Genomic DNA, 57,671 nt, shown 5'->3' with positions numbered 1-57,671 from the left:
AAGTTCGGAACCGGTATTTCATTTACTTGAGTAGTTGCTTCTGTTTTTGCAGTTGCCGTTTTTTTAGCGCGAGGAGCACAATACGCTTATGGCAGCCGCGACTATTCATGCTGGATTGGAAGTTCTCTTTACACGAGATCAGATTTCCAAGCGCGTTGCAGAGATGGGCGAGCAGATCTCACGGGATTTTACCGGACAAAAAGTCGTGCTGATTGGCGTGCTTAAAGGAGCGACAATCTTTCTCGCCGACCTGGCTCGGTGCATCAGCCTGGACGCCACTTTCGATTTCCTCTCCACTTCGAGCTACGGCAAAGGCCATCAGCAAAGCGGCGAAGTGCGCTTGCTGAAGGATGTTGATCATTCAGTCGAAGGCCAGAACATCATTCTCGTAGAAGACATTCTCGATACCGGTCTAACGCTCAGTTATCTGCGCAGAGTGTTGAGCGCGCATCAACCGAAAAGTTTGAAGATCGCGGCCCTGCTCGACAAACCGGCGCGTCGCATTCAGAAGATCGAAGGCGATTACATCGGCTTTACCATCCCAAACAAATTCGTAGTGGGATATGGACTTGACTATGCCGAACGCTATCGCAACCTGCCGAATATTTGCGTAATTCCACCGTCCGCCCTGGGTGACGAGTGAGTTAAAATCGTATTTCGGTCATGCCTATCGAGATTTCGGAAGCGCCACAGATCGCGGCAGCTCCGGCGCAAGCGGACTGGCAACGCCTTGCAGCAGTGATCGACCATACCCTTCTGAAGCCAGAATCCCCGAATATAAAAGTCCAGCAGCTTTGCCGCGAAGCGCTTGAGTATGGCTTTGCTTGCGTGATGCTGAACCCCACTAACGTAGCCCTGGCATGCTCTCTCTTGGCAGGCACTGGTGTAGAGGTGGGATCTGTTGTGGGATTTCCCTTTGGCGCCAACACCACGAGCGTAAAGCGCTACGAAGCTTTGGATGCCATTCGCCTCGGAGCTCACGAATTAGACATGGTGATGAACATCGGAGCGCTGAAATCCGGCGATCGCGCAATGGTGCAGGCGGACATGCGTGGGTTGGTTGAAATTGCGCATGGTAATGGCGCCATATTGAAGATCACGATCGAGACTGCATTGCTGTCACTCGAAGAAAAAATTCTGGCCTGTCAGCTCGCAGTCGCCGCTGGAGCCGATTTGGTAAAATCCAGCACGGGATTTTTTCACGCAGGAGCTGTTCCTGCCGACATCTCACTGATGCGGGGAGTGGTGGGCGACAAGCTCGGGGTGAAGGCCTCTGGTGGAATTCGCACGTTCGAAGATGCGCAGGCGATGATCGAGGCTGGCGCAAACCGAATCGGAACCAGTTCCGGCGTGGCGATCGTCGAATCCGCTCGCGCAAAGTCTTAGTCTGTCGCATTCAAATTCCATTCGCCTTTCGTTCTGCACACTTCGCTGCACCGACAGCGACCTCCTCTGAATCACACTGCTATCATTCGAATGCCGCATCATGAGTTCTAGCCGTACAAAATCCCCGGCAGCTGCCGCACCAGCTGAAACAAAGCTACAGTCTGTGGGGAATGGTGCGCCCAAACAGGGCTCAATCTCAGTCACCAGTGGCACAGCTGCTGATGTCTCTCTGAGGCTCGAAAACTTTCTCATCGATGTTGCTGACACTCTCAACAGCACACTCGAAATGGACAAACTGCTGGGACGAGTGGCCGAGCTGGTTCGCCAGATCATCGACTATGAGATTTTCGCGATCCTGCTGTTGAATGAACGTACCCAGGAGTTGCGCATTCGATTCCAAATTGGGCATACAGCTGAGACGGAGCGCCTCAAGATCAAAGTCGGCCAAGGCATCACAGGAATGGCTGTCGAGCGGCGCAGCTCAGTTCTTGTCGATGATGTCCGCAAAGAACCTCGCTACATTAACGCTCACCCGCTTGTCCGTTCCGAGCTCGCAGTGCCGCTGATTGCAAAAAAGCGGGTTATCGGGGTTATCGATATTCAGGCAAGCAAGGAGAAGTACTTCACAGAAGAACACAACCGTATCCTCACGCTTGTGGCTTCGCGCATCGCCGCGGCCATTGAAAATGCCCGCCTATACACTCGGGTAGCGCGACAAGCGCAAACGTTGACTGTACTCAACGAGATCAGCCGTGAATTGACTTCGATCCTGAATGTCGATCAGCTTTTCAAGCGTATTGGCGATTTGCTGACCCGAGTCATCGAGTACCAGATGTTTTCTATTCTGTTGCTCGACACCGAACGGAACATGCTGGTGCATCGCTTCTCGCTTCGCTACCAGGAGAATATTCATCTCAAGCACGACATCCCCCTCGGCCGCGGACTTGTAGGGTACGCCGTTCAGCACCAGGAGGCAGTGCTTGCGCCGGATGTAAGTAGAGATCCGCGTTACATTCAGCTGAACCCAGAGACTCGTTCCGAACTCTGCGTTCCTCTGATCTACAAAGAGCGGGCCATCGGCGTGCTCGATTTGGAAAGTACAGTCGAAAACGCGCGGCTCTATGAGCGGATCGCACGCGAGGAGCAACGTCTTGAGCGCGATCTCTCGATGGCCCGGGAAATACAGATTCGTCTCTTGCCACAGAGCCTGCCCCAACTGAAGTCTGCAGACCTTGCAGCCAAGTTCGAGCCTGCCCTAATGATCGGCGGCGACATGTTCGACTTTCTCGAATACAGCGGTGAACGTGTTGCCTTCGTGCTTGGCGACGTCAGCGGCAAAGGCGCGCCTGCTGCCCTGTACGCAGCGCTAGTAAGCGGTCTTCTGCGATCAACGGCGTCACTCGAGCCACATCCTGCGCAAATGCTATCCGCAATCAATCTGTCATTAAACGAGCGCCGGATTGAAGCACAGTATGTGAGCCTCGCGTATGCGATTTGGGACGACGACTCTCGCATCATGACCTTCGCCAACTCCGGACTCCCTCGGCCTTTTCTTTGCAAGAAGGGGGCAGTCAGCCGCATAGAGAGCACTGGCCTTCCTCTCGGATTATTTGAAGATGCGGATTACGATGAGGTGACAGTCCGCGCCGAGTCTGGCGACATCTTTGTACTGGTCAGCGATGGAATTTTGGACGCCTTCAACGCAGCCGGCGAGCAGTTTGGCCCCAAGCGCGTTGAGGAGGTGATCCAGCAGTCTTGCAGGTTGCAGGCAAAGGAAATCGTGCAGGCAATCTTCGATGCCGTCGACAAGTACCGCGGCACGCGCGCAACCTTCGACGATGAGACGGTGCTGGCTGTTAAAGTGAAGTAGAACGCGCAGTTATTGTCCAACTTGACGATCCCACAACGTCCATTCCACTATCGCAATCGCCGCAGTAACGGCGCTGAAGAGCTTCTCTGTGATGAATTACCGCTGACCGCCCTGGCAGCGAAATACAAAACTCCGTTATACGTATATTCTGCAACCCACATCGCAGATCGATTCAGAGCGTTCACATCCGCGTTTCGGGGCGTCCCTCACACCCTCTGCTATTCGGTAAAAGCGAATTCCAATCTCGCAATTTTGAAGCTGCTTGCCAGGATGAAGGCCGGCTTCGATGTAGTCTCAGGTGGAGAGCTAGAACGAGTGCTTCGCGCCGACAAGAGCGCAGTTCGCAGAGTCGTTTTCTCAGGAGTCGGAAAGACGCAAGAGGAAATCGATCTCGCGCTGAGGTCCGGAATTCTGATCTTCAATGTCGAAAGCGAAAGCGAGCTTGCTGTCCTCGCATCACGAGCAGCTTCGCTGAAAAAAAGGGCGCGAATGGCGTTACGAGTAAATCCAGACGTCTTTGCGGAGACCCATCCTTACATTTCAACCGGCTTGCGGGAGCACAAGTTCGGAGTGCCCATTCAGCGCGCCTGGGACCTTTACCTGGAAGCCTCGCGCTCGAAGTGGCTCGACGTTGCCGGCGTAAGTGTCCACATCGGCTCCCAGATCCTCGCCGTGGAACCGTTCATGGCGGCGATGAAACGCGTCGCTGATCTGGTGCGAGAGCTGCAGAGCGGCGGACACAACATTCGTTATGTCGATGCAGGCGGCGGCTTAGGAATCTCCTATTCACCTCAAACTGAATTCGATTTTGAGGGACGAGCCGTGGAGTACTCCCGGGCGCTACTGCAGGGCCTACACGGTTTGAAGGTGCATATTCTGCTTGAGCCAGGAAGAACGATCGTTGGTCCTGCGGGCGCTCTACTCACTCGCTTGCTTTACGTGAAGCAAAACGGCAGCAAGCGTTTCATGGTGACTGACGCTGCGATGAACGACCTGTTGCGGCCATCACTCTACAAGGCTCATCACGAGATTATTCCCGTAGCTCGGCAGCAGAACAGCTCAACAGGTGTATTCGATGTTGTCGGTCCGGTCTGCGAGACAGGCGACTTCTTTGCGCGCGATCGTGAGCTGCCGGAAGTAGCCGAAGGCGAGCTGCTGGCCATCCTGGATACCGGCGCCTACGGGATGTCACTCAGCTCAAACTACAACACGCGAACCCGTCCAGCAGAAGTTCTGGTCAAGGGCAACTCAGCAAAGCTCATACGCAAGCGTGAAACGATTTCCGATCTGCTGAAGTTGGAGTTGTAAGGGAGCTGCGGCCGCTCTCGACTGGATTTTGCTCAATAAGCAGAAATTGTTTGCCTCCGCTGATTTGGTCGAAATTTTGTCACTCGGGAAACAAACACCCGAGCGAGCGGTGCTCCAGTAAAGTTCTGCTGCTCACGTTCGGCTCCAACTCTCTCTCTTCCGGCTTCATCCAACAACACAACAATTTCGAGTATTCGACAACACTGGCCGGCGCGCACGCGCAAGGACCCATTGTTTGTTTCGGGAGGAGATTTTCAATGAAGCAGCCCAAATGGCTGGTTTCGAGCATGCTGCTGACAGCGATGAGCCTGCCAGCACAAACTTTTGGAGGCGCCCGAGTCGTGCAAAGTGCACAACCAGTCGCGTCGCCAAGTCACTATTATCTTGAGACGGCCGCTAAGAAGACGGTGCCCAAGCGCCGTTCCAAAAAGAAATCCGCGGTGATTGTCGGTGGTTCCGCCTTAGGTGGAGCGGCAATCGGCGGACTTGCAGGCGGCAAGAAAGGCGCCGCAATTGGCGCACTGGCCGGCGGCGGTGGAGGCTACGTCTATGATCGCAAGAGCCAGAAGAAACCTGTGATTCCCAAATAGCTCACGCTCGCGCAAAAGAAAAGGCCCAGTCCGCCAGACTGGGCCGCTGTGCTAGTGCTCAAAATATCATCTTAGCCGCAAACTGAAGCTGCCGCGCTGAACCAGAGTCTCCATTTGGGAAGCGAGTCGAGTTGATTACCCCGAATGAGGCGGAACCTGCAGCTGCAGTCCGGGTCGAATTGACGAAACCAAAGTTAGGATGATTGGCTAGGTCGAATGCTTCCGCCCGAAGCTCGAGCCGCAGGCGCTCGGTGATTCTGGTCGTCTTAGCTAACGACATATCCAAGTTCTTGAAATCGGGCCCAGGCACCGAATTGCGTCGCATGTTCCCGAAGTGAAAGATGGTTGTCGTGGTCGCGCCATTGGAGACAAGCACTGCAGGAATCGCATACGAAGTTCCCGCCGCACATGCGCCCTTGGTGGGATCGCATACTGAATTTGGCGCCAGCCACTGAATAAGGCCACTCTGTGACCCAGAAGTGATGATTTGATTGACGATTGTTACCGGTCCGATTTGGTCCGGCCTGTTGGTCGGGACGCCGGTAAAGGTCGTAGACGAGACGCCATTCAATAAGGAGATCGGACTTCCCGATTGCAGGCTGAGAACGCCGCTTATGCGCCAGCCATCGACGAAGCGGTTTCCTTTAAATGGCAGTTCGTACAGACTGGTGAATACAAACCGATGCCTGGCATCGAAGTCTGACAGCCCATAATCCTGGCGCACGTTCAGACTGTTTTCGGCGACCGCCGATCCGGTCTGCGATGCATAGTCCAACGATTTTGACCACGTATAGTTCGCCGAGAACTGCAGGTTCCTGGCTAGCCTTCGCGTTGCCGTAGCCCACAGTGCGTTGTAGTTCGAATTACCGTTACTTACCCGAGTCGTCATACTGGTACCCAGCGCGGCGCCGGGAAGAAGGGGGCTATTGGCAGCAATCGTTGGAAACGGCCGTGACTGCGCGCCCGTGGTCGTGTTGGTGTAGAAGGGCTGGTTCAAATTGATTTGTTGACGCAGGTGCGTTCCCTTCGACCCGAAATATCCGACCATGATCGCCGTCGAAGGAGAAATCTCCTGCTGGACATTAAGGTTGTAGGACTGCACGTATGCGTTCTTGAAGTTCTGATCCACGGTATTGACCGAGGCGCCGGCGGCTGCGGCGTCGGATGCCAAGGTCGCGAAGCTTGTGAAAGGCTTGGCGGTACTTCCCGAGAAGCGCGAGGGACTCACGAATGGCGGATTGCTCGCCGGGAACGTGATCGGAAGCGGCTGATCGACCGCCCAACCGTAGCCAGAGCGCAATACGGTTTTCCCATTATGAAACACATCCCAGGCAAAACCCAGTCTGGGCTCAAAGTTCTTGTTGTTCTGCTGGTAGAGCAATGGCAGGGCGGACGAGCCAGCCTGAACCAGAGTGCCGTTCGGCAGGAACTCGGCCCAGCGGTTGTCCTTCTCGAAAGGCGTCATATTCCACTCATAGCGCAGCCCAAGTTCGAGCGTGAGATAGGAGGCGACCTTGAAACTGTCCTGAGCGAAGAAATCAAGAGCGCGCTGAACAAAGTGCGGAGTCACATCTCCGACGCTGGTGTAGAGGAAGGCATTGCCGTTGATGAAGTCGGTGGTATTCGCGAATTGGACGAACCCGAGGTCATGCTGGAACGTGCCGTTGTCATTCACCTGCCGGCCTTCCCAACCGAATTTGAAAGTGTGCCGGCTGCGAAGATAAGTGACCGTGTCGCTGAGCACGGTCGTGAGATCGCCGCGTCCCTGCGGAAATCCAGAGACGCCGCCGAAATCCAATCCCCCTTGCTGAATATTGATTTCAGGCAAGCCGACGGGTCCACTGCGCCCATTGTTGATCCCGAACTTGGTTGGGTCGTCTTTGTTGATCGCGTCGAAAATGATATGGATCCGGTTGAAGCCCAGGCGCGCTTCATTGACAAGCGTTGGGTTGAAGACATGGCTCTCGCCCACCGTTAGCAATTGTCGTTGGGCGGTGCGCTGGTCGCCATATCCCGGAACCGTGCTGCCGCCATTGGCGTCGGTTGGTTCCGTCCGGACGTCTTTCTGTAATGCGTAATAACCGTGTACCCGGTCTTTCTCGCTCACGTTGTAGCTGATGTCACCGGTCCATTGATCGAGTTTCACCGGAGCCGATGCCGAGCCAATGAACTTCGAGCCAGACGAGTCATTGGCTTGAGGAATCAGTGGAACCAGTTGCCGCACTGCCGCGCTAGATGAAGCCAGAGCCGCTGCCCGCTGAGCGGAATTAAGAACCGTTTGGTTAATCGTAATTCCCTGCCGTTGCCGCAGTCCTTCATACGAACCATAGAAAAACAACTTGTTTTTGATGATGGGTCCACCCAGATCGCCACCGAAATCGTTGCGGATAAATTGCGATTGCGGCGCCCCGACTTTGTTGAAGAAGTTTCGCGCGTCGAAGTAATTGTTGCGCATGAAATCGAACGCCTCGCCGTGGAAGCTATTCGTTCCTGAGCGGGTCACCATATTCACGACCGCACCGGAGTTGCGCCCTGATTCTGCGCTGTAAGTAGAATTATCGACCTTAAATTCATCGAGCGTCGCAATCGAAGGCTGAAAGGTGATCTGACCATTGGTCATATCGGCAAGGTTGATGCCATTGACCAAGAAGTTCACAGCATCCTCCCGCTGACCAGCAGTATTGAATGCAAGTGAGCCTTGGCCGCGAATCGGCTGTGCCAAAAATCCATTGGCTGGCGGCGTTACGGAACCTGGAACGAGGAATCCCAAGTCGACGAAATGGCGTCCATTCAGAGGAATCTGCTGCACATTCTTCGGGTCCATGACTTGACCCACCGTCATGGTTGTCGACTCAACGACGGGTATCTCGCTTGCGACGGTCACTACCTCAGTTGCCTGCGCTACCTTTAGCTGAAAGTTCTGCACCGCAGTTCGTCCGACATCGAGAATGAGGCCTTTTGCGCGCTGCCTCTCAAGGCCAGCTGCCTGAACATCAACGTCATACGCACCCACCGGCAGCGCAGGGACCTGATAATTCCCGTTTGAATCAGTTCTTGTGGTTTGCGACACTGACGTCGCTGTGTTCGTCACTGTTACTGTCGCGCCAGGCACCACCGCCCCACTGGGATCGGTTACCTGACCTTGCACGGCCGCCAGCGTTTGGCCAATCAGGCTGCTGGCACTAACCAGAACGAGTCCGAAAGCAACAAACCGCAGACTGCTGGAGAATCTTTGCATGTACCGTCTCCTGTATCGTCAAACCCCTCTTCTCGGGGTGAATTTCTTGCCCAAGTGAGAACAGCCGATCTACATGTCTGCAACCTCCCTACCATTCATCATCCCCGATAAGCTATTGATTGTCAGGCACTAACTTTCAGATTTCGTCCAGAAATATTACAAACGGAAAGCAGCTACAAAATTCAGAAGTCCGGGATTCCGATTTTGGGACGAAAATACATCAATGGCTTACCCCACTCAGAATCCATCCCAAGCTGCCTACAAGTCCGTCTGAGTGCTAACCTTGCCTGCCTGAATGGTGAAGTGGACCGAGCTTCTGGGATTCGTTACCGGAGCAATCTGCGTCTGGCTGCAGGTGAAGGAGAACGTCTGGAACTGGCCTGCTGGAATCGCCAATAACATCTTCTATGTCGTCGTTTTCTGGCGGTCGGGGTTGTACGCGGACTCGCTGTTGCAGTGGTTCTACATCTCGATCTCGATCTATGGCTGGTGGAATTGGTTACGTGGCGGGGTGGCGCATTCGGAGCTGAAAATAAGTCGCACCTCGCAAAGTGGCATGCTTGTTTATGTCGCACTCACTGCTGCAGGCACCATCCTCTTCCATGAGCTCTTACGCCGATACACTAACAGCACAGTCCCATTCTGGGACGGACTCACAACGGCCATGAGTCTTACTGCTCAATACATGCTCACTCGGAAAGTCGTCGAGAACTGGTGGTGGTGGATTGCGGTTGACGTAATTTACATTGCCCTCTACGTCTACAAGCACCTGTATCTGACCAGCTTGCTCTACGCGATATTTCTGGCAATGTGCATCGCAGGTTGGCGCGAGTGGCAGCGCAGGATGACGAATCTTCCGGCGTCCGAGAGTAAACAAGTGCTTGCATGATCAAGCGAGTAGCAATTGTCGGAGCCGAGTCCACAGGTAAAACCACGCTCGCCCAGCAGCTGGCAGAGCATTTCGGAACGGTCTGGGTTCCCGAATATGGACGCGAGTATACCGAAGTCAGCGTCGGACGCGAGGCGTTCTTTGATTACAAGTGGCGCAATGACGAATTCGTTCTTATCGCGCAGAAGCAGATCGAACTCGAAGATCAGCTAGCAAAAACAGCCAATCGCGTGCTCATTTGCGATACCGATGTGCTTGCCACCTGCATCTGGCAAGAACGTTACATGGGAGCTTGGTCACCCGAGGTTGAGAAGATCGCCAAACAGCGTACGCATGACCTCTACTTGCTCACTGACTGTGACATACCCTTTGCCCAGGATGGGCTACGCGACGGCGAGCACCTGCGGCAATGGATGACTAACCGCTTTCGCCAGGAGCTCACCGAACGGGAATTGCGCTGGACCTTGATCTCCGGGAAAGACGAACAACGCTTGCGCACAGCAGTAGCCGCAATCGAAAAGCTCCTCAATCCGTCTGTTTGATCTTTGTGGAGTGGCTTAGGAAATCTTTTATGGTTGAAGCCGAGCGAGTTCCTTGCGATACAAGTCGTTTCCCGGGAATTCTCGCGAGAGTGCGGAGAGCAGGTCGCGCGCGGTGTTGCGGTCCTTGTCACGCAGCGCTGCGACCGCCAGCAGCAGGCGAGCGAAGGGGGCGAAGTAGTGGCCTTTCTCAGCCGTGATGCGTAATTTTTCCAGGCCCTCTACTTTGTCGGTTTGCGCTCCCCCAATATGTAAGATCCAGCGAATCGGAGCGGGATTCAAACCCAACAGATAATTCTCAACACCGACGGCAAGATAAGCGTCGTAGTAAGACGGATCGGCAGCTAACAATTTCTCCGCGATCGCCCGCGAACTCTTGGTGTAGCTGAGCGCCAAGAGGTTCTTTTTCTCGATCATCGCCGTGTAGTCACTGCGCAGGCCGTTGATCATCACTAATGAAAACAATGCGTGCAGATCATTCGGCGCTCTGGCGAGAACTTTGCTCGCGATCCGTTCGCCGCGCTGAAGTTCATTTTCAAAAGCTGCTCTTACGGACGGGTCTGGTGAGAGCTTCGGACGCTTCTCGAACTTCTCGTTTTGCGTGAAGAGGTCAAACTCCAAAATCTTCAGCCGATTGAATTCAGCAAACAGAAATGCCGCTGCATTCGAGACTGGGCCCATCGGATCATCAGGATGCGCTTGCTCCCATTGCGCGAAAGTCAGGTGCGCAGCAGAAAAGTCCAGGTTGTACATCTGCTCAAAGCCGCGATTCAAATCAACGGCAGAGGCCGGATCAGACGCGGAGCATGTCGCAACCCCAGCAAACCACGCAAGCAGCAGACACAAACCACCTCTCACCAACCTTGCTGCAACAAAACGTGATTTGGCGCAGTACTTCCTCAACGGAGTGGCAACCCCAACAGATGCTACAGATGTGAACAATGGAAGGAAAGTAAAGTTGCGTTACCGGTCAAGATACGCAGGGAACAAGCGGCCGGCCGCCCCAGCGCATTCGTGAGAGCGACGCTGGAGCGGACCCATTCGTACCGCCTTTTAATGAGGAATCGTGGAGTTTGTCGTCGAAGAGCAGTTTGTTGAATTTATTCCCGTCGCTTGATTTGTCCCTGCGGGCGAATTTGTTCCCGTCCCTGGAGTTGTTCCGGTAGTTGCCCCCTGAGTGGCAGTGCTGCTGCCGGAGGTTCCTGGAGTGACTTGAGCACAGTTTGTCGTGGGCGCAGTGCCAGCGGTTCCGGTGCTTCCTGTCATGGAACCGGTCGTTCCCGTTGTGCCCATATTGCCCGTGGTATTGCTGGTGCCAGAAGTCCCGTTAGCGCTAGTCGAGCCTGCGGTGGACCCAGCTGCGCCGACGTTACCGCTGGCGCCAGGCGTTATTGCTGAAGTGCCGGTGGTCGTGCTCGGATTCGTCGTTGAGGTCCCGCTCGCGCCTACCGTGGTGTTCTGATTGGTGGACGTCGAACCAATTCCGCTCGATGTACCCGTCGTGCTGCTACTCGGGTTCGCGCTGGTGGATTGACCAGCCGTGCTGCTGGTCTTAGTTCCGGTTGACGGACTGGCGGCCGGAGCCATCGGACCCGCCGCCGTGCTGTTTTGAGAACCCATGGTGGCTGTGCTGTTGGTTGTTGTGCTTGGACCGGCACTGGTGCTGCTTCCGCCCATTGTCGATCCTGTAGATCCCGCTGTCTGCGCTCCTGCCCAGGCAAATGCCATGAGCAAAACCGGAGCTGCTAACCATGTTCGTTTCATTTCTTGGAATCCCTCTTGAGTGAGAAGTTGAAATTTCCTTTGATTAAGAAACGTTTGCGTCGGAAATACCGGCACTTTGGATTTTGAATGGCTTGCCTAGGTTGGATTCGGTCGTCTGCTGGGGCAGATGCTCGAAATCGCGTGCTGCTGAATTCTCCCGATTCAGCTCCGCCGAATTGAGTCGAGAAGCGCCACGCCGAACTGAGACAAACACTGAGCTTCTCTTCTCATCTGACACAATCGTGCTTCTTCTCGGCTATTCAGGCTGGCTCTCCCGCCGCGCAGCTCTCTTCGACGTAGTTCTTTGCGCGACGTTTTTCTGCGCACAAACCGGACCAACCGCGACGCCGGCGCAAACACCTCACACATCGCAGCAAACGCAAGAGGTGCTTCCTTCCTACGAAGGGCAAAACGTCTCTTCTGTCGAGCTCGCTGGACAGCCCGAACTGAAAGCAGACAACCTGCTCCCCCTTCTCGCACAGAAAGCAAATCAACCGTTCTCGCAGGCGAAGGTGGATGAGACGGTTGCTGCATTGAAACGTGCAGGCCGCTTCCATGACGTCCAAATCCAGATCCGGCCGGAGCCCGCAGGCGTGCGGGTACTCTTTATCCTCGAACCTGCTGTGTACTTTGGTGTGTACTCATTTCCGGGAGCGGAACAGCGCTTTGCGTATGCACGTTTGTTACAAGTTGCCGAGTATCCCCCTCGCGGACCTTACACGTCGGTCGACGTAGCCAATGCGCACAAAGCATTAGAGAGATTCCTGCAACATGAAGGATATTTTCAGTCCACGGTAAAGCCACGGGTTGTTACGGATCGAGTCCATGGGCTCGCCAACGTCTACTTCGACATCAACCTCGGACGCAAGGCAAAGTTTGGTAAAGTCGCGCTGTCTGGAGCCACTCCGCAAGACACAGCTCTTCTCCAATCCAAGGTTCATTCGTTCCGTGCGCGGCTGCGCAATGCCGCCATCCGTGAAGGAAAGACCTACTCACTGAAAACTCTCCAGAATGCCACCAACTATCTGCAGAATTCGCTGATGAGCAAAGATCATCTCGATGCCAAGGTGAAGCTCATCTCCGCCAATTACAACGCCGGCAACAATCGCGCAGATATCACGTTCAACGTGCAGAGCGGCCCGTTCTATCACGTGAAGGTTCAGGGCGGCCATGTGTGGAGCTGGACCAAGAGGAAACTGCTACCGGTGTACCAGCAGGTCGGAGTCGATCCCGAAATTATTCAGGAAGGTCGCAAGAACCTGGTCTCTCACTTTCAGTCGAAGGGATATTTCGATGCGAAGGTAGATGTCAACACGCAGAAACAAACCGATGGTGAAACGATCGTTTATCAAATCGCGAAAGGACCGCGACACAAAGTAAAAGACGTCGACATCGCCGGCAACCAGACGCTAAAAGAAGACGACCTGCTCAAGCACGTGCCGGTGAAAAAAGCCCACATCTTTTCTCACGGAAGCTACAGCGAGAATTTGCTCCACACCAGCATCAAGAACCTGCAACGCGTCTATCAGGCCAATGGCTTCAGCGACGTCAAGGTCACCCCGGAGGTCCACAATCAGGCAGGCAACATCACCCTGACGTTCCGAGTGGTTGAAGGCGAACGCGACATCGTCGAAGCCATGCACGTCGAAGGCAACGACACGCAATCGCTCTCGGTATTAGCCCCGAAGGGTCTGAACCTCGCGGCAGGCAAACCTTATTCTCAGACGCTCGCGCAGCAGGACCGCAATACCATCATGGCTAATTACCTGAAACTCGGATATCTCAATGCCAGCTTCCGGCAAACAGCAAAGCCAATCGATAAAGATAAGCACCGCCTCGAGGTCAGCTACCTTATTGAGGAAGGTCCGCAAGTCAGAACCGCCAGTGTCGTGACTCTGGGCCGTGGCGAAACGCAACAGTCACTGATCAATCGCGTCGCTCCCATTTCGCCCGAAGCTCCGCTGCGGGAAGATGACATGCTCGCCAACGAGACTCAGCTCTATAACCTGGGAGTATTCGATTGGGCAGAGATCGATCCCAGGCGACGCATCACTACGCAAACAGAAGAGGATGTGCTGGTAAAGGTCCACGAGGCGAAGAGGAACGATCTGACTTACGGATTTGGTTTCGACGTAATCAATCGTGGCGGCAGCATTCCCAGCGGAACCGTAGCTCTGCCTGGGCTTCCCGTCGTGGGATTGAATAAGAACTTCAAGACCAACCAGAAGACTTTCTATGGACCGCGGGCTTTGATTCAATACACGCGCAAAGACCTGTGGGGCAGAGCCGAGACAATCAGCTTCAATGCCTTAGGCTCGCGCCTCGACCAGCGCGGTCAGATCGCGTACACAGATCCGTACTTCCGCGGGAGCAATTGGGCGTCGAGCTTCAATATTGGTGGAGAGCACGATGCGCAGAATCCAATCTTCACTTCACTGATTGGACAGGCAGGATGGCAGCTACAACGTCCTCTGAATCAGGACAAGACAACGAATCTGTTTCTCCGTTACAACTACTCGCAAACAGGGCTCACGAATCTGCTGATTCCCGATTTAGTACCAGCTTCCGATCGCCATGTACGCCTCTCGACTCTGTCGGCTACTTATGTGAGAGACACGAGAGACTTCCAACTTGATGCCCACAAGGGCCTTTACGAAACCTGGGAAGCCGACTTCAATCCTTCGGCTCTGGGTTCTAATTTCAATTTCGGAAAGTTCCTCGCCCAGACCGCATACTACAAGACCATGACGCAGCGCAAGATCGTTTGGGCAAACAGCGTGCGGACAGGGTTTGCCACTGCCTTTAGCGGACATGTTCCCCTCAGCCAGGAGTTCTTCACCGGTGGAGGCAATACTCTGCGCGGATTCGCCCTGAACGCGGCGGGGCCGCAGCGAGTTATCCCGGCCTGCGGAAATCCGAGCGATCCGAACACTTGCTCAAAGATCACCGTGCCCGTCGGCGGCAATCAGTTGTTCTTGGTCAATTCCGAGTTCCGCATTCCTGTGCCGCTGAAGGAAGGACTCGGAGTAGTTCCCTTCTACGACGGCGGCAATGTGTTCCGCACGATTGGTTTTCACGGTCAGTACACGAACACGGTGGGACTCGGATTCCGCTATGCAACCCCAGTAGGACCGGTTCGCGTGGACTTCGGTTACAACTTGAATGCTCCTCCGGGAGTCAAAACATGGCAGTACTTCATAACGATCGGACAGGCATTCTGAGCGGAGTTTAGGGCCCCTTGAGCGCAGCGCCAAATCTACCTCCTTATTACCACGAGCCGCCCGAGAAGCCACGCCTGGTTGCGCAGCCTGCGCCTCGCAGACGCTGGAAGAGAGTTGCTGCCTGGACCCTAGGCATTCTGCTGTTTCTCATCATCCTTGCCGTGCTCACGGTGTACGTACTGTTTCACAGCCGTGGAGTCCATCAGTACGTACTGCGAACGGCGCAAGAGAAGATCACGGCTGCTCTGGGTTCCCAGGTCCGAGTACGCGATTACGCGCTGCACTTCAACGGAATCTCACCCAGCCTGGATCTTTATGGAGTCGTAATTAACGGAGCGAATCCTTACCCGACTCCGCCTCTGCTGACCGTAGATCATCTTCACGCGGGAATCCGGGTGGTCTCCCTTGTCAGCAAGACGTGGTACATGGACGACGTGACCGTCAACCATCCCGTGGTCCGACTGTTCGTAGATGCGCATGGCACCGATAATCTGCCGCAGACGAAGAGCAGCGGGCAAAAGAACAATACCAGCATCTTCGATCTAGGCGTGCGCCATGCCCTACTCGACAACGGCGAGATCTACTACAACAACCGCAAGAGTGCGATGAGCGCCGACCTGCACGACCTGAACTTTCAGTCGGCGTTCGATCCTTCGCAGAAGAAGTACTCAGGCACGCTGAGTTACAAAGATGGACACCTCAACCTCGAGAACTTCAATCCGATACCGCACGACTTGGCCGCACAGTTCGACGTAACTCCGCAGCAATTCAAGTTAACGAATGCCACGCTGCATAGCGGCAACTCGCACTTTATTCTTAATGCGACGCTCACCGACTTTGTACACCCCCATGTGAATGCCACGTATCAGGCACTGCTCGATGCAGGGCAAATTCGGAAGACATTGAAGAACGCTTCGCTGCCGATCGGACTGCTGCAGGCTGATGGCTCGTTGGAATATCAAGCCAAGCCGGATACTCCGATGCTCGCGCTCATCGTCGTCGATGGCGGACTGAGCAGCCGCGAACTTCAAGTAGTCGCCCCGTCCTTACGCGCGAACATCCGCGACATCGGAGCGCGCTATACCGTGCGGCAGGGGAATCTCGAAGTAAAGAACATGCACGCGGGCCTTCTAGGTGGCGAGCTGATCGGCAATCTGAAGATCCACGACCTCGTTGGCAAGTCGCAGTCTCATCTCGTGGCGGATCTTCGTGGAGTCAACGTTGCTGATCTGAAGGCGATGATGAATTCACCCGCCCTGAAGCAGGTCGCACTAACGGGTCGCGTGAACGCTGACGCTGATGCCACCTGGGGACGCACGTTCGACAATCTGGTTGCGAAAACCAACGCGACCGTAAAGGCCGCCATCGCATCAACGGGCGGAAGTGCAGCTCCAGTGCCACTCAACGGCGTGATCCACGCCAGTTACGCCAATGCAACCAAATCGATCGCCCTGGCAGATAGCTACATTCGTCTCCCGCAGACCTCGCTGAATCTAAACGGAACCGTGAGCGATCGCTCGGCGTTGCAGGTTCGCCTGCAATCAAACGATCTGCACGAACTCGAAAACATCGCCGATAAATTCCGTGCTCCAGGCTCGCAACCATTCGGCCTCGGAGGCACCGCCAGCTTCAACGGAACTGTCCGTGGATCGATGACTGCTCCGCACTTGAATGGAGCGTTGAATGCCGACAATCTGACGGTCCATGGGACGCAGTGGAAGGTTGTGCGCACGAACGTCGACGCCAGTCCCGGCCTGGCGAGTTTGACAAACGGAGAGCTCGATCCCGCAGATCGCGGCCGTATTACCTTCAATCTCAGCGCAGGTCTTCATAATTGGGCATTCTCGAATACTAGTCCTATTCAGGTCGGGCTCAACGCCAATAATCTAAATGTCGGCGAGCTGGCAAAGGCCGGAGGAGTTACGACTCCCATTAAGGGAACGCTGGCAGCAAATGTCGCCGTGCACGGCACGGAGTTAAATCCTATCGGTCAGGGAACACTAAGCCTTACCAACGCTCAAGTAGCAGCCGAGCCAATCAATTCGCTCAACGTCAATTTCAATGGCACGGGCGACGTCGTGAACGCGAAACTGGCCGCTCGCATTCCTGCGGGAGCCGCAAACGGTAACCTTATCTATTATCCAAAGACGCAGGCGTACGACCTGCAACTACAGGCGCCGGGAATCCAACTAGCGCAATTGCAAACCGTAAAGCAGCGCGGAATGGATCTCTCCGGAGTACTCAGCCTGATCGCCAACGGACACGGAACAGTTCAGAATCCCCAACTCACGGCTTCACTGCAGATTCCCAAACTGGTCATCGACAAACAGACGGTGAACGGGATCGCACTAAATGCGAACGTAGCCAACCATGTCGGCAACTTCGACCTGAACTCGCAGGTGCTGAATACGTCGATCCGAAGCCACGGGAAAGTAAACCTCACGGGCGACTACTATGCAGATGCAACCCTCGACACTCAGGCGATTCCGCTCGAAACCATCGTAGCCGCCTACGCTCCGGCGCAAGCTGGAAAGCTGTCCGGCCAAACAGAGCTTCACGCTACTCTGCGCGGACCACTGAAGAACAAGAACCGCATCGAGGCTCATGCCCAGATTCCGATGCTGAACGTAAACTACACCAACACCGTGCAAATCGCGGCGGTGAGCCCGATTCATATTGATTACATGAATGGCATCCTTTCCCTTCAGCGGGCTCAGCTGCGCGGTACCGATACCGATCTGGCACTTCAGGCACGCGTGCCGATGAATGACCCCAATGCGCCGGTTTCGCTGCTGGCGCTCGGGACGATCGACCTCAAATTGATCGAGCTCTTCGATCCAGATTACGTCACTTCGGGACAGTTGAAGCTAAACATTAACTCATACGGGAACCGCGCGAACCCTGACGTTCAGGGACAAATTCAGGTTATGAATGCCGGATTGGCCAGCGGCGATCTTCCCTTAGGATTGCAAAATGGGAACGGCGTGCTCACCTTGACGAAAGATCGTCTGAACATCACCAGTTTCAAAGGAACAGTAGGCGGAGGAGAGGTTACGGCAAGCGGTGGCGTAGTCTATCGTCCGGCTTTGAATTTCAATCTGGCACTCGCTGGACGCGGCATTCGCCTGTTGTATCCAGATGGCGTACGGACTGGCTTGGGAACGAACCTTGCGCTCACCGGCAATTTGAATTCTGCGCTACTGACCGGACAGGTTCGTATCAATCAACTCTCCTTCGCTCCCGATTTTGACCTCATGGACTTCATTGGACAATTCTCGGGCGACACTGTTCCCGCTCCCTCGCAAGGCTTTGCCGATAATGTAAAGCTGGATCTCAGCGTCGCCGCGACCAACGGGATTAATCTCACGAGCCGCACCTTGAGTCTGGATGGCACCGCCAATCTTCAAGTTCGTGGCACAGCCGCGGATCCTGTGATTCTGGGCCGAGTGAATCTCTCAGGCGGCGACCTGATCTTCCAGAACAACCGCTACATTCTCGAAAGCGGAACGATCGATTTTGTGAATCCCTACCAGACTCGTCCGGTGGTGAATGCCGCGGTAAGCACGACCATCCAGGAATACAACATCATGATGCGCTTTGATGGTCCAGCGGATCGTCTGCACACTTCGTACACCTCAGTGCCATCACTGCCGCCTTCGGACATCATCAATCTCATCGTGAGAGGAAAAACAACGGAAGCTCAGGATGTAAGTGGATCGCAGCCCGGCAGCATGGGCGCAGAGTCGCTTGTGGCCTCGCAGGTGAGCAGTCAAGTAACGAGCAGGCTGGAGAAAGTAGCCGGAATCTCGCAGCTCTCCATCGATCCTGAATTGGGAAACAACCAGCAGAATCCCGGAGCGCGCGTCGCAATTCAACAGCGCGTCACCGGCAATCTGTTTGTAACATTCGCGACCGACGTGACCCAGACGCAGAACACGACGATAAAACTCGAGTATCAAGTGAGCCCCCGCGTCTCCTTCAGCGGCACGCGCGACCAAAACGGCGGCTTCGGCTTCGACACGAAGATTCACAAGAGCTGGTAATCCTGACACAAAAAAATGAAGCGCGGCGCGCCCTTGCCCGGCGTTCGTGCTGCATGAGAGTCGCCGGGCGAAACCGCCCCCGCTTCTATTGTTTTCAGCGGGGATCAAAGATCCCACTTGCTTTGCCGCGCTTGGTATCCTTTTTCCGAGTTCCTGAATCAAAGCAACGGTATCTTCGGAGAAGCTGGATGATGTTGAGAAGTATCGCGGCCTGGATTAGGGCCCTGCTGTTGCTGTCGATTGGCACCGTATTCATTTCCTGTGGTGGCGGAGGAGGATCAAGTTCCCTGTCACCTAGTGGAGGAATGACCCAGAACATCACCGTGACGGTTACGCCAGCTTCTGCCACTATCGATCCAGGCGGAACACAGCTCTACACGGCGACTGTGACGGGAACATCGAATATCAGCGTCACCTGGAGCGCGGGTGGAGTGCAGGGTGGAAACTCGACAGCGGGAACGATCAGTTCGTCGGGACTATACACTGCTCCAGCAGTTGCTCCGAATCCATCGAGCGTCACGATTACGGCCGTCTCGACAGCAGACTCGACCAAGTCTGGAACCGCCACGGCCAACATACGCGTTCATCACGACAACCAGGACCCGCAGAGTGGCCCGATCAAATTGGGCACGAGCGGAGGAAATTCAACGGATACGACGAGAAGCGGTAATCAGCTTTTTTGTTGCTCAGGGACTCTTGGTTCGCTGGTCTCTCGCGCTGGGACGCTCTACGTCCTCAGCAATAATCACGTTCTCAATAAATCGGACCAAGGGGCGGTTGGAGATCCAATTTCGCAGCCGGGGCTCGCAGACAGCAATTGCGGAACTGCAGGGATCCGTACAGTGGCCAATATGTCTCAGGCAGCCGCACTCAAGACGAGCAATGTTGACGCGGCCATTGCTCAGATCGTGACCGGCCAGGTGGATACCAGTGGAACTATCCTCGATCTCGCCGCGCCGGGACAACCGGCCCAGCCATCAGCAATTACGGGCCTTCCGGCGATAAACCAAGCAGTAGCTAAGAGTGGTGACGCCTCTGGGCTCACCTGCTCTACGGTGACGGCGACGAATGCGCTAATTCGCGTGACTTACTCCACTTCATGCCAGGGTGGCACGAATTTTGACGTTACCTATAACAATCAGGTCGCAATCGCAGGCGCGAATTTCAGCAACAGCGGAGACTCAGGGTCGCTTATCGTCGACTCGTCGAATTCGCGTCCGGTGGCACTGCTCTATGCCGGCAGCAATACCGGCACAGTAGGAAATCCGATCCAAGATGTTTACAACGCGCTGAAAGACTCGAATGGAGTAACTCCGCAGGTAGTCGGCGGCTCCGACCATCCGGTCGCATGCCCCGCGGGATTGCAGCTGCAACCCGGAAGTCCTGGTCCTCAGGAAAAACGAGGGCTACCTCAGAGCGAGATTTCGCGCGCCACGCTTGCGCGCAATCACCGCATGTACGAACTCATGCAGGACTCGGCTGTGGACACTGTCGAAGTCGGGCGTAGTGCCGACAATCCTGACGAGTCGGCCGTAGTAGTCACCCTCCGTGGCTTGGCAAGTCTTCCCATTCCGGCACAGGTAGATGGAGTCCGCACGAGGATCGTGGAAAACGGAGAGTTCAACGCATTACACCCTCAGGCAAAGCAGGCCGCAGCGCTCTCACCTATTTCGGAAACCGAGGTCGCTCGCGCACGCGGCGCCAAACAGCAACATGCCGAGGAACTGATGACGAACTCCGCCATTATTGGGGTAGGAGTAGGCGCAAGCAATGACAGTCCCGGCGAGTCCGCGATTGTGGTCTTTGTCGAAAAAGGAAAGTCCGTCGCTGTACCCGCCGTGATCGATGGCGTCCGCACCCGAGTCATTGCTACCGACCCGTTCCGGACATTCAATTGGGGAAAGAGCACGGTGAAAGCCTGTTCACGCAAATAGTAGGAAGAGGAATACGCAGGACCGCCGCGCGCACTCGCACGGGTTTTGCGGCGGATGAGCACGATGCTGTTTTCCCAGCTTCGCCGTTTTCCCATCAGCCGCGGCTTGTTATATTCTCCCCGGCATATAAAGCGTGAAACTGGGAGCGCACGTCTCCAAGGGAACACTCGCTTCCCTTCTGATATCCCCTTTCAAACACGGAGGCGAATTGGTCCTCGAGAAACGAGTAGCGGCAATTACCGGCGCGGCGCAAGGCATCGGACGCCGGACCGCCGAGGCCTTGGCGGAGAGAGGCTACTGTCTTGCGCTTAATGATTTGCGCATGCCCCACGAAACGATCCAGTCGATTCAGTCAAGGGGCGGGGAGGCTATCGGTTTTGCGGGAAATATTGCCGATGAGTCTGTTGTGGATGAATTCGTCCGCGGTTCGTACGACGCCTGGGGCCAAACGGACGTTTTGATCAACAATGCAGGCATCAGCTTTATCGCCGCGGCTGAGGCCACTTCGGGAAACGACTATCGTCGCGTGCTGGAAGTGAACTTAGTCGCGCCGTTTCTTCTCTCGAAGGCCTTCGGCAATAAAATGCTGGCTGCAGGTCACGGTTCGATCGTCAATGTAGCCTCTATAGCTGGGCTCGTAGGTATCTCGGACAGGGCGGCATACAACGCCTCGAAGCACGGACTTATCGGTCTGACGCGGACGCTTGCCGCAGAATGGGGTGGGAGAGGCATACGCGTAAACGCCGTCTGCCCAGGCTGGGTGAAGACCGAGATGGATGCTGTGGATCAAGCGCGCGGCACGTACACAGAGGACGACATCACGAGCCGCATACCCTTGGGACGCTTCGCGACGCCCGATGATATCGCACTTGCAATCGCATTTCTTGCCGACGATAAGCAGAGCGGATTCATTAACGGGCACTGCCTCACGGTCGATGGTGGCTGGACCGCTGATGGGAGTTGGGAATCGCTGCGCCGGAGCCATCGCTCTGCAGGTCACTAAGCTAGCACCTAAAGCAGATCGAATAAACTTCGGAACACCAGTGCTGAGCGGTATGCTGGTCAACTCTCTTCTGGCGGATAGCCAATCCAACCTCCCCGTTTTGCCCGGTCATCCAAGCTTGAAAATCCGACGAAAAGCAAGAACTTGCGTGAGGTGACCCTGTGACCGCCGAACCAAAATTTGCTGAAAAATGCGGAAACATTCAGCCGCCCGAGAAGCACTCCCCGGCCACGGTGGAAAGAATGATGCTGGTATTCCGGATCACTCATGGTAGAGACATGGCTCAGGAAGACCGAGATTATCTAGGAATCGCACCGTGCACCGGCGAGTGCTGTCCTTAGAGCGCTACAAAGCCAGCCTGGTTCCGGCCCCCGCGCCGTTAATTGGTTGTTCGGAGCAGAAGGCTTGCGCCAAGAATCAGTATTGTGGAACTGAGAGCATTTTTTGAACTACGCCACGCGATGAAGTCCTAAGCAATATAGCGCGCAAGGGAGGCGGGCCTGAAACACCTTCGCTCTTCGCTGTGTAACGGTGTACTGTCTATCGAGGCAATCGGTCAACGCGCCTGCAATAAAAATGCTGCCCATACCTTCTAGCGCTAGCGTCTTTCGTCACGTTGACACGCATCAACTCCGGTTTCACAATCGCCTCGATGTCCATCTGCCCCAGCTGCAACCAGAAAATCGTTACGCCGAGCATGTTCAATCTGCAGGCGTGGGCGGAGTTTGTCTGCCCTCACTGCCGAGCGAGGCTGGAAGCGAAGGCTCCGCGTTCGACGCCGTTTGCTGTGTTGATGACGTTACTCTTTGGGCTGGGTCGCCAAGGACACATCTTCGAAGTGATAGCCGTCGCATTTATGGTCGTCTTCTTTGCGATGTTTATTACTGAAGCAATGCATCCGCAGCTGCGCCTCAAGAAGCCCCTTCCAGAACCTGCGATTCGGCTGAATATCTTCGACAACCAGCAAGAATAGTCTTCCGAGGTTTGCAACAAACCTCCGACCCTCGCATGCCGTGCCCCTATTGCAGGACCTTTGCCGCTTCGGTAATTTCGCGCGGATGCATTTCCGTTAGTTTGCGCCAGCGAACGGTGCCGCTGCTATCCAGCAAGAATTCTCCGGGACCGCTAATTTCGCGACCGTCTTGTCCTCTTTGCGCAATAAGCAGATCGTATTGGCGAATGGCTTCCACCTTCGTATCAGAGAGAACCGGGAATGTAATACCGGCCTTGCGACACATCTCGCGGGATTCTTCAGGTGTATCAGCGCTGATGGCTACAGGGCGAACGCCGAGTTGTTGAAGAGAGCCAAGCGTACGTTGAATGCTCCGTAACTCGGAGACGCATGGCCCTCACCAATATCCTCGATAGAATACAAGCAGAACACCCCGCCTCGCCGGCGCACTGCCTGAGGATTCAGACAGTGGAGTTGAGAGCAGTTCTGCAAGCTTCACGTTCTTGTTGTTGCTGTCTGTGAGCGCAAATTCGGGAGCCTTCTGCCCGACCTGAGGTGCATTCTTGGCGACAGGATAGGCCTTCTTCATCTCATACATTCCGAAGGCGAACAGCGCCATCACAAGAACGCTGAGCGTAACCACAATCGGGCCCGCAATCCTTCCGCGGTAAGACTCAGGTGCGGAGTAGGTCCGCTGCAATCCGCCAACGATGAGCACCGCAGCGATAACGAATAAAGCCACGCTGATCCAGACAGCAGAGCGCGTGATTTCAAAAAGGGAGAAGAACGCAAACGGACTGAGCAGGCAAATAAGAAATCCAACCCACAACCGCCAATTCCAAGCTCTGGGACTCACAGAACCTCCACTTGCGTTGAAATGCAGAACCTAAAAATTGCCCGATATGGTAATACAACTCTACATCAGAACCGCCGGAAATTTTGCCACCGAGACGGCTCTGCGTCGGAGGCTGCCATTCAGACGACCGAGAGCAACCGACTATCGACTGTGTGTCGAAGATTGTAATCGTTTAATAGTCTCTTGAAGATGCATCATGACTGCGTGACGCTCCTGGCGATCCTGAAGTCGCGTTTGCAGCCGCGCTTCGGGATCCGTGCTCTTCGAGAGGCGCTGGATCAGTGTTGTTCCATCGGTCAGCTTCTTGTTGCCATCTTCATCATGACACCGCGCACAACCATGGCTGACGAAGATTTCCTTGCCCCGCTCACCGCGTGCAGCATCCGCTGAACTTGTTCGGAGTGTCTTTTGACCGACACAAATTGCGCAGCTTGAAATTAAGGCAAATAACAGAAGGAGCGTTGACCGCTTCATGGTTTACCTCCAGCTCCTTGAATAACCGAATGTTACACCCACGCCAATCGAAAGAGCCTGCAGGGTATTTTGCAGGGCATTAATTAATGTTCAGACCGGGCTACTCGCCTCTGACTTGTCTCATCAGAGTGAAATGCCCATGGAAACAACCGAGCTAATCCGGCAGACGAAGATTAACCGCGTCAAGTCTGAGCAGGCGATCAGAAGAAGTAAGACCCTCGTGAAACTAAGAACCACTCGCATCGGGAATGCAAAAAATGATTTCAATCAACCGCAGGGTGTCTTGAGAATGATATCTGTGGAGCCAGAAGCCCTCCGCAGAAGGTCGCGTGAAGTTCGTGAGCGGTCTCGCCAAGCCATCGCACAATCGCTGGTAACGCGAGAGGCAACGAGACAGCGGAAAAGTGTGTAGTAAGACTTGAATCGCACCGACCACCACTTGGTCAGCTAATCTGTTGCCATGAACATCTTGGGCAAACCAGCCGCGCCCACGCTGGTCACGAGCGGGCGTTTCGAAATCGAACAAGATGACGCTGTGGCTTTTCTCGAATATTCACTGGCCGGCAAGGTTCTCGAGCTCATCCATACTGAAGTTCCTCAAACGATGCAGGGCACCGGCGCGGGTTCGTCTCTCGTGCGGTCCGCATTGGAGTGGGCACGAGAGCACAATGTGAAAGTGGATGTCATTTGTCCGTTCGCCACTCAATACATCAAGAAAAATCCAGAGTATTCGGATCTACTGCTGCACTAAATCTGACTCTGGCAGAGTTCCCGTTTCGGAAATCCTTCGACAGCTCCGGTCTATTTGTGCTGATCGCTCGCCTGGTAGTGCCGCTGCAGAAGGTCAGCCAAAGTCGTTTGTGAAGTCGCGCCATATTAAATGAATGTGATTGGCATCGTCCTGCGTGTCGTCGAGTTCGATAAGAAATGAGGACGTCTGCGCGCGAATATGCCCGATGAAGAATGAAGGGCATTTCATAAACGCCTCTACAAAGCCCGCCCCTTATTTTGAACCATCATAGCTAATCCTGAATCGGAACTGTTGCCCTTATCATCGGAAGCAGCTGTTGGATCAAACCAAAGGAATCATGACATGGCACGAAAAGTAATTTACTGGCTTACGACCGGTTTGGTGGCCGCGATGTCGGCATTTGCAGCTTACGCTTACCTCACGAAGAGTCCGCAAGCGGTACAAGGTTTTGCTCACGTCGGCTATCCGCAACAATTGCGGGTTCTACTTGGCATCGCCAAACTTCTGGGCGCAATCGCGCTGGTCGTACCCGGGCTGCCGAAGCTCAAAGAATGGGCTTATGCCGGCTTCACATTCGCTTGGATCGCTGCCTGTGTCGCCCACTATCTCGCAAAAGACGGCGCAGAAGCCTTCCTGCCGCTGGTGCTACTGGTGCTTCTGGCGATCTCGTACGTAACGCGTCCAGCGGGTCGGCAATGGAGGGCCACGGTGACAGCGTAGAGCTTCCATGTTCTGGTCTGCAAGGCAGCGTGCACAACTCCCGCGACAAGAGGACGATACTGAACTGTTTCCCAGCAGGGCCTTAGTACTACAGCCATGGAATTATCGTTAGGACTCTCAGCCTTGTTAACTACGGCAATATAAGGGGTTGCTGAGATCACTAACGAGAAATGTCGCTATTCTGTCCGCTTGATTAAGATTTTCTTCGGTATTCTTTCGGGCTACACCTAAGAGGCAGTTCCGATGTAAGGCGGGGAGAGACTCGCTTAGCCTCCACGAAGTTCTTTTGGAGGCAACATGCAAGCCACCTATCCTCTTATCGGCAAGGCGATTCTCATCGGAGCATTGTCTGCCACAGCATCAATGATCTCCGGCTGTGGAACAACCGCACAACCCTTCGCATCAACCACCTCGACGTCGGCTGCGGCCTCACGACTACAATCCCCACACCTACTCCCACTCCGACACCTACTCCAACGCCGATACCTACCCCAACGCCGACTCCTACTCCAACGCCGATTCCCCTTTCAGGAATTCCTCATTCATCGCACGTTGTACTTGTAATTGAAGAGAATCACATGTTCAGCGAGGTGTACCCAAACGGCATGCCTTGGCTATCGGCGCAAGGAAAAAAGTACGGATACACGACCAACTACCACGCCGATGAGCCCGGCTCCGCCCTCGACTATTTCTGGTTGTCGTCTGGCAGCGGAGAACAGGCGTTTGGATGCTCAGGTGATGGATGTCCCAACCCCATCACATCAGACAATATCTTCCGGGAACTCGGGCGAGCAGGCCTGACGTGGAAAGTTTACGCACAATCCCTGCCTAGCGCCGGCTTCATGGGCAGCTCCTCCGGCTACTATGTGGCTCGTCACAATCCGGCAAAGTGGTACTCCGATGTGATCAACAGTCCGGCATTGCAGCAGAACATGGTCCCGTTCACAAAATTCGCAGCAGACCTGGCCGCCGATCAGCTTCCAAACTACTCGATTATCGTTCCCGATGTGGATAATGATGCCCATGACGGCACCGTGCAACAGGCTGACGACTTTCTCAAGAACAACGTTGCCCCATTGCTGAACACTCGCTACTTCCAGGCAGGAGGCGATGGCTTGATGTTCATTACCTTCGACGAATGCGATGGAGCTGTGGGCGCTTGTCCGGAGCAGGTGTTCACCGCCGTGATTAGTCCCAATGTGAAGCCAGGAACCGTGTCGTCGACGATGTACAAGCATGAAAACGCTTTACGCACGATTCTCGATGCACTTGGAGTGAAGGTCTATCCCGGCGCGTCTGCCAGCGTTGCGGATATGACAGATTTCTTCTAGAGCAGCCCACGAAGGTCCAAACTGATGGCAGATTTAGAGAAGGGCACGGATTCCATCCGTGCCCTTGCTTATCGCAGCGGTCGCGGGTCGCCAACGATGTTAGCTCGCGATGTATCAGCGGCCACTCGAAGCACGTTCAGCGCCAGCTCCTGTAGGTAGATACTTCTGGAACCAATCCAGCGTCCGTTTAATGGAGTCGATCTGATTCTCGCGCTTGGCAAAACCGTGTCCCTCGGCGGGATAGTAGTGAACATCGACTACGTTTCCGCGTTTTTTCAGCATGTCGACAACCTGGTCTGTCTCCTCTTTTGGGACACGGGGATCATTTTCGCCCTGCAGCACCAGCAGCGGCGCTTTGATGTTGGCTATGTACGTAATCGGTGACGTATCTTCATAAACCTTGCGATTTTTCTCCGGATCTCCCAGCAGGCTAACGATGTATTGCCGCAGCAAGGGATCAGAGTTCTTCATCATCGTGAACCAATCCAGCGGGCCGAACAGATCAACCGCGACGGCAAAGGTTTGGGGATACTTGCCTACTGCCATCAACGTCGTGTATCCGCCATATGAGCCTCCGATTACCCCTACCTTTTTGGGATCGGCATAGCCAGTGTCAAGAACAAACTGAACGGCCGCCATGTCGTCTTTCAGATCACCGTTTCCCAGGTCCTGATAGTTGGCTTTCTGAAAATCGATGCCGTAGCCGCTTGAACCCCGCGGATTTGGCGCGATCACGATATAGCCGCGAGAGACCAGAGCATTTATGGTTCGGTTGAAACTGTCTTGCGATTGGCCGGTGGGACCACCATGTGGGTACAACACCCCGGGATTTGATCCGTCGCGCTTTAGATTGAACGGCAGGTACAAAAATGCGCTGATGATTTTTCCATCGAAGCTCTTATAGTGAACGATCTGTGATTGCGGCAGATTCTGCGGATTCAGACTGGCCAGGGCGGAATGCGTTAGTTGCCGGGCCTGGTCGGTGCTGGTGTCGTAGATCCAAAGGTCGGCTGGGGTATTCGATCCGGCATGAGCGATCATGATGCTCTTGCCATCGGGCGAGAAGTGTTGAGGACCGTAGAAGGCGTTAATACCCTCCGGCATGCTGAGCTTTCGGGATTGCCCGTGGAGATCGCCGAGATACACCTCTCTGCGCCCATCCTGATTGATGTCATAAGTGAAATGCACGCTGTCTGGCGAGAACTCGCCGGGACTCGCCTCCCATTGCGTGTCGGTCACCCAGGTTATCTTTTTGCTGGCAACATCGAGCAAGGCAACATTCTCGAATCCGCCTTTCTCATTCGAGGCGAGCAAAATCTGACGGCCATTGGGTGAAACCGAGCTGCCGGCGTGCGATGACTTCCCCGTATGGGGCGTTAGGTTGCTCGCCTTTCCCGAAACGACATCGATGGCATAGATATCGGTGTCGGTGCCTACTAGATCGCCGCGATTTGCGTACAGAGTTTTGCCATCACGACTCCAATCGACGACGGACCATGTGTACTGCGGATCCTCCTCGTGCGTGAGCTGGCGCAGCTGGCGAGTTGCTAGCTCAAGGACTGCCACATTGTAGGAAGGAGCTTCTTTGGGTTTGACGACGCAACCCAGCCACTTGCCATCACGCGACCACCGAGGCGACTCCTCCCTCACGTCTGGAGTATTCGTCAGGTTCGTGAGCTGCGCTCCGTTGCTTGAGATCAGATAGATATCCCAGAGCTCATTGCCACCTTTGTCCTGGGTGAACGCAATCCATTTGCTGTCCGGGGACCACTGTCCTTCCTGCTGCCTGTCATCGGATTGCGCGAGTTGTATTGGCCAACTTCCGTTGGCGGCTACCTTCCAAAGATTGGCGCGCCCTGTAAGTGTGGTACTGAGCTCGATCTCCTTGCCATCGGGAGACCAGGCCGCATCATAGATTAGACGCGTCAAGAAAAGATCTTCCACCTGCACTGGTTTGGCATTCGCATTTTGCTGTGCAGTGACCGATTTTGAATCCGTGATCTGCCGGTCATTGGGACCGGAAACCGCGAATGATGTCCCTAGCAGCATTAACCACACGAAATTTTTCATGATGTCTTCTCCCCATCTCTCGAGCTTCGTCTCTCTGCCCGAAAGGAAATGTTCAAGCCGCCGGATCGTTCCGGCCGCAGTATCCCTGGATTTATTTTTTGTCGTATGGAAGGGCTGAGTGAAGTTGATGAATGGCTTCGTCGCAAGCCTTGAGAGCCTCGAGGCGGTGACCACCGAAATCGTGCGCAGCCGCCTGAAGCTCTCGCTTGGCTTCTTCGAGCTCACGAATCGCGGAGCGAATGTGAGGATGATGCTCGCGTCGTTCCTGGCTTTCCTGCGTTCTCTTACTAGGACTGAAACTGGATTTTGGCTGCGCTGGAAGAGCTGCGGAGAGGAAGCAGGCAAGCAGCATTGCGATTGCTGCGCGGATAACTATTTTCACGAAGCGCCTCCGAAGGTTGATTTTGCTGCGGCGATAGCATACAGCAGCGAATGGGGCATCGCTTATAATCGAGAGTTCCGCTGTGCTTCTTGCACGATTCTGTTCGTTTCCTATTCGAGGAGCAATCATGTCCACGGCCCCTTCCATTGGCACTCGTCTTGAGAAAGACTCCATTGGCCCAAAAGAGATTCCGGCGCATGTCTATTACGGCATACAGACTGCGCGCGCGGTGGAGAATTATCCTATTTCGGGAATGCGGGCGCACGCGACGCTGATCCGCGCTATTGCCATGATCAAGCGAGCATCTGCGGAAGCCAACAAGGAGCTTGGGCTGGTAGACGCGAAGGTTGCCGACGCCATCATTGCTGCCGCACAGGAGGTGATCGACGGCAAATGGGACCGCGAGTTTGTGGTTGATGTCTTTCAGGCGGGCGCCGGCGTCAGCTTCCACATGAATTCGAACGAGGTAATCGCCAATCGCGCCGAAGAGATCCTCGGCGGCAGGCTGGGCGAGTACAAACGAGTTCATCCCAACGACCACGTCAACTATGGGCAATCGACGAACGACGTCTTCCCTACCGCGATGCGCCTGGCCACACTCATCGAATTGGAGAAACTCTATCCAGTGCTCGACGCGATCGCTGGGAGCTTCGACAAGAAGGGCAAAGAATTCTGGGAAGTGATGAAGTCCGGCCGCACCCACATGCAGGACGCGGTGCCAATTCGGCTCGGCCAGGAATTCGCTGCCTATGGGCTTACGATTCGGAAAGCCACAGCCAATATCCGTTCTAATTCCGAAGACTTGCATGAACTCGGGCTTGGCGGCTCGGCTGTGGGCACTGGAATCAACACACATCCTGACTATCGTGGACTTGCCATCGCAAAGCTCATGCGCATCTCCGGACAGAAACTCATGCCCGCGGTGGACATGCGCTGGGCCATGCAATCGAATGCACCCATGGCCGAGATTTCAGCTGCGCTGCGGAACCTTGCTCTGGAGATAATTCGCATCTCGAATGACATTCGCCTGCTATCGTCAGGTCCCAATACGGGATTCGCCGAAATTTATTTGCCCGCACTTCAACCAGGATCATCGATCATGCCCGGCAAGATCAATCCCGTAATGCCGGAGCTGGCGGCGATGGTTTCTTTCCAGATAGTAGGGAACGACACCGCGGTCGCCATGGCCGTTCAGGGGGGACAGCTCGAACTAAACGTAATGATGCCGACGATGACCTACAGTGTGCTGCAGTCGATCACGATCATGACCAACATGCTTCGCCAGTTCGACAAGTTCTGCATTAGCGGGCTGACCGTCAACAAAGAGCGCTGCCGGTTCTATGCGGAAAGCACCGTGTCGCTGGCGACGGCGTTGAATCCATACATCGGATATCAGAAGGCTGCGGAGATCGTGAAGGAGTCGGTGGCGACCGGAAAGTCGATTATCGACATCGCCCGTTCCCGAGGACTTCTAAAAGAAGACGAGATCGCCAAAATCCTCGACCCGGTAAACATGACCGAGCCACAGCGCCCGCTTGAGGCTGCGAAGCAGCGAGAGGCGATCAAGGCGCGTTAGAATCAAAGCATCCGAAGATGTCCCTGACCCGACAGCAAGCTCTCGATATGTTCCGCTCCGATGATCTGATTGGCGTCGGCATGGAAGCCGATGCCGTGCGGCGCAAGCTGCATCCGGAAGGCGTGGTTACCTACATCATCGATCGCAACATTAACTACACCAACTTTTGCACCGAGTACTGCTCGTTCTGCGCTTTCTATCGTCCATTGAAGGGTAAGTTGGCTGCTGAGGGGTACATCCTCGATTTCGACACGATTTACGAAAAGATACGAGAGACCCTGGAACTGGGCGGCACGGGTGTGCTCATGCAAGGCGGCTTGCATCCGGATTTGAAGATCGACTGGTTCGAGCGACTGCTGCGCGGAATCAAAGAACGTTTTCCCAAAGTCCATCTGCATTGCTTTTCGGCCTCGGAAATCATTGCTATCGCCGAGTACAGCGAGCTCACGATTCGCGATACCATCATGCGGCTGCGGGACGCCGGCCTCGATTCCATTCCGGGAGGAGGCGCCGAGATCCTCGACGACGACGTTCGCCATCGCATTGCGCGACTCAAATGCCTGACCGGCGACTGGCTAAACGTCCATCGCACGGCGCATCAACTCGGCATGCGCACTACGGCAACCATGATGTTCGGCGTTGGCGAGAGCTTCGAGCAGCGTATCAATCACTTCCAGGTCGTTTACGATCTGCAACAAGAGACTGGCGGATTCACCGCGTTCATTCCATGGAGCTTCCAGCCGAAGAACACCGCTCTCGGCGGACGCAGATGGGACGAGGCCACCTCTGTCGAGTATCTAAAGCTCTTGGCGATCTCACGGCTCTTTCTCGACAACATCGAAAATGTGCAGGCTAGTTGGGTGACGCAAGGTTTGAAGGTTCTGCAGCTTGGATTGCGTTTCGGGGGCAATGATGTTGGCTCCGTGATGCTGGAAGAAAATGTCGTGCGCGCCGCGGGAACTTCAAATTGCACAACGGAAGAAGAGCTGCGTCACATCATCCGCGACGCAGGATTTAAACCTGTGCAGAGAGACACGCTGTATCGAACGATGTTCCTGAACTAAAGCGCTGGCAGCTGCAACTCGGCGTTCAATAGCGAATCGAAGCTCCCGCTTTGAGCCTCTCTGGCACCCCTGGCCAAGGCCGCGCGCTCAGTCATTCAGCTACAATGGTTGTAGTTCATTTTGCGCGCTGAATGTCTCTCCTTTCCCCCACACTTCTGAGCCTCGCTCTATTTGCCCCTCATGGGCTCATACACTACTTCAAGAGTCACTTTGGCGACATCAGGATCAATGGCTTTGGCTTCAAGGGGCTGTATCGGCTCAACAGTTTCGATTTAGCGCTTCTGATTCCGTATTTCATCGTCCTATTCGTTCTTGCCTCGTACGGTATTCACCGCTACGTGCTGGTCTATCTCTATTACAAGCACCGCAGGAACAAGGTGGAGGATTCGCCGACTCGCTTTACCGAACTGCCCCGCATCACGGTCCAGCTTCCGATCTTCAACGAGCAATTCGTGATCGACCGTTTAGTAGACGCCGTCTGCAGGATGGAATATCCACGCGAGAAGCTCGATATCCAGGTGCTCGACGATTCGACGGACGAGACTGTCGAGGTCGCAAGTGCCGTCGTGGAGCGCTATGCAGCATTGGGATATCCGATTACCTATCATCATCGAAGGAATCGCTACGGATTCAAGGCCGGAGCTCTGCAGGAAGGAATGAAGGCGGCCAAGGGCGAGTTCATCGCCATTTTTGACGCCGACTTTGTGCCGCCGGAAGACTGGTTGATGCGCGTTGTCCATCACTTCGCCGATCCCGAAATAGGAATGGTGCAGACGCGGTGGACCCACCTGAATCGCGATTATTCTTTCCTGACCAACGTCGAAGCAATTCTGCTGGATGGGCACTTCGTCCTGGAGCATGGTGCACGCTCCCGCAGTCACGTGTTTTTCAACTTCAATGGCACGGCAGGCATGTGGCGGCGGCAGGCAATCGAAGACGCCGCCGGATGGCAGCACGACACGCTGACGGAAGACACCGATCTCTCGTATCGCAGCCAGCTCAAAGGCTGGAAGTTCAAGTATCTGCAAGATGTCGAATGCCCTGCTGAGCTTCCTATCGAGATGACCGCCTTCAAAACGCAGCAGGCACGTTGGGCAAAGGGACTGATCCAGACCGCCAAGAAGATTCTTCCTGCTGTGCTGCGCTCAAATGTGCCCTTCCGGATAAAGACTGAGGCCTGGTATCACTTGACGGCAAATATCAGTTATCCCTTTATGGTTGTGCTGTCAACGCTGCTGCTGCCGGCGATGATCATCCGCTTTTATCAGGGGTGGTTCCAGATGCTGGTGATCGACCTGCCGCTGTTTATGGCGTCGACATTCTCGATCTCTTCTTTTTATCTGGTATCACAGAAAGAATTGTTCCCTCGACGCTGGCCCAAGACTTTTCTCTACCTGCCATTTCTCATGGCGCTCGGCATTGGCCTTACGGTTACGAACACTCGAGCGGTTATGGAAGCTCTGTTCGGAATAAAATCTTCATTCAAGCGCACGCCGAAATATCGTGTGCAGGCGAAGGGCGAGAAGTCGATCGCAGCACGCAAGTATCGCAAGCGCCTGGGCTTCGTTCCCTGGATCGAACTTCTGATTGGGACGTATTTTGCAGCAACCGTGTACTACGCCTTGAGCAACGAGAATTACATCACCGTCCCCTTCCTTCTGATCTTCGTTCTTGGGTATTGGTACACGGGACTGATGTCGTTGCTGCAGGGACGCTTCGAGCGTTTCCGTGGTCTCCCAGAACCACAGAGCACAAAACCATTTCCAGTCGGTGTCTAAGGTTTTGCTGGCGTGGTTCCGGCCGCCTTCGGCCGGTGCGCAGATGGGGACTTCGTGTTAATTCTCGATGCAGTGCCAAGAGCGACTGCTCAGCACACAGTCACGAAATCTGATGCCGCCTACCGGCGGAGGCGCCCGGAACCACCTAGCCAAAAGTTGCAGGCAACATCGCGTTGTAAAGAGTTGTAAATCTCGCCTGCGAACGCCCTATGGCGCTAACTTTCCCCGCCCTTTGGACGTCTATTTAGGCGAAGAGACATTGTGGAAAGTCAGGGGTGGCTTTCAACGATGCTCCTCCCAGGCTCTGGCAAGCTGGGTTCTTGTCAGTGCATGGAGTTTCGCCCTCTCTAATCGAAATGTTCTCTCCACCCGCAGGCTTCGCACCTGCGGGTATTTTTTTCTCGGGGCGTTCGGCTTTCGGCGATCAGCGTTGGGCCAGTCGGCTGCTGTTCTAAGCGCACAATCGAGCGCGCGAGATTGAGCAACACATTTCCTCTGGCCAAAATGCCTCATGGCCGGATGCCGAATGCCGAGCGTCGCCTTTCGTGTAGAATCTCGCTTCCCTGCCATGCGACTACGAACTCCTCTTCTTCTCCTTGTTTTTCTTTTTTTAACTTCCTTCTCACTCATAGCGCTCGAACGCCAGGATGCAAGCGCATACCACGCACGACGCGTCGCATTGTCGCAAAAAACGAACGGTGGCCTCGTGGTCTTGTTCGCCCCGGTGGAGCGGTCTGATGAGATTTTTGGATTCCATCAGGAATCAAACTTCTATTACCTCACGGGCTGGACCGAACCCGGAGCCGCGCTCCTCATTGCGCCCGCAGTGGAAGCCAAGGGCGAAGCCACCGGTGGCCATCCATATATAGAGATCCTATTTCTCCCTGCGCGCAACTTGACCGAGGAGAGGTGGCTTGGACCTAAGTTGGGACCGGGCGATGCCGAGGTCACAAAGATCACGGGCTTCGACCGTGTTGAGCCGCTCGACAAAATGCACGACGAGCTCACGACTGTGCTAAGTGCAGGACGTGCGCCGGTGTATTCCGATTTGGGAAGTTACGACCAGGACTCGGCTTCCACCGAGCCTCTTGCATGGTTGCGTCGCGGGCAAGCCTTTGGCGGGGCGGGCGGCTTCCAGGAGGCGAAGCGGCTGATCGCGCAGCTGCGCACTTTGAAAGATCAGGGCGAGATCGATCTTGTAGTGAAAGCCACGCGAGCTTCCATGGCCGGACACGTTGCCGCGCTGAAGGCGATCCATCCCGGAGTCGGCGAACGGGAGATTCAAGCACTCATGCAATATGAATACCAGCGCCGCGGATGCGAGCGTTCTGCCTATGCTCCAATCGTAGGCTCCGGGTTCAACTCCACCGTGCTCCACTACTCTGCTGATTCGGGAACGATGCAGTCTGGTGATGTTGTCGTGATGGATGTTGCCGGCGAGTGTTCCATGTATGCCTCCGACATTACGCGAACCGCTCCCGTGAACGGTCGCTTCACGGCTAGACAGCGCGAAATCTACAACGTTGTTCTCGGCGCACAACAAGCGGCGATGCAGGCCTTCAAAGCCGGCGTCTCGCATATCGGACGCGGAGGCTCGGACTCGCTCGACAAAGTTGCGCGGGATTACATTGATTCCCACGGCAAGGACCTGCATGGCGGTTCTCTTGGGAAATACTTCATTCACGGACTGGGCCATTACGTCGGCCTCGATGTACATGACGCGGGCGACTACACCGTACCGCTGGACAAGGGCATGGTATTCACGATCGAGCCGGGGATTTACATTCCCGAAGAGAAGTTGGGCGTGCGTATTGAAGACATTTATTACGTAGACCAGCAAGGGAATCTCGTGCAGATTACGAAAGACCTGCCCCATACCGCTGAAGAGGTGGAAGCCGCGATGAAGGGGAAGTAAAAGACCTGCGGCCTCCCTCGGCCAGGTTTTCTTCGTTGGCTCAGGCTCGGTGTTGCGAGAACAACCTGTGCGTCCACGACGCGCGAAAAGTCCCCTTAGTTTGAGAATCCCATTGATGGGGGACAAATTCGTTTAGAGCAACGGATTGCGAAAATATTTTTTGCGTTCCTCGTAAGTTCTTGATACGGCTAACTCAAAAAATGTTGCGAACAACGGACGAACGTTGCCTTTCGATTGCAACACGCGCATCATGGAAACGAAAATGTTAGGTTTGTTTCCAATTCGGGAACGCCAGTTGGAGCCAATCCGGGGCACCGGGCCCGGTGCCCGTGCGCTCCTTTTCTGGATCCTGGGATCTAATCGGATATCGCAGGCAATCCACAGGGATCCCGATGGGATATCCCTAGGGATCTGGTGGGACCTTCAGGGATCTCATGGGATTTTTGATGTTCCGGCAATAAAACGGTAAGGTATCGCTCCACGTCTAAGCACCATTCCAGGAGGAGCCGATGGAATCATTGCGTCAGGACATCCGGTATGGAGTCCGCCAGTTGTTTAAGGCCGGGAGATTCAGCCGGGGGTAAGCTCAGTCACAGCCCTAGTGTCCCAGCCAATGCGTTTGCCTCTAAACCATCGTCGGCAACCTGCAGCGTAGGTACAGTGTGATGGAGCCAGTAACATCCTTCCACCGTCGCGTCGACACCCAGCGGCTCCCGCCGTCGCTACTGCAAGTCGATCAGCCGATGAGTCGATGACCCAATCCTCCCATTGAGTGTCTTTCACTCAACTTTAACCATTACGCTCTTGACACTCTAGAGTTGTAGTCCTACAATTAGCACTCGTTAGGCGTAAGTGCTAACAGCTGCTCTCGTCGCACTGGATGACTGGGGTGACTGCGTACGGAAGCCGACACTAGCTCTCATAGTTTCAACAACTTGGAAGTACAACTCAAACACTCAATTCACAAGGAGTCGAATACAGATATGGCAAAGTTGACCCCGTTGCATGACCGCATTCTGGTTCGCCGCATTGACGAGGGCGAAACCGTTCGTGGCGGCATCATCATTCCCGACACTGCGAAGGAAAAGCCGCAGGAGGGTGAAGTGATCGCCGTTGGCTCAGGAAAGAAGAACGATAAGGGCGAAAGACAGCCCGTCGATGTGAAGGAAGGCGATCGCATTCTCTTCGGCAAATACGCCGGTAATGAGATCAAGATCGACAACGAAGAATTCCTGATCATCCGCGAAGAGGAAGTGCTCGGCATCCTGTCTGGCGTTGCCAAATCAGTAAGGAAGGCAAGCTAGGCGCGCTTCGCGCGAGCATTGAGCAGTCGGCGCTCAGCATTCGCCAGTCAACATTCTGGCTTTAGCTGAGCGGCTTAGAAGGTTAGGAGCTTACAAGCTCCGCAAGAATTTTGCCGCTTCGGCGGCGCCAAAGTATAGGAGACAAGCAATGGCTAAGCAGATCGTACACGGCGAGGAATCGCGTCAGGCGATTCTCCGCGGCGTCAACGTATTGGCTGACGCAGTGAAGGTGACGCTCGGTCCCAAGGGCCGCAATGTCGTCATCGAGAAGAAGTTCGGTTCGCCGACCATCACCAAGGACGGCGTGACCGTAGCAAAGGAAATCGAGCTGAAGGATGCGCTCGAAAACATGGGCGCGCAGATGGTGCGCGAGGTCGCTTCCAAGACCTCTGATGTTGCCGGCGACGGCACCACCACCGCGACCGTGCTCGCGCAGTCGATCTTTCGCGAAGGCGTGAAGACCGTGGCTGCCGGAGCGAATCCGATGGCTCTGAAGCGTGGTATCGAGAAGGCAGTGGCTGCCGTAGTTGGCACCGCTGACGCCGAAGGCGTTCGTAAGGGCGATGGCGCTCTCAATCAGTTCTCCAAGCCCGTGACAGGCGATATGATCGCGCAGGTCGGAACGATTTCCGCCAACAACGATGAAACCATCGGCAAGATCATCGCCGAGGCCATGAAGAAAGTCGGAAAAGATGGCGTGATCACCGTCGAAGAGTCCAAGACGATGGAGACTCAGCTCGAGGTCGTGGAAGGCATGCAGTTCGACCGCGGCTATCTCTCTCCCTACTTCGTCACCGATCCGGAGCGGATGGAAGCCGTGATGGAGAATCCTCTCGTTCTGATCTACGAGAAGAAGGTCAGCTCCATGAAGGACCTGCTTCCTCTGCTCGAGCAGGTAGCCAAGAGCGGCACTCCGCTGCTGATCATCGCCGAAGACGTGGAAGGTGAAGCGCTCGCGACCCTTGTGGTCAATAAGCTGCGCGGCACTCTGAACGTCGCTGCGGTCAAGGCGCCTGGATTCGGCGATCGCCGCAAGGCGATGCTGCAGGACATCGCGATCCTTACCGGCGGTAAGGCCATCACTGAAGATCTCGGCATCAAGCTAGAGAACGTTCAGGTTGGCGACCTCGGCAAGGCGAAGCGCATCACCATCGACAAAGACAACACCACCATCATCGAAGGCAAGGGCCAGACCAAGGAGATCGAAGGCCGCGTGAAAGAGATTCGCGCCCAGATCGACAAGACCACCAGCGACTACGATCGCGAGAAGCTCCAGGAGCGTCTGGCGAAGCTCGTGGGCGGCGTTGCGGTGATCAAGGTCGGAGCTGCGACTGAGACCGAGATGAAGGAAAAGAAGGCTCGCGTGGAAGATGCGATGCATGCAACGCGCGCGGCAGTCGAAGAGGGCATAGTTCCAGGCGGCGGCGTGGCGCTCGTGCGCTGCATCGCAGCAGTCGAAGAACTCGCCAAGACCCTGGGCAGCGAAGAAGCCATCGGCGCGCAGATCGTAAAGCGCGCTCTGGAAGAGCCTCTGCGTCAGATCGTCGGCAACTCCGGCGAAGAAGGCGCGATCGTGATTGGTAAGATCCGCGAATCGAAGGATTCGAACTTCGGCTACAACGCCCAGACCGGCAAGTTCGAAGACCTGGTTAAGGCTGGCGTGATCGATCCAACCAAGGTTACGCGGACTGCCTTGCAGAACGCCGGCTCCATCGCTGGCCTGATGCTCACCACCGAAGCGCTGGTTAGCGAGCTTCCGGAAGAGAAGAAGGAAATGGCAGCTCCCGGCGGCCACGGCGGCATGGGCGGAATGTACTAAGGAGCCGCCGTCCAGGCAGACGCGCCTTCGGCGCAACACCTAAAGCCCCGCAGAAATGCGGGGCTTTTCTTTTGTCGTTTTGCACAGGTTCCTGCGTGGTACATGTCCTTTGGTACACCGCACTTCCGGCATCTCTGCGAGAATGCCCAAAACCCTCATCATCATGAACCGAGAGGCTGCATGCCCCCAGTAACAGCCGGTCCGAAAACGGTTCTGTGTGTCGACGACACACCATACGTCCTGCAGATGCTGGACATGTTCCTGACTGCGGTGGGATATCGCGCGGTTCCCGCGTCGACCGGCCGCGAAGCCTTGGAACTTGCGAACAAGATCTCGCTCGACGCCGTCATTCTCGATTACGAAATGCCCGAGCTCAATGGACTCGAGGTCGCTCAGATCCTCAAGACCGCGCATCCCATGCTCCCCATTCTGATGTACTCTGCGCGCCATCCGCAGACGGAAGCCACCGCTCCCGGAATTGTGGACGCCTATGTGGAGAAGGAGCATCCGCAGGCTCTGGTCATGGCGCTTGCTCGCGTTTTGAATGATCCGCCGCCGGTACTCGTTCGGCGGCGTTATCCGCGCTTTGCCACTTCCTCGAGCTTCACGCTGCGCTTCCCGGATCGGGAACCTGAGAATGGCGGGTTTGAAGGTACGCTGAGGGATCTTGCCGAGGGTGGTTGTGGCGGACAGGTGGACGCGCAGATGGTGCCGGGCGAATTGGTTTCACTTGTCTTCGGAATTCCGGAATGCGATGTCAGGCTGGAGCTGCTGGCGAGAGTGCGGTATCAAAACGCGGACTCGCACGGTTTTGAGTTTGTGGATCTCACTGCAGCGCAGCAGAAGGCCTTACAGCGTTGCCTGCATTTTATTGCCGCCGCCTGAACTCAAAAAGTATGGGCACGCCGGGCGAGGACGCCCGGACGCTCCGTTGATGGTTAAATTCCGAGCAAGAACTCAGAGCTTCTACCGCGCAAGCATCTCTGCCGCAACCGAAATTGGTTCTTCCGTGCGCCAGCGCATCTCCTTCAGCTTGCCTTTTTCAAGCATCAGCAGGAGATCGCAGTCGCGAATCGTGTTTAACCGATGCGCGATCACAAAAGCGGTGCGGCCTTCCATTACGTGGTGCAGTGAATCGAGCAACTCGGATTCGGTGGCTGCGTCCAGGGCGCTGGTGGGTTCGTCGAGTATAAGAATCGGAGCGTTCTTTAGAAAAGCGCGCGCAATCGACAGTCTTTGCCTTTGGCCACCTGACAGACGCGATCCACCGTCCCCGATCCTGGTCTCATAACCGCGAGGCAGCGACGTGATGAATTCGTGCGCATGCGCGGCAACCGCCGCAGCGATGATTTCGTCGCGGCTCGCGTCGAAGCGTCCATATGAGATGTTGTCTGCTACTGTCGCTGAGAAAAGCACAGGCTCCTGACCGATTACGGCGAATTGCTGTCGCAAATGCGTCACGCTATAGGTGTGCAGATCGACATCGTCGAGCAGCACGCGTCCGCTGGTCGGCTCATAAAAGCGCGTAAGCAGATTCACCAGCGTTGTCTTGCCTGAGCCGCTAGGACCTATAAGCGCAACTTTGGTCCCGGCGGGAACCGAGAAACTGACGCCATCGAGCGCCCGTTGACCATTTGCATACTCGAACGTCACATTTTCGAAAGCCACTAGCCCTGAGGCAGGTGACGCCTTCGCATCATGGCCGGAGATCACGCCCAATTCGGGATTTTCTTCGAAGAGCGCAAAAGCTCGCTCCAGACTTACTCTCCACGACTGCAGGTCCGGAATCTTGCTGCTGATAACCCGGAGCGGCTCGTATAACTGCGCAACATAAGCCATCACCAGCAGCAGATCGCCGAGTGTGACCAGCCCCATCTTGACATGACGGATGCCGATCAGCAGCGCCGCCGCACTTCCTACGGCAATGGCTAGGGAGATAAGCAGGTGATAACCCGCTTGAATCGATGCCAGACGAACCTGCTCCTTCATCCGTTCGCGCGAGCGCAGGCGAAAACGAGTGTCCTCAAAATCCTCAGTGTTGAATGCCTTCACTACGCGAATCGAGGCCAGAGCTTCGTTCATCAGCAGCATCGCAGAGCTATCTAGGGTCTTGACACCTTGCCACGCTCGCCGCACGCGATAGCCCGAGCGCCGCGCCGCAATCATGAGCGCTGGAGAGATGACCAGCGCAACCACCGCAATTGAACGGTCGATGCGCGCCACAACATAAAACATGCCCATAAAGGTCAACGCTGCTGTTACGAGTGGCAGGATGCCCTGAATGAAGATGTACTGAATGGCAGGAGAGTCATGCTGGATACGATAGGCAATGTCATTGACGCCACGACGATCATGCGTTGCTAGACTGAGTCGTTGTGCATGCCAGAAGAGGCGATTTCGCAGCTCGAAGACAAGGCGCTCGCCGGTGTAGGTCTGCAGGAGCCAGGAGGCGAGGGTTTGCAAATTGCTCAGTACGGCCAGTCCAACGAGAATGACGAGCACGACGATCAGGTTCTCTGTCGTGGAACTCGCAAGGCCGGCGGGAACCAGACGGTCCAGGATTCGCGGCAAAGGCTGGTTGCCAATTACGCTGTCAACCGCGATCTTCAGCGGTAGAGGCATCAGCATTGAGAGAGGCACGGAGACCATGCCCAGCAGGAGAATTCCAGCCAGGTGAGGATAGCTCGGCCTCGCTAGTTCAAAGAGCCTTTTGCGAAAGAGCACGCGCTCCTCGCGACTCGGAAACCGCTTTTCTGATGACTTCCCGTGGTGGTCCATACAACTATGGCTTCATCCTATCGGATGCGCTTTCGCCGTCACCATCGAGCCAACAACCTAGAGCTCCAGTACCAGTGTGAATTGCCAAAGCAACTCCGGCGCAAATTGCTCGGAGCACAAACTGATCTATTCAGCTCGCGTGTGGAAGGCGCTCCTCTGGAACTCGACTCGGCCTTCTCAGGATCAGGAAGGCTGCAGTGATGGCAATGATGAGTATGGTCACGCCAAGGGACAGCCAAAGGTACTGACCAGGATGCCGCATGTAGCGCACAATGCGGCGCCCATAGTGCGCTGCGATTATGGTCAGCAGCCCGTAACGGATGGCCCGACCCAGGAACACCGCAAGGAAAAACTTGCGCATCCTGTATCCGAATGCGCCGGCAGCCAAGAGGAACATCGACGTAGGGCATGGCGGCGGTGAGACAGTCGAGACGAAGATTGCGCCTGATCCCCAACGCTCGAGTGCGTACTCGACTTGCTGCGAGCGGCGCGCACCAAAGTTCTTCTCAATCCAGGCGAGTCCGGTTTTCTGCCCAAGCTTGTATGTGAAGTACGACCCGATCATCGCTCCGAATGTGGCCATGCAGGCGTAGTACAGCCATAGGTCGCTGTGCCGCGCGGAAAGAAAGGCAGTAAGGATGTCGAGGCTGCCGAATGTTGGAATCGGCGAGCTGTCGAGGATCGCGAGCGGAACAAGCCCTATGCCGCCCCAATGCGCGAAGAAACGCAGGATAGTCGGACTACTGGCGCGCTGGCGCTGTTGCACCAGCACCTTTGCGGTCTTATCCAGTATCGCAGCGTTGAACATACTTGAAAGCAATCTGCTCCTTAGATGCCCCTATCTGACATTATCGACGTTTGGTCTTGTTAAGTATTGCTAACGAAGGAACAAGCACGTCCGCGCTTCCTGCTCATTGAGACCCTGCCAGTGGTTGATAGTTGCCAACATCTGATAGCCGCGCAGGTGCTGCTATAGAATTCTGCGGATGATGATCAAACGCCCGCTCTGGTCTCTTGCATTATTCCTTGCTGCTCTAGCGCCTCTTCCAGCACACGCGTGGGGCTGCGAAGGCCATCAGATCGTTGCTCTGATCGCAATGAAGCACCTTCAGCCGCAAGTTGCGGCTCAGGTGAATGCAATCCTGGCTGCGAGTCCGGTAGCTTCTACGCTTCGGCGCTTCTGCCGAAGTTCGGGACTGCCGCCAATGGCTGAGGTTTCAAGTTGGGCGGATGATCTCCGCTCCGAACAGCCTGATAGCGGCCCACTGCACTACATCAATATTCCTCTCAATGCTTCTCGTGACAAGTACGACATCACCGAAGCCTGCAAGCAGGGCTGCATCATCGACGCGATTACGAAATACACGCAGCAACTCAAGGCAGGTAATGAAGGAAAAACTCGCGCAGATGCCTTGCGCTTTCTAATTCACTTTTTGGGCGACATTCACCAACCCCTGCACGATGAAACGAATGGCGACGAAGGTGGAAACTGCGTGCCCGTGGAGTTCGAGGATGAAGAGCCGCACGTAACGAATGCCCAAAAAGAGGAGTACTTCCCCAATTTGCACTCCGTATGGGATACAGGAATACCACAGAATATGTTGGCTTCGCACGATATGACAGTTGAGGAGTTCGCCGATTTTCTGGACTTCCGCTTCCGTCCCCGCTTCCAGCGGTGGAACTCAGGTCAGGCGGCAGACTGGGCGTGGGAAGGCCACGATTTGGCGTTTAGCGCCTATCGCGCGTTGCCGGCAAATCTGCCGCGCGATATCAATCTACAGGCGACGTCCTGCTCCGATAACAACCATCTCGCCAAGCGGATTGCCGACCTGCACATAGGCCTCGGGGAGCGGTATGACAACGTCACTCACCCCATCGCTGAAGAGCAGCTCACGAAGGCCGGAATCCGTCTCGCAGCGCTGCTAAATGCCACATTGGGCAAATGATTGATGGCGTTATTACTTTAGTTACCGGCCCTGAGGTAGAATCTCCGCTTCCGGTTACCCAACCATAAATCCGATCGCAACACCGCCTCGTTCTTAGGGAGAGGAAATGAGCACGGCGCCGAGCGCCAAAGATCAGCCGCAAGTAACGGATTCCATGTTGATATCGAGAGTCCGTGCCGGAGATGAGGACGCGCTCGCCGCTCTACACGACCGCTACGCCCAGGTTGTTTATTCAGTAGCGCTGCGCGTATTGGGTGAAACTACACAGGCGGAAGACATTTTGCAGGAAATTTTTCTCCAACTATGGCGGAATCCGCAGACGTTCGATTCCAGCCGCGGCAGCCTCGGGGCATGGCTCGCAGTGATTACACGCCACCGCGCAATTGATCAACTGCGCCGTCGCCGTCCTGAATCGGATATTGAGGACGTAATCGTGGCGGTCGACACCCGCATTGAGCAGACAACTGATCGCAATATGACGATCGCGAAAATTCGCGCCGTTGTGGATCGATTGCCGGCCGAGCAGCGCAAGCCTTTGGAGATGGCATTCTTCGAAGGGCTCACACATTCAGAAATTGCCACTAAGACAGGCGAACCGCTCGGGACAGTCAAGACACGCATTCGCTCTGCGCTACTAACGCTCAGAAAGGCACTCGCCGCATGAGAGACCATCAGCAGATCACCGAGGATCTGGTGCTGTATGCCCTGCGGGAGCTGCCTGAGCAGCAGGCCGTGGAAGTGCGTCGCCATCTCGACGATTGCCCTGAATGCCGGCGAGAGCTGGGCGATCTCAATTCCGATATGGCGCTGCTTGCCTTATCGAGCGTAGGGCCAGCTCCGCCACAACGTTCGCGCGAACGCTTGCTGAAGGCTGTAAAGAGTGAGCCACGGCGCGCCGCGACCGTTGTTATGCGACGTCCGTGGTGGAGTTTTGTGCCATCATTTGTGGCGGTGCTGCTGGCGATCTTTGGTCTAATGTTGTGGCGCGAAAATACAAGTCTGCGGCGGAAACTCGACGTCTCACAGCAGGCTTCGGGCCAGCGGCAAGCTGATCTGGAGCGCGCACAACTCGTTTCAGATGCTCTCAGTTCTCCAGAGTCGAGCCACTATGCCTTGGTAGCGACTAAGTCGCAGCCGGTTCCCGAAGGGCGTGCGAGCTACATGCAGAAGACTGGCACTCTAGTGTTCACAGCGCAACACTTGCCCGCGCTGCCCCCGCAGAAGGTCTATCAACTGTGGTTGATTCCGGCGAGTGGCTCAGCGCCAATGCCGTTTGGCACCTTTAAGCCCGATGTCCAAGGCAATGCGGCGATGATCATGCCGAATATGGAGAAGACTGCACCCAAGATGTTCGCTGTCACCATTGAGCCCGAAGGTGGCAGTCAAACGCCAACGATGCCCATCGTGATGGCTGGCGCGTAGCTCTTCTTGAGAGGCTTTCCTTACGTGCTTCCGGCCGCCCCGCCCGGACTAAGATAGAGATTTCGTGAAGGCGTAATTCTCGATTTTGATTACCGCCAGCATACGGAAGGAACCCACATCGACGAAGTCTGACACCTTATACCGGCCGAGGGCGGTCGGAATCACGTAAACAAAACCAAGCAGTTATTACTTAAACTCCGCACCCGGCGTTTTCGGCATCGGACGATCGCCCATGCGCTCGCGCCAGAGAATCGCATTCAGCACGCCGGCGTCCGCTGCATCAGCACGAGAGAAATCAAGCTGCGAAGATTGCTTTGCATCCGGTCCCTTTGGCGGATTCATCCTGTACAAAAGACCGTTGTCGCGATTCCGGCTGTCAGCCACAAACTGCGGCTGATCGCCTTTACCTGAAAACATCGGCGCCATCACTGCGGCATGAGAGTCGTTGTTGTTCATTGGGGGAACGCCAAGAAGCGTTTCGATCGTGTGCACCATATTCACGGTCGTGTAAAAGGTGTGATCAACAAAGGGAGTGCCGTTCGGTCGTGGCGAGAAACGACTGATCGCCCATGCGATGCTGCGATGAGCATCCACGTGGTCCGCGCCATTCTGCGCATCGTCCTCGAGAATGAAGATTGCGGTGTCCTGCCAGTAAGGGCTATGTGAAACAGCCTCGACTACGCGGCCCACAGCGAGATCGTTATCAGCGATAAGAGCCGCAGGTGTTGCATATCCGGCTGTTGTGGCCGCTGTGTGGTCGTTGGGCAGACGCAAAAGAATGAAGTGCGGCATGCTGTCGCGACCTGCCCCGCGCTTCGCGACAAATTGGTTGAATTCATTCAAGAATTCGTCGACGCGAAGCTGATCGGGAAAATGGAGACTGAAATCGGGAAAGCGAGGATCGAAGTGTCCTTCCAGTTCCGGCTTTACAGCAACGTTCTGGTAAATGAGCGGTATCTCCCACTGCCACGGACTCTTGCTGCCGTGCGGCTGCCCTAAGTAATCCGGCAGCGGATCTCCTGGCTTTATTGAGTTGATTGGACAAGGCGCGCCTTGAGGGAGCGGCGTACCTTCCTGCGGCATCTCCTGGGTTCGCGGCTGAGCACAAAACCTGGTGGAGATGTATTCGCCATAGTGGCGATACGCGACACCGTGTCGTGCGAGATTTCCCCATAGATATCCTGTTCCGGGTTCATTCACATCAGGAATGTGTTCCTGAATTGGATAGCGATCGTCGACTACGCCTTCATAATCGTAAGTACGCTCTTTGCTGCGATAGCCGATTTCCCAAGTCTGCTCGGTGTAGTCGCTTGTAATTGCAGCATTTGACCAAACATGACCGTCACCGGAAACTTCTCCGCTGTCATAGAAGTTGTCGATGACTCCGAACTGACGCGCGAGTTTGTGCTGGTTGGGAGTGATGTCCTCGCCGTACATGACGAGCGATGGATCGCCGTCGCCGCTCCCAAGATCGCCGAGGATCTGGTCGTACGTGCGGTTTTCCTTAATTATGTAAATCACGTGCTTAATCGGATTGCGGCCCGTGGCGAACGCGATCTGGTCTGAGTTACCGCGCATCAGATTACTGGCCATTACCTCGTCGGTCCAACCCGCGAGGTGCGAATCGATGTCTGCGATTGGCAAGCGCGCCAGGGAGCCGTGCAGCAGCGTAGGAATGTAGCCTGTACGCTCCTTGCCATCGACCTTGCCGGCAAGTCCCTTATTGGGACCTGTTCCCTTTCCCTTACCCGTAGCAATAAAAAGTTCGCCCTTATGCACCGCAAGCGCGGTTGGGTACCATTCCGTCGGAATAAATCCACGCGGTTTCAAATTGGGACGGGGATTGTCGAAGACCGCCACTGCATCAGAGCTGGCGTTCGCCACAAACAACCTGTTGCCGTCCGGAGTGATGGCGAGCGCTATTGGGAAATTTCCTCCGTAACGTTGCTCCGGAAGCTTTGCGCTCAGATAGAAGACGTTTCCGCTCGGACGTTCGATCACTGCGACTTCATCTGTATTAGCGAGCGCAACATACAGACGGGTCTGATCAGGACTAAGGAGAAGCGCGGTTGGATGCGACCCCGCCCTCTCAGGCTTTGCCGGCGCATGAAGCTCGATCATCCGCTTCAGCTTGCCGCTTCCGAGATCGATTTCTGCGACGCGAGATGCATTCCACAGGCTCACGTAGCCGGTATTCCCATCCTTGGTGACCAGAGTTGCGAACGGATACGAACCCGGTACAGCGCGATAGGCCGCAAGCTCGACGCGACGAATCTCCTGCGAAGTTGGAACGACAATTTCGGCGGCATCGGAGAGATTGTCCGCAACCAGGAGCATCTCCTTGCCCTGCTGCTGAAATGATGTGATTCCTGTAGGGAATGGGACCGTGAAGCCCGGTCCGGCACTGGGCTCCTCGTCTGGGTCTTCAGGAGCGGTCTTCGGTGCAGCTGCTCGTGCAGACGCAGGAAAGCGAATGAATCCGGCAGGCGTAACCCGTCCATCGGCGAAGTCGTATGTGGCGATGCCGCTACCATTGTTACCTGGGTTTTTTCCTTCGGGATCGGTCATAGAGCTCATGCTGGCGTAGAGCTTCTTGCCGTCTGAACTGAATGCCAGGCCGTAGAAATAAGTCTGGTGGGCATGGCGTTCAAGCCGCGCATCGGGGAAATCTGTAAGCTTGTTGCTAGCTATATCGACAATTGCGATCGACTGTTTGTAGTCGGACTCGAACGTGCCGTAGCCATTATTCAACAACGCCAGATACTTGCCATCCGGTGACAACGCCATCGATGTGGGAAAGCTATTGGTCGTTTGCGGATCGCCGGGAACCGGCTCGAGTAGCAGTTTGCTGCTGGGGAGGGCAATGCGGCCACTCTTGTCGGCAAAACCCCTGAGAATCTGGAGCGCAAGACCGACCGTAAGGAGGATAAGAATTAATCCGAGCAGAGGCTTCTTCATAGCCAGCGATGGTAAATGATTTTTTAAAGGACCTATGAAATCTGGTCATCGATATTGCTATTGTGGAGTTGCCTTCGAGTCGCTAAACTTCCGTGCACCTTTCCCCCGGCCTAATCAGAATGAGTAAGCGTGTACTTCAGTGCGCCTGCCTCGCTGTCTTGATGTGGGTCATTTCTTGCGGGGGCGGCGACCAGCCACAGCCGGCTCCTGCTCCAGCTCCGGGCCAGCAGAGCAATGTCAACCAACTGACCGCGCAAGATGTAACGGCGGTTGTGACCGCGGCTGCCGCTTCGTTGAATGTTCCGGTAGCCGTTGCAGTCACCAATCGCCAAGGAAACATTCTGGCTGTATATGTAAAGCCGGGCACTCCGGCAACTTCTATCGGCAACTTTGGATTAGCTACGGATACGCGCGAATTAGCCGTTGGTCTGGCGCGCACCGCATCTTTCTTCTCCAACGATCAAGCGCCTCTCTCATCGCGGACCGTCAGGTACATCAGTGGGATTCACTTCCCACCTGGCATTACCAATGTCCCGAACGCCGATTTGTACGGCATCGAGAACACAAATCGCGGATGTCCGTTCAACACCAACTACCTTTCCGGCAAGACCCTTCCGCCTGCGCGCTCGATTGACGGCAGCACGAACGGAACCGGAATCGTGACCGGCAAAGCCAATCTCTTCGACTCCGATCCGAATGCAGTTCTCGGCGGCGGAGTACCAATTTTCAAAAATGGCAAGCTAGCGGGCGGTGTGGGTGTGGCCGGCGCCAGCAATGACGCCGACGAGTACGCAGCATTCTCCGGCATCGTCGGAGCAGGTTTCATACCGAATCCCGCGCCTCCTGGGGTGGTTATCATCGGAGGTATCGCGTTGCCATTTGTTCAGAATCAAGTGGCGCCGCCGGGCACAAGTGCAGGTACTGCTAACGGGTCGTTCCAGATTGGGCCAATGGACAGTCCCGGTCCAGCGCCCGATGGCGACTTAATCGCCAGAAAGACTGGCGCGAACGGCCTCACGCTTCAGGACTTAAGCAGCATCGTTGACACCGCGATCACAGTAGCCAACAACGAGCGCGCCGTGATTCGCCTGCCGGATGGCTCTCCCGCCCGCTTCATCTTTGCCATAGCCGATCTTAACGGTGACTTGCTTGCCCTGTATCGCATGCCCGACGCAACGATCTTTTCTGCCGACGTGGCGGTCGCTAAGGCAAGGAACGTGATCTATTTCTCCAGCCCTGCGGTTGATCCCCAGGAGATGCCGGGTGTGCCTCCGGGAACAGCCGTTACGAATCGAACCATCAGCTTCGGAGGGCAACCATTTTTTCCTCCGGGCATCGACGCCAATCCGGCAGGACCATTCTTCAACCTCTTTCTTTACGATATCGCGCACCCGTGTACGAACGGGCATCAACCGCCCAGTCAGTTCCAGAATGGGATCGTCTTCTTCCCCGGCAGCACTCCGCTCTATAAGAACGGCGTGATGGTGGGCGGATTTGGAGTGAGCGGCGACGGCGTCGATCAGGACGATTTCGATACTTCTGGTGCTGGGCAAGCATTCTTACCCGATCCCAGCAAGCGGGCTGACCAGATCGAGCTGCCTGCTCCCGGCGGTCCTGTGCGCCTACCGTATTTCAAATTCCCGCGAAATCCAACGCTTTTGGGCGTGCAGAGCTCGGGCGCGCAGTAATTCCAGTGCTTACGTCGTTCCGGACGCCCTCGGCCGGTACAAGGATGTTCGGGGCGATCAGCTTTTGCAACTCTGGTACTTCGAGCGAAAAAGGATCGCTCGGGTTTCGCATAACAGTGCTCACGTGCTTGGCCTTGTGGCTCGACAATCCTTGTACCGGCCGAGGGCGGCCGGAACCACGTAATCAGCGCGTTTAGACCCTCAGGTTCACCGCTTTCTGCGAAGCGCCAGCTTTGAACGCCATAGCCGATGACGCCTTCGATAGATCACCGCCATCAACAGTTATCGCCGCGCTATCCGCACCTTCGACTTGCAGGAAGACTGGTGCCCTAGTCAATAAGCGCGTGGCTGTCAGAAGTACTTCCCGCGACTCGATAAGCCGAAGCGTCGATTCAGATTCCATAGTTCCTTGCACGCTGAAGCCATTCACGGCTGCGTCGCTGACATGGTCGAAAACAAGAGCTGGTCGAGCCTCAGCGGCGGCAACTTCAAAGCGAACATTACTGAGTGTCAGTTTCTGCACATTGCGTACGAAAAGCGCGTAGGAAGGCAAAATCCCGGTTTCGAAATACTCGCCCGCAACTCTGGGGACATCGCGTACTGCGGCTTCCTCAGCAGTGCCGCCGCCGGGAAAGGTCAGGTGCACGTTGTCAAAGGTGATCTTCTCCAAGGTACCTTCGACGCAGTTCAACGAGAGGCATGACTTCACCTCAGCGGGACGATAGGCGCTTGTAAACGGCACATCCGCGAGTTGTACCGGAACGACGACCGTCGCATGAATGTTGCTGAACGAAATATTGCGAACGACACCGGGTGATCTGGAGTCCTGCGGTGTCGCTGGCTGAATTGGGGCAGACACACCTTCCTGTGGTGAACGCCTCGGTTGCTGGCCAACATTGATCGCGATCGGTCCAGTGACATCCTTCATTATCAAATTGGAAAACGAAATATTCTCGAACCGTGCGCCTGACCCGCAATGCATCTTGATCGGACAGCCATATGTTTCGTAAATCAGGCAATTCGATACCGCGATGTTCTCGGCCTCACCCCCTCCAAACCGGAACACCGACCAGCGCGTTGTGAACGAGCAATTCGTGACAGTGACATACTTGCAGCTGCCGAATAGGGCACAGGCATCATCCTGACATTCGATCGTGCAGTTGCTGATGTGAACATGTTGCGCGCTGATGAAATGGAAGCCGTCATTGTTGCTGTTAACGCGATTGTGAATGTGAATACCAGTCAGCTTCACATAGCTCGATTGAATGATGCGGATCGAATGATAGGCGCTCTCGAGTAGCGTGATATCACGCACCGAGATGTTCTTGCATTGATGAAAAAGCAAGTGGTAGGGACGATTGTTTCCTCCACGACCCGATGGTGGCGGCACTCCGCGAGTGGGGCTGTGAAACTGCAAACCTTGGCCGTCAATGATGCCCGGTCCCTCAATGGTGAAGTTCTCGGCCTTAACTGCAAAGATGAGTCCGACGTTGCCATCGTTAAGAGTCGAGTCCCCACTGAGCGGGATGGCGTCGGCTGCACGATATTGCTTCCCATCGGCGCTCCCTAGCAGTTTCCCTTGAGCGGCGATGTGCAGAGTCACGTTACTCTTCATCTGAATCGTGCCAATCACGAAGGTGCCTGCGGGCACAAGCACCATTCCACCCTGGTCATTGGTGCACGCATCGAGGGCCGCCTGAACCGCCGCTGTATCGAGCGTGACCCCATCGCCTTTCGCACCGAAATCGCGAATGTTGTAGGTGCGCGTACCGCGATCGTGACCAGTGCCACTGGAACTCGCTCCGGTTTGAGCAATCAAGCTCGTGATACCCATCAAACCTGAAGCTGCGGAGACTGTAGCAGCCAGGCCTAGCCATCTACGTCGGAAGAGGGAAAATTCCTTCGAATCGGTCATCGTCATCCTTATTCGTCCGAATAACATTTTCGGCCATTAGGCTATCCTCCCTTCTATCTTGTGAAATGGCTTAGGTATTAGGGAGGGGCATTGGCTTCAGCCGCGCCGTTCGAGGAGTGCTACTTTGTTTCTGGCTTTAGCCGCTGGGAAGGCTTTTCATAATTCCGGAATCGTTGAATGCAGTTTGTGCTTGCACCGCCGAAGGAGAATACCTCAGCGGCTGAAGCCGATGCCTCTCCCTCAACCTGTGCTGCTATATTACGAGACCAGTTCGCTATCGCGACCTGTTGGAGTATGCCTGTTCGACTTTTCGGATGGTCGCATCGTGAGCACCGAGGAGACTATACGATGAAGGCTTTGTTCTGGCTGGGGCTGGTGGCAGTGATTGCCGGAGTAGTGTTGCTGTTTGTTCCTATTCCCCACACTGAGAAGCACGGAGTAAAGGCAGGCGAAGTATCGCTTGGGATTGAAACACGCACTCAGGAGAAGATTTCTCCTGCGATCAGCGGCGTGATTGTCCTGGCGGGCATAGGATTGATGATCGCAGCCCGAGGCCGATCGTCCTAACGTGTTTTCGGTAGCGATGGCTTTGCGACAGCCTACCTGCGCCATTCGTGGATCAGGTTCGCCACGAGCCCCGTCCACCCGGTCTGATGACTTGCGCCGAGTCCTGCGCCCGTGTCTCCGTGGAAGTACTCATAAAACAGCAAGTAGTCGCGCCAGTGGGGATCTTCCTGGAATTTGCGGATGTTTCCGTTAATCGGGCGCCGACCTTTCGCATCACGTTTGAACAGGTTGATCATTCGATTGACGATCTCTGCAGCCATGTCCGACGGCGTGATTAACTTCTCGCCACGGTAGATCCCCCAGTTTTGGCCCATCGCATCGCCGAATTTCTTGAGCGACCGGATCAGGAGATAAGAAGTCGGGAACCAGATGGGACCGCGCCAGTTGGAGTTACCCCCTTTAATCTTCGCGTCGGCTTCTGCCGGCTCATAGCGAACTTCTTTATTCCCAAAGCGGAACGGATGCTTTTCATGAAACTTTGACAAACTACGAATTCCATAATCAGACAAAAATTCATTCTCGTCCCACAAACGGTCCAGAATCGCTTTGAGCTGATGCTCCTCCAGAATCGAAAGCACGTGCAGCTCGGTATTTTCACGTGCATCTGTGTAACAGCCAACCGCAAGATCTGGACGCTCACTCAGGAACCACTTCACACTCGCGAGAAATTCCTGGTGGCGGTCGAGTTCCCGCGAATTCACGACTTCGGTGGCGTACATGGGGATTAGCCCAACCAACGAACGCACCCGGAATTTGTGGAACTCGCCGTTGGGAAGACGCAGGACGTCATAAAAGAAGCCCTCCTGCTGATCCCACAACGTGTAGCGACGACCACCCATGTGCTTCATCGCCGAACCGATGTAGATGAAGTGCTCGAAAAACTTGATGGCGAGGCTCTCGTAAACCTTGTTCTCCTGAGCAAGCTCCAACGCGATGCGCATGAGATAGAGGCAGAAGAATCCCATCCAGCCGGTTGCGTCGGATTGTTCGAGGACCGCGCCGCCCGGCAGACGCTCACTGCGATCAATCACAGCGATGTTGTCCAGACCAAGAAAACCGCCTTCGAAAACGTTGTTGCCTTGGCTATCCACTTTGTTCACCCACCAGGCAAAGTTGATGAGCAGCTTGTGGAAGCACTTCTCCAAAAACTTCTTGTCGCCAACGCCATGGCGCTCGAGGTCGCGGTTGTAGACGCGCCAAACGGCCCAGGCGTGCACCGGCGGATTTAGATCGGAGAACTCCCACTCATAAGCTGGAATCTGCCCGTTAGGGTGCTGGAACTGCTCGAACAGCATTACCCAGAGGTTCTCCTTTGCAAACTCCGGATCCACCAGTGCCAGCGTCGTGCACTGAAAAGCCAAGTCCCAGGCTGCAAACCATGGGTACTCCCACTTATCCGGGACAGACAAGATGCGCATGGAATTCAAGTGCCGCCAGTGTTGATTGCGGATTGTCTTGCGCGATTCGGGTGGAGGAAACTTTCGATTGTCACCCTCGAGCCACAGGCTCACATCAAACAGATAAATCTGTTTGCTCCACAACATGCCGGCGAACGCCTGGCGTTGAATCATCTTTTCTTCTTCATCCGCGCGCTGCGGGTGAATGGACTCGTAGAACTGGTCTGCTTCGCGACGCCGTGCCTCGAAAATTTTCTCGACATCTTTGAGCGGTGACTTCCGGTGATCTGGCGTCAGCCGCAGATAGAGCACGTGCGATTTGCCCGCGGACACCTTAACTCGATAAACCATGCAGGCTTTTGTGCCTATTTCTTCATGGTTCACGCAGTCCTCGCCATTCACGATGAATCGGTGGAAAGCATCCTTTTGATATTGACGGCGACTGATACTTCCTGGGCCGTACACCCGCTCCGCATTCGTTTCGTTGTTGGTGAAAAGCAGCTGCGCGCCCTTTGGACCATAGAGAAAGCGATTGCCAACGGAATATTCGAAGATCAAGTTGTGTAGACGATCGCCACCACTATCGTCGGCCCAGAGGACTGAGCAGTCGTCTTCAATGCCGCGCAGGATCGTAGGCTCGCGCCCGGGAGGATCCGTCCATCCCCAGGTATTGCGAAACCAGAGCGTGGGGATCAGGTGAAGCTCAGCGTCTTCGGGACCGCGGTTGAACGCCTCAATCTTGATACAGATATCTTCCGCATCGGCCTTGGCGTATTCGACGAAGATATCGAAATACCGATCGTCATCGAATACCCCAGTATCGATCAGCTCATACTCCGGACCGGCGCCTCCACGCAGTTGATTCTCCTTCACCAGTTCCGCATATGGGAATTCCCGCTGCGGATACTTGTACAGCATCCTCATGTAGCTGTGGGTCGGAGTACCGTCGAGATAAAAGTAATATTCCTTTACATCTTCACCGCGATTGCCTTCCTGAGAGGTCACGCCGAAGTAGCGCTCTTTGAGGATCGGATCGCAGCCATTCCATAGTGCCAGTCCGAAGGAAAGGATTTGATAGCGATCACAGATGCCGGCGATAGCATCTTCGCCCCAGCGGTAGGCCTTACTGCGAGCTTTGTCGTGGCTGAGGTAATTCCAGGCATCGCCATCTGCGCTGTAATCTTCGCGGACAGTGCCCCAGGACCTCGCGCTGACATATGGTCCCCAGCGCCGCCAAGGAGGAACGAAGCTCTTAAAGGGAGAGTAGAGTCGCTCCTCTTCCTTCGTGGCTACGCGTTTGGCTTGGAGAACTGGCTCATTCTCCAGCGTGGCCGTCTCTGATTTCGCAGCTCGTTGGTCCACACGGGTGGACTTTGCCAAGGGACCCTCCTGGGAACCGATTCGGCTTCTTACAACGCTTGGGGAGGAAGCGAAGATTGTAGCAATCTCGCTCTCGTTAGAGGAGTGCCTTGCCGAAGTCCAGACGTAGGAATGTCTCCGTCCAGAAAACCAGCGAATGGAAGCAGCATCGGCCGTATTTGGCCCAAGCGGGACGCCATTGGGAGCTCAATTTTCGCAGATTCCACCGGTAAGATTACCTGAGCCTCATTTGGGATTGGCGACGAACTTGTAGCCGACACCTCGAACCGTCAGCAGATGTTTTGGCTTGGCTGGGACTGTTTCGATGTAGCGCCGCAAGCGCACAATAAAATTGTCGATCGCGCGCGTATCGGTGTCCTCACGCAATGACCACACATCTTCAAGAATGGATTTGCGCGAGACTGCTTTTCCTTCATTGCGAATCAAATGTCGAAGGAGTTCGGTCTCCATCACCGTGAGCTGAATTGTCTCTTTCGCCAGCCGCAGCTCCAACGTTGTGAAGTCGATGCTCTTGCCATCAAAGGAAAATGTGTTCGGTTCCTCCGAATTCGAGCCAGCCTCTTGCGATGTCTTGGAATCGACTGCGCTGGCCCATTGCTTTCGGCGAAGGAGGCCTCGAAGACGAGCCACGAGGATGGGCAACTCAAACGGCTTCGGTAGATAGTCATCCACCCCAGCTTCGAAGCCGCCCAGAACGTCCTCAGGCCGGCCACGCGCGGTCAGCATTAATACGGGGACGTACTGTTTCGCGTTACGAAGCTGAGAGACAACTTCGAAGCCCGAAATGCCGGGCAGCATTACATCGAGGATGACCGCGTCGATTCCACTGTCTGGATGCAACAGTCGCTGCAGGCCAGCCTCGCCATCGCCAACGACTTCTGCATCGATACCTTCAGCTTCAAGGTTGAATTTGAGCCCACGAGCGAGATGCTCTTCATCCTCTACGATCAGAACTCGGCTCATACGACCCGCGGCAGTTGCAGGATGATCGTCGCGCCGCGCCCAGGTCCTTCGCTTTCGGCAAAGGCATTACCACCGTATTTTTTTGCGATGCTCCGTACGATGAACAGCCCCAACCCACTTCCCTTCACACGAGCCACTTCGCGGTCGGCAACGCGATAGAAGCGTTTGAACACTTGTTTGAGTTCACTGCGAGGAATGCCTATGCCATTGTCGCGCACTCGCACTGAGACATTCTTGTCATCGCTCGCACGAAGTTGCACTTCAATATCTACGTTTTCCCCAGAGTACTTAATCGCATTCTCGAGGATGTTCGAGATTGCAGAGCGCAACTCCTCGCGATTGGCGGTTACCTTCGGAGTGCCCTGACTGTTCTCGACTAGCAGGCGCAGGGACTCAGCTGAAAGATGGTGATGAGTACGAGCCTCCTCGAGACACTCGCGGACGAGCTTTTCCATATCGACAATGTCTTCGAGCTTGTCCCGACTATGTCCCAGTTCGGCGGCGTGCAATACCTGTTCGACTGTCTTCAACAACCGATCGGAGTCCGACAGCATCACGCGATAAAATTCGTTCCGCTGCTCTTCGTCCACTTTGCGGCTCTGCAGCGTTTGCAGGTAGAGGCGGATCGAAGTCAATGGGGTTTTCAGCTCGTGAGTGACGGCATGGAGAAAGCTGTCCTGTTTTTCGTTGCGTCGTACTTCCCGAATCAGGAATATAGTGTTGAGTACCAGTCCAGCAATGACAATGCCAAAAAATATGACACCCAGGACCAGCGTCCCCAGTTGCCGCCAGTGAAGTACGATCCAGCTGACGTTCAACGTCACTGCAACTGCGAGCACACACGAACTCAGCGTGATAAAGAATGCGATCGCTTTGCGGCGGCTGGTAACGCGCATCGGCTAGTATCCTGCATTCGAGTGTAGCGCAGAGTTGTAAGCCACACAGGCGGCGCGAGACTGTAGCCAGCCTCACGGCAGGGCATCGGCTGCAGTCGTCCGATTGATGTTGCTATCTGGCTTTACACGCTCGGGCCACTTCGCAAAAGCCCGGCGGCTGAAGCCGCAAAAGTAAAGCTTTGGACGGAACGACTGAAGGCCGATACCCTGACACGTTCAAAAAGAAAAGTTCCGGCCGTGTAACGACCGGAACTGAACAAAGACCCGAGAGGAGAACTTAAGCCGAAACCAACTCCGGCTTGGCAGTTGCCAGCTTCTCTTCTTGCTCACGGAGCTTCTTCGGCATATCGACGACTTTGATGTCCTTTGCCAGGCCGAGCGCTTTGAGCATGCAGATGCCGTAGTAGTTCAAATCAACTTCGTACCAAGCGAGCCCATGCCGCGCCGAAACCGGGTGAGCATGATGGTTGTTATGCCATCCCTCACCGAAGGTCACCATAGCCACCCACCAATTATTGGTCGAGTCATCCTTGGTGGTGAATCGACGGTTGCCCCACATGTGCGTTGCGGAGTTCACGAGCCAGGTGGCATGCAATCCGACGGTCACGCGGAAGAAGATGCCCCACATCACATAAGTCCATCCGCCGACAGCGAGCAGAATCAGCCCAAGCGTCGTGAGCGGAACCCAGTGCCACTTCGACAGCCAGGCGTGATACTTATCGCGGCGAAGATCGGGAGTATATCGTTCAAGTTCGGGATTGCCATGGTGCAGCACTTCACCGCTGATGATCCATCCCATATGCGCCCACCAGCCGCCATCGCGTGGACTGTGAGGATCGCCTTCGCGGTCGCTCGTCTGATGATGTATGCGGTGGGTGCCTACCCAGAAGATCGGTCCGCCCTCAAGGGCGAGAGTGGCACAAGTGGTAAGGAAATACTCAACCCATTTTGGAACCTTATATCCACGATGCGTCAGGAGCCGGT

At 55.2% G+C, this 57,671-nt stretch carries 48 protein-coding genes and 1 pseudogene (1 of these 49 only partly in view); 30 read left to right on the top strand and 19 right to left on the bottom strand.

Translation table 11 applies throughout. From position 1 onward, the window contains the following. Positions 1-88 precede the first annotated feature (88 nt). The 5 genes from hpt (at position 89) to DMG62_17000 (ending at position 5,154) form a co-directional block, all read left to right on the top strand. Positions 89-643 (top strand): hypoxanthine phosphoribosyltransferase, encoded by a 555-nt coding sequence (gene hpt, locus DMG62_17020; protein ID PYY21852.1) that lies wholly within the window; start codon positions 89-91, stop codon positions 641-643. A 20-nt stretch (positions 644-663) separates the two neighbouring features. Continuing rightward, positions 664-1,386 (top strand): deoxyribose-phosphate aldolase, encoded by a 723-nt coding sequence (gene deoC / locus DMG62_17015; GenBank protein PYY21851.1) that lies wholly within the window; start codon positions 664-666, stop codon positions 1,384-1,386. Positions 1,387-1,486: 100 nt separating this feature from the next. Next, complete coding sequence (locus tag DMG62_17010) at positions 1,487-3,256, top strand: serine/threonine protein phosphatase (GenBank protein PYY21850.1); 1,770 nt, start codon at positions 1,487-1,489, stop codon at positions 3,254-3,256. 21 nt (positions 3,257-3,277) lie between these two features. Further along, entirely contained in the window at positions 3,278-4,564 is a 1,287-nt protein-coding gene (gene lysA / locus DMG62_17005; protein PYY21883.1) for a diaminopimelate decarboxylase, read from the top strand. Positions 4,565-4,614: 50 nt separating this feature from the next. Further along, positions 4,615-5,154 (top strand): hypothetical protein, encoded by a 540-nt coding sequence (locus DMG62_17000; GenBank protein PYY21849.1) that lies wholly within the window; start codon positions 4,615-4,617, stop codon positions 5,152-5,154. A gap of 58 nt (positions 5,155-5,212) precedes the next feature. Here DMG62_17000 and DMG62_16995 read toward each other — a convergent pair whose 3' ends face one another. Then, on the bottom strand, positions 5,213-8,392 hold the full coding sequence (locus DMG62_16995) for a hypothetical protein (protein ID PYY21848.1): 3,180 nt from the start codon (positions 8,390-8,392) through the stop codon (positions 5,213-5,215). Positions 8,393-8,687: 295 nt separating this feature from the next. Between DMG62_16995 and DMG62_16990 the strand changes: the two genes are divergently transcribed. Both DMG62_16990 and DMG62_16985 read left to right on the top strand, forming a co-directional pair. Then, positions 8,688-9,281, top strand: coding sequence for a nicotinamide mononucleotide transporter (locus DMG62_16990; protein ID PYY21847.1), 594 nt, complete (start codon positions 8,688-8,690; stop codon positions 9,279-9,281). After that, positions 9,278-9,823 carry a hypothetical protein gene (locus tag DMG62_16985; GenBank protein PYY21846.1) on the top strand — a complete coding sequence of 182 codons (546 nt, stop codon included), beginning with the start codon at positions 9,278-9,280 and terminating at the stop codon, positions 9,821-9,823. The genes DMG62_16990 and DMG62_16985 overlap by 4 nt, the downstream gene beginning before the upstream one ends. Positions 9,824-9,850: 27 nt before the next feature. On the opposite strand, the gene DMG62_16980 is transcribed toward DMG62_16985, so the two are convergent. Beyond that, the gene (locus tag DMG62_16980) at positions 9,851-10,666 is read right to left on the bottom strand and encodes a hypothetical protein (GenBank protein PYY21845.1); all 816 of its coding nucleotides are present in this window, start codon (positions 10,664-10,666) and stop codon (positions 9,851-9,853) included. A 207-nt stretch (positions 10,667-10,873) separates the two neighbouring features. Continuing rightward, positions 10,874-11,440 (bottom strand): hypothetical protein, encoded by a 567-nt coding sequence (locus DMG62_16975; protein ID PYY21844.1) that lies wholly within the window; start codon positions 11,438-11,440, stop codon positions 10,874-10,876. 227 nt (positions 11,441-11,667) lie between these two features. Between DMG62_16975 and DMG62_16970 the strand changes: the two genes are divergently transcribed. Both DMG62_16970 and DMG62_16965 read left to right on the top strand, forming a co-directional pair. Further along, positions 11,668-14,805, top strand: a complete 3,138-nt coding sequence (locus tag DMG62_16970) for a hypothetical protein (GenBank protein PYY21843.1) — start codon at positions 11,668-11,670, stop codon at positions 14,803-14,805. Between the two features lie 17 nt (positions 14,806-14,822). Next, complete coding sequence (locus DMG62_16965) at positions 14,823-18,848, top strand: hypothetical protein (protein ID PYY21842.1); 4,026 nt, start codon at positions 14,823-14,825, stop codon at positions 18,846-18,848. A 94-nt stretch (positions 18,849-18,942) separates the two neighbouring features. Here DMG62_16965 and DMG62_16960 read toward each other — a convergent pair whose 3' ends face one another. Then, on the bottom strand, positions 18,943-19,167 hold the full coding sequence (locus tag DMG62_16960) for a hypothetical protein (protein ID PYY21841.1): 225 nt from the start codon (positions 19,165-19,167) through the stop codon (positions 18,943-18,945). Here DMG62_16960 and DMG62_16955 point away from each other — a divergent pair. Continuing rightward, positions 19,154-20,782, top strand: coding sequence for a hypothetical protein (locus tag DMG62_16955; GenBank protein ID PYY21840.1), 1,629 nt, complete (start codon positions 19,154-19,156; stop codon positions 20,780-20,782). The genes DMG62_16960 and DMG62_16955 overlap by 14 nt on opposite strands. A gap of 208 nt (positions 20,783-20,990) precedes the next feature. Further along, complete coding sequence (locus tag DMG62_16950) at positions 20,991-21,785, top strand: short-chain dehydrogenase (protein ID PYY21882.1); 795 nt, start codon at positions 20,991-20,993, stop codon at positions 21,783-21,785. A gap of 59 nt (positions 21,786-21,844) precedes the next feature. Here the strand turns inward: DMG62_16950 and DMG62_16945 are convergent, their stop codons facing one another. Next, entirely contained in the window at positions 21,845-22,054 is a 210-nt protein-coding gene (locus tag DMG62_16945) for a hypothetical protein (GenBank protein ID PYY21839.1), read from the bottom strand. Between the two features lie 428 nt (positions 22,055-22,482). On the opposite strand from DMG62_16945, the gene DMG62_16940 reads away from it, so the two are divergent. After that, complete coding sequence (locus DMG62_16940) at positions 22,483-22,758, top strand: hypothetical protein (GenBank protein ID PYY21838.1); 276 nt, start codon at positions 22,483-22,485, stop codon at positions 22,756-22,758. 46 nt (positions 22,759-22,804) lie between these two features. On the opposite strand, the gene DMG62_16935 is transcribed toward DMG62_16940, so the two are convergent. The 3 genes from DMG62_16935 to DMG62_16925 all read right to left on the bottom strand — a co-directional run bounded on the left by DMG62_16935 (position 22,805) and on the right by DMG62_16925 (position 24,067). Then, positions 22,805-23,107 (bottom strand): hypothetical protein, encoded by a 303-nt coding sequence (locus tag DMG62_16935; protein PYY21837.1) that lies wholly within the window; start codon positions 23,105-23,107, stop codon positions 22,805-22,807. A gap of 27 nt (positions 23,108-23,134) precedes the next feature. After that, complete coding sequence (locus DMG62_16930; protein ID PYY21836.1) at positions 23,135-23,566, bottom strand: hypothetical protein; 432 nt, start codon at positions 23,564-23,566, stop codon at positions 23,135-23,137. A 168-nt stretch (positions 23,567-23,734) separates the two neighbouring features. Next, positions 23,735-24,067, bottom strand: coding sequence for a hypothetical protein (locus DMG62_16925; GenBank protein PYY21835.1), 333 nt, complete (start codon positions 24,065-24,067; stop codon positions 23,735-23,737). Between the two features lie 133 nt (positions 24,068-24,200). Here DMG62_16925 and DMG62_16920 point away from each other — a divergent pair, with 133 nt between their 5' ends. Both DMG62_16920 and DMG62_16915 read left to right on the top strand, forming a co-directional pair. After that, positions 24,201-24,479 (top strand): hypothetical protein, encoded by a 279-nt coding sequence (locus tag DMG62_16920; GenBank protein PYY21834.1) that lies wholly within the window; start codon positions 24,201-24,203, stop codon positions 24,477-24,479. A gap of 48 nt (positions 24,480-24,527) precedes the next feature. Then, positions 24,528-24,818: an N-acetyltransferase gene (locus DMG62_16915; GenBank protein ID PYY21833.1), complete on the top strand. Its 291-nt coding sequence runs from the start codon at positions 24,528-24,530 to the stop codon at positions 24,816-24,818. 50 nt (positions 24,819-24,868) lie between these two features. On the opposite strand, the pseudogene DMG62_16910 reads toward DMG62_16915, so the two are convergent. Next, positions 24,869-25,046 (bottom strand): annotated as a pseudogene (locus tag DMG62_16910) (hypothetical protein). A 114-nt stretch (positions 25,047-25,160) separates the two neighbouring features. Here DMG62_16910 and DMG62_16905 point away from each other — a divergent pair. Together DMG62_16905 and DMG62_16900 are read left to right on the top strand one after the other, a co-directional pair. Further along, positions 25,161-25,538: a DoxX family protein gene (locus tag DMG62_16905; GenBank protein PYY21832.1), complete on the top strand. Its 378-nt coding sequence runs from the start codon at positions 25,161-25,163 to the stop codon at positions 25,536-25,538. 578 nt (positions 25,539-26,116) lie between these two features. Further along, positions 26,117-26,869, top strand: coding sequence for a hypothetical protein (locus DMG62_16900; protein ID PYY21831.1), 753 nt, complete (start codon positions 26,117-26,119; stop codon positions 26,867-26,869). Positions 26,870-26,983: 114 nt separating this feature from the next. Here the strand turns inward: DMG62_16900 and DMG62_16895 are convergent, their stop codons facing one another. Beyond that, entirely contained in the window at positions 26,984-28,939 is a 1,956-nt protein-coding gene (locus DMG62_16895) for a S9 family peptidase (GenBank protein PYY21830.1), read from the bottom strand. 91 nt (positions 28,940-29,030) lie between these two features. Beyond that, positions 29,031-29,468, bottom strand: coding sequence for a hypothetical protein (locus DMG62_16890; protein PYY21829.1), 438 nt, complete (start codon positions 29,466-29,468; stop codon positions 29,031-29,033). On the opposite strand from DMG62_16890, the gene aspA reads away from it, so the two are divergent. The 9 genes from aspA to DMG62_16845 all read left to right on the top strand — a co-directional run bounded on the left by aspA (position 29,449) and on the right by DMG62_16845 (position 39,662). Then, on the top strand, positions 29,449-30,897 hold the full coding sequence (gene aspA, locus DMG62_16885) for an aspartate ammonia-lyase (GenBank protein ID PYY21828.1): 1,449 nt from the start codon (positions 29,449-29,451) through the stop codon (positions 30,895-30,897). The two genes, DMG62_16890 and aspA, sit on opposite strands and share 20 nt — an antisense overlap. 17 nt (positions 30,898-30,914) lie before the next feature. Continuing rightward, the gene (gene mqnC / locus DMG62_16880) at positions 30,915-31,961 is read left to right on the top strand and encodes a dehypoxanthine futalosine cyclase (protein PYY21827.1); all 1,047 of its coding nucleotides are present in this window, start codon (positions 30,915-30,917) and stop codon (positions 31,959-31,961) included. A gap of 131 nt (positions 31,962-32,092) precedes the next feature. Next, complete coding sequence (locus tag DMG62_16875) at positions 32,093-33,739, top strand: glycosyl transferase family 2 (protein PYY21826.1); 1,647 nt, start codon at positions 32,093-32,095, stop codon at positions 33,737-33,739. A gap of 275 nt (positions 33,740-34,014) precedes the next feature. Then, entirely contained in the window at positions 34,015-34,194 is a 180-nt protein-coding gene (locus DMG62_16870) for a hypothetical protein (protein PYY21825.1), read from the top strand. A 113-nt stretch (positions 34,195-34,307) separates the two neighbouring features. Further along, positions 34,308-35,654: a peptidase M24 gene (locus DMG62_16865; GenBank protein ID PYY21881.1), complete on the top strand. Its 1,347-nt coding sequence runs from the start codon at positions 34,308-34,310 to the stop codon at positions 35,652-35,654. A gap of 250 nt (positions 35,655-35,904) precedes the next feature. After that, a complete protein-coding gene (locus tag DMG62_16860) occupies positions 35,905-36,123 on the top strand; it encodes a hypothetical protein (GenBank protein ID PYY21824.1) in 219 nt (72 codons plus the stop codon). Positions 36,124-36,637: 514 nt separating this feature from the next. Further along, positions 36,638-36,958 (top strand): co-chaperone GroES, encoded by a 321-nt coding sequence (locus tag DMG62_16855; protein PYY21823.1) that lies wholly within the window; start codon positions 36,638-36,640, stop codon positions 36,956-36,958. A gap of 148 nt (positions 36,959-37,106) precedes the next feature. Next, positions 37,107-38,777 carry a chaperonin GroEL gene (gene groL, locus DMG62_16850; GenBank protein ID PYY21822.1) on the top strand — a complete coding sequence of 557 codons (1,671 nt, stop codon included), beginning with the start codon at positions 37,107-37,109 and terminating at the stop codon, positions 38,775-38,777. Between the two features lie 102 nt (positions 38,778-38,879). Beyond that, complete coding sequence (locus DMG62_16845; protein ID PYY21821.1) at positions 38,880-39,662, top strand: hypothetical protein; 783 nt, start codon at positions 38,880-38,882, stop codon at positions 39,660-39,662. A gap of 81 nt (positions 39,663-39,743) precedes the next feature. On the opposite strand, the gene DMG62_16840 is transcribed toward DMG62_16845, so the two are convergent. Together DMG62_16840 and DMG62_16835 are read right to left on the bottom strand one after the other, a co-directional pair. Beyond that, complete coding sequence (locus tag DMG62_16840) at positions 39,744-41,555, bottom strand: ABC transporter ATP-binding protein (GenBank protein PYY21820.1); 1,812 nt, start codon at positions 41,553-41,555, stop codon at positions 39,744-39,746. A 130-nt stretch (positions 41,556-41,685) separates the two neighbouring features. Beyond that, positions 41,686-42,363, bottom strand: a complete 678-nt coding sequence (locus DMG62_16835; protein ID PYY21819.1) for a hypothetical protein — start codon at positions 42,361-42,363, stop codon at positions 41,686-41,688. Between the two features lie 178 nt (positions 42,364-42,541). Here DMG62_16835 and DMG62_16830 point away from each other — a divergent pair, with 178 nt between their 5' ends. The 3 genes from DMG62_16830 (at position 42,542) to DMG62_16820 (ending at position 44,923) form a co-directional block, all read left to right on the top strand. Next, positions 42,542-43,501, top strand: a complete 960-nt coding sequence (locus DMG62_16830) for a hypothetical protein (protein PYY21818.1) — start codon at positions 42,542-42,544, stop codon at positions 43,499-43,501. Positions 43,502-43,607: 106 nt separating this feature from the next. Further along, a complete protein-coding gene (locus DMG62_16825; GenBank protein ID PYY21817.1) occupies positions 43,608-44,165 on the top strand; it encodes an RNA polymerase subunit sigma-24 in 558 nt (185 codons plus the stop codon). Further along, entirely contained in the window at positions 44,162-44,923 is a 762-nt protein-coding gene (locus tag DMG62_16820; GenBank protein ID PYY21816.1) for a hypothetical protein, read from the top strand. Before DMG62_16825 ends, DMG62_16820 begins: the two co-directional genes overlap by 4 nt. Positions 44,924-45,109: 186 nt before the next feature. On the opposite strand, the gene DMG62_16815 is transcribed toward DMG62_16820, so the two are convergent. Continuing rightward, positions 45,110-47,881, bottom strand: a complete 2,772-nt coding sequence (locus DMG62_16815; protein PYY21815.1) for a phosphoesterase — start codon at positions 47,879-47,881, stop codon at positions 45,110-45,112. A gap of 119 nt (positions 47,882-48,000) precedes the next feature. On the opposite strand from DMG62_16815, the gene DMG62_16810 reads away from it, so the two are divergent. Then, positions 48,001-49,569 (top strand): hypothetical protein, encoded by a 1,569-nt coding sequence (locus tag DMG62_16810; protein ID PYY21814.1) that lies wholly within the window; start codon positions 48,001-48,003, stop codon positions 49,567-49,569. A 193-nt stretch (positions 49,570-49,762) separates the two neighbouring features. On the opposite strand, the gene DMG62_16805 is transcribed toward DMG62_16810, so the two are convergent. Further along, positions 49,763-51,490, bottom strand: a complete 1,728-nt coding sequence (locus tag DMG62_16805) for a glycoside hydrolase (GenBank protein ID PYY21813.1) — start codon at positions 51,488-51,490, stop codon at positions 49,763-49,765. 342 nt (positions 51,491-51,832) lie between these two features. Here DMG62_16805 and DMG62_16800 point away from each other — a divergent pair, with 342 nt between their 5' ends. Beyond that, positions 51,833-52,051, top strand: a complete 219-nt coding sequence (locus DMG62_16800) for a hypothetical protein (protein PYY21812.1) — start codon at positions 51,833-51,835, stop codon at positions 52,049-52,051. A 32-nt stretch (positions 52,052-52,083) separates the two neighbouring features. Here the strand turns inward: DMG62_16800 and DMG62_16795 are convergent, their stop codons facing one another. The 4 genes from DMG62_16795 to DMG62_16780 all read right to left on the bottom strand — a co-directional run. After that, positions 52,084-54,774, bottom strand: coding sequence for a glucosidase (locus DMG62_16795; protein ID PYY21880.1), 2,691 nt, complete (start codon positions 54,772-54,774; stop codon positions 52,084-52,086). A 279-nt stretch (positions 54,775-55,053) separates the two neighbouring features. Beyond that, positions 55,054-55,791: a DNA-binding response regulator gene (locus DMG62_16790; GenBank protein ID PYY21811.1), complete on the bottom strand. Its 738-nt coding sequence runs from the start codon at positions 55,789-55,791 to the stop codon at positions 55,054-55,056. Then, a complete protein-coding gene (locus tag DMG62_16785; GenBank protein ID PYY21810.1) occupies positions 55,788-56,687 on the bottom strand; it encodes a two-component sensor histidine kinase in 900 nt (299 codons plus the stop codon). Before DMG62_16785 ends, DMG62_16790 begins: the two co-directional genes overlap by 4 nt. Before the next feature lie 277 nt (positions 56,688-56,964). Further along, on the bottom strand, positions 56,965-57,671 hold the 3' portion of the coding sequence (locus tag DMG62_16780) for an acyl-CoA desaturase (protein ID PYY21809.1). The gene runs 217 nt beyond the window's last position; the window shows 707 of its 924 coding nt (coding positions 218-924); its start codon lies off the right edge, out of view; it ends in the stop codon at positions 56,965-56,967.

Source organism: Acidobacteriota bacterium (assembly GCA_003225175.1).
In the GTDB taxonomy this organism is placed as follows: domain Bacteria; phylum Acidobacteriota; class Terriglobia; order Terriglobales; family Acidobacteriaceae; genus Gp1-AA112.
Note: the sequence above shows the minus strand (reverse complement) of the source record. Positions and strands in the feature narration are given on the sequence as shown.

What these genes read in the sequence shown, in the direction of transcription:
- DMG62_16830 (PYY21818.1), top strand. Translation starts at nt 42,542, where the DNA reads ATGATGATCAAACGCCCGCTCTGGTCTCTTGCATTATTCCTTGCTGCT.
- hpt (PYY21852.1), top strand. Translation starts at nt 89, where the DNA reads ATGGCAGCCGCGACTATTCATGCTGGATTGGAAGTTCTCTTTACACGA.
- DMG62_16905 (PYY21832.1), top strand. Translation starts at nt 25,161, where the DNA reads ATGGCACGAAAAGTAATTTACTGGCTTACGACCGGTTTGGTGGCCGCG.
- DMG62_16865 (PYY21881.1), top strand. Translation starts at nt 34,308, where the DNA reads ATGCGACTACGAACTCCTCTTCTTCTCCTTGTTTTTCTTTTTTTAACT.
- DMG62_16915 (PYY21833.1), top strand. Translation starts at nt 24,528, where the DNA reads ATGAACATCTTGGGCAAACCAGCCGCGCCCACGCTGGTCACGAGCGGG.
- DMG62_16845 (PYY21821.1), top strand. Translation starts at nt 38,880, where the DNA reads ATGTCCTTTGGTACACCGCACTTCCGGCATCTCTGCGAGAATGCCCAA.
- aspA (PYY21828.1), top strand. Translation starts at nt 29,449, where the DNA reads ATGTCCACGGCCCCTTCCATTGGCACTCGTCTTGAGAAAGACTCCATT.
- mqnC (PYY21827.1), top strand. Translation starts at nt 30,915, where the DNA reads ATGTCCCTGACCCGACAGCAAGCTCTCGATATGTTCCGCTCCGATGAT.
- DMG62_16855 (PYY21823.1), top strand. Translation starts at nt 36,638, where the DNA reads ATGGCAAAGTTGACCCCGTTGCATGACCGCATTCTGGTTCGCCGCATT.
- DMG62_16900 (PYY21831.1), top strand. Translation starts at nt 26,117, where the DNA reads ATGTTCAGCGAGGTGTACCCAAACGGCATGCCTTGGCTATCGGCGCAA.
- DMG62_16810 (PYY21814.1), top strand. Translation starts at nt 48,001, where the DNA reads ATGAGTAAGCGTGTACTTCAGTGCGCCTGCCTCGCTGTCTTGATGTGG.
- DMG62_16785 (PYY21810.1), bottom strand. Translation starts at nt 56,687, where the DNA reads ATGCGCGTTACCAGCCGCCGCAAAGCGATCGCATTCTTTATCACGCTG.
- DMG62_16800 (PYY21812.1), top strand. Translation starts at nt 51,833, where the DNA reads ATGAAGGCTTTGTTCTGGCTGGGGCTGGTGGCAGTGATTGCCGGAGTA.
- DMG62_16875 (PYY21826.1), top strand. Translation starts at nt 32,093, where the DNA reads ATGTCTCTCCTTTCCCCCACACTTCTGAGCCTCGCTCTATTTGCCCCT.
- DMG62_16940 (PYY21838.1), top strand. Translation starts at nt 22,483, where the DNA reads ATGTTCAATCTGCAGGCGTGGGCGGAGTTTGTCTGCCCTCACTGCCGA.
- DMG62_16820 (PYY21816.1), top strand. Translation starts at nt 44,162, where the DNA reads ATGAGAGACCATCAGCAGATCACCGAGGATCTGGTGCTGTATGCCCTG.
- DMG62_16840 (PYY21820.1), bottom strand. Translation starts at nt 41,555, where the DNA reads ATGGACCACCACGGGAAGTCATCAGAAAAGCGGTTTCCGAGTCGCGAG.
- deoC (PYY21851.1), top strand. Translation starts at nt 664, where the DNA reads ATGCCTATCGAGATTTCGGAAGCGCCACAGATCGCGGCAGCTCCGGCG.
- DMG62_16790 (PYY21811.1), bottom strand. Translation starts at nt 55,791, where the DNA reads ATGAGCCGAGTTCTGATCGTAGAGGATGAAGAGCATCTCGCTCGTGGG.
- DMG62_16955 (PYY21840.1), top strand. Translation starts at nt 19,154, where the DNA reads ATGACCCAGAACATCACCGTGACGGTTACGCCAGCTTCTGCCACTATC.
- DMG62_16825 (PYY21817.1), top strand. Translation starts at nt 43,608, where the DNA reads ATGAGCACGGCGCCGAGCGCCAAAGATCAGCCGCAAGTAACGGATTCC.
- DMG62_16990 (PYY21847.1), top strand. Translation starts at nt 8,688, where the DNA reads ATGGTGAAGTGGACCGAGCTTCTGGGATTCGTTACCGGAGCAATCTGC.
- DMG62_16890 (PYY21829.1), bottom strand. Translation starts at nt 29,468, where the DNA reads ATGGAAGGGGCCGTGGACATGATTGCTCCTCGAATAGGAAACGAACAG.
- DMG62_16975 (PYY21844.1), bottom strand. Translation starts at nt 11,440, where the DNA reads ATGGGTTCTCAAAACAGCACGGCGGCGGGTCCGATGGCTCCGGCCGCC.
- DMG62_16920 (PYY21834.1), top strand. Translation starts at nt 24,201, where the DNA reads ATGCCCATGGAAACAACCGAGCTAATCCGGCAGACGAAGATTAACCGC.
- DMG62_17010 (PYY21850.1), top strand. Translation starts at nt 1,487, where the DNA reads ATGAGTTCTAGCCGTACAAAATCCCCGGCAGCTGCCGCACCAGCTGAA.
- DMG62_16835 (PYY21819.1), bottom strand. Translation starts at nt 42,363, where the DNA reads ATGTTCAACGCTGCGATACTGGATAAGACCGCAAAGGTGCTGGTGCAA.
- DMG62_16995 (PYY21848.1), bottom strand. Translation starts at nt 8,392, where the DNA reads ATGCAAAGATTCTCCAGCAGTCTGCGGTTTGTTGCTTTCGGACTCGTT.
- DMG62_16815 (PYY21815.1), bottom strand. Translation starts at nt 47,881, where the DNA reads ATGAAGAAGCCTCTGCTCGGATTAATTCTTATCCTCCTTACGGTCGGT.
- DMG62_16960 (PYY21841.1), bottom strand. Translation starts at nt 19,167, where the DNA reads ATGTTCTGGGTCATTCCTCCACTAGGTGACAGGGAACTTGATCCTCCT.
- DMG62_16925 (PYY21835.1), bottom strand. Translation starts at nt 24,067, where the DNA reads ATGAAGCGGTCAACGCTCCTTCTGTTATTTGCCTTAATTTCAAGCTGC.
- DMG62_16945 (PYY21839.1), bottom strand. Translation starts at nt 22,054, where the DNA reads ATGAGTGATCCGGAATACCAGCATCATTCTTTCCACCGTGGCCGGGGA.
- DMG62_16860 (PYY21824.1), top strand. Translation starts at nt 35,905, where the DNA reads ATGGAAACGAAAATGTTAGGTTTGTTTCCAATTCGGGAACGCCAGTTG.
- DMG62_16985 (PYY21846.1), top strand. Translation starts at nt 9,278, where the DNA reads ATGATCAAGCGAGTAGCAATTGTCGGAGCCGAGTCCACAGGTAAAACC.
- DMG62_16895 (PYY21830.1), bottom strand. Translation starts at nt 28,939, where the DNA reads ATGAAAAATTTCGTGTGGTTAATGCTGCTAGGGACATCATTCGCGGTT.
- groL (PYY21822.1), top strand. Translation starts at nt 37,107, where the DNA reads ATGGCTAAGCAGATCGTACACGGCGAGGAATCGCGTCAGGCGATTCTC.
- DMG62_16805 (PYY21813.1), bottom strand. Translation starts at nt 51,490, where the DNA reads ATGACGATGACCGATTCGAAGGAATTTTCCCTCTTCCGACGTAGATGG.